Source organism: Sphingobacterium sp. IITKGP-BTPF85 (assembly GCF_001006065.1).
Taxonomy (GTDB): domain Bacteria; phylum Bacteroidota; class Bacteroidia; order Sphingobacteriales; family Sphingobacteriaceae; genus Sphingobacterium; species Sphingobacterium anhuiense.
Genome location: NZ_ASZT02000007.1, coordinates 1 through 57,671, shown reverse-complemented (window position 1 = coordinate 57,671; position 57,671 = coordinate 1). Strand labels below are relative to the sequence as shown.

The following is a 57,671-nucleotide window of genomic DNA, read 5'->3' as shown; positions in this document are numbered from 1 at the left end:
AAATATCATTCATCATTCCGGGCTACGTGATCGGAATTGTTCCAGCCTTTGCACCAAAAGGAAAATCCGCGATTGAAATGAAATTGAACGATACGACAATAAAATATAAAGACCTTTTCGAGTTTTATAGGCGATTGATAACTAATGCCCATCAGGATTCCTCTATTTTCATATAGGAAACAAAACCTCCTGAACCGCGCATTTCAGGAGGTTTTTATTACACGATTGCACCTATTTGAACACAAAATTTGAGAGGAAATTACTGAGCTTAATTTCGTTTTTTTATTTTGTTAAGTAATCTACTAGTTGCGTAACTGACCACTGTTCCCAATGCAGACATCAACACGGTCTGCAACACATCCCCGAAAGAAAAAGAAACCCATATCGAACATAGTGTACCACCTATCGTACCAATACGGATATCATTCAGTTTCATCTGGCACCCCCCTTTCTTTATTAGGCGACACCTGATCTGGTGGTGCCTCCTCCTCTCCTTTTTTCACTTTATCATCTAGAACTGTCTCTACCACACCAAGCCCCAGAGCAATGTATTTAATAATATTTAGTGCCTTTCCCGGCAGCTTGACTGGTGCAAGCAAAATCACCTGCAACACCTGACTGATTTTGCTTATTACTTTTTTCATCATGATAAAAATTAAATGCTATAAACAGAAAGCCTAGAAAAATTAATAAGAAGTACTATTTTTTCGAGGCCTTCCGTTCTTTAGTGAATATTCAGATACACTTCATCACCATATCCCAAAGGCTGTAAACAAGTGCCTTCAGTTTTGCCAAAGCCTTTCCGCTTGCAGTACCCGTTCCTTCTCCTGTTAAGGTCGTGACGGGTGCGATACAACCCAATAACTCACGCTGTGCATCGTTGGCGGCATGAATCAATATCGCTTCACGGCCAAGGACATGTGGAATACCGATCTGCTCGCCATGTTTCGGATACCGCTTTTTTTCCAGCTTGTATTGCCCTATCGGAATACAACTTATCCGAGGGATATTATTGCGGTCTGGCAGTTCGACCGTATGACAGATATGCTCACCATTGTAGGTAAGTGTTCCATTCGTTCCTTGAGCTCCATATTTCCGTTGAAGCTTGAGGATCTGTCTGTTTTTCATCACTTTTCATTAAGGAATATCCACCGCCACAATTGTCATTGCGTTGTATGGATTGTTTTTTAATGGATAGAACTCATTATTGACCTCTTGGTACATGGAAATTCCCACGATCAGGTACACCACTTTAGTGTCGTCCACAGTCAAAGGAGCTTCTAACAAATCACCAGGATATTGCCTATTAACGGGATGAAGGCCGATTTCACAACTTCTGGACGGGGCGGAATATCATCCGTGCTCAACTCGGCAACAGCCAGTGTAAACTGCATATGTGTCGCTCCCGGCAACAGCATCACATCAATCTGGGGATTGAAGGCAGGAACAGTGAGGTTAGCTTGCCCATCAAGCCTGTCAAAATAAGCGTCCAAATTTACTCCGATCAACATTTTAAGGCTACTGGCCTGATTAAATTCAAACCCCTTAAGCAACTGACTGTTCTCCTCCAAAAACGTGCGTTCACCCCTACCATTGATAACATCAGCTTTTTGAATGCGATGTACCAGAGACGTCATTCTGTTTCGTAAGCTACTGTCCCCAAATGTGCGTAGCAGATTATTTAACTGTACACGCAGGAGTTTTGCCATTTTTGCTGCATTACCAAATTCAGCCATATTTTCGCGCGTCCGCTGAAAATTGGGATCCGTCTGAATCCGTGCCTTGTCCACACCGCCTTTCATACGAACTTCGTAACCTCTACTGCGATGTTTGCTAAAAGAAAGGTCCCCGACCTTACCTCTAAACTTGATTAAACTTCTTGTTTTGCCATGATATTATTATTTTGATAGCAACACAAATATGGAGCAAGCAAAAACAATCACGGTCCAAAATGGCTTAATACGACCATCATAACAGCAAATGGCAGTATATGGCACAATCTGTCCATCATTAAATGCAAGAAAAGGTACGGGGAGTGTACTGATAATGCACGAGAAAGGTACTAACCCTCTACTAAAAAGGTACTGGAGAGCTACTAAAGAGCTACTAAACAGTTACTATAGACAGTAGGTAATCCATCAGAAACAGTATACCCAATTGTGGAAAATAACACACACTCCAGCGCTGGGATGATGCAGGTATAAAATACAACAAAATAGGAATGTAGAAACCTGACATGACACCTCAGAACAGCATTAACAACTTGTAAAACAAATAATTAAAACAAAACAACAAGAGTATTGGTTAAAAGTAAATTAGTAATTTTCTTATGAAAGGGCTGTCTTTCTCACTGCAACCAACAGTATGAGGGACAGAGAGGTATCTAGCTGACAGGAGAATCAGGTAATCACCCCAGATTGTCCGGCACATGCCACTGCTATGTCCACCGGCAATCCCCAGATCAGTTTATCATGTCAAAAAAACACCGTCTGTGCATCAGCGCAAAAGACGTAGCCAATATCCTAGACCTCAGTCCACGCCAGGCTCAACGAAAATATCAACAGGCCAAAGATGCATACAGCAAGGCAAAACACCAGCATCTTACGGTTGGTGAGTTTGCAGCTTATTACGGTTTGCCACTAACGGAAGTAGTGGAACGTTTATAAAATCTTTATAACTCACTATCGAGAATCCAAATCTGTCCAGGTAGTGAGTTATAAAGATTTTTTTGGCATTAATTTTACCCATTCTGTTCGTAACTTCAGTAGTTTTTCATATACGTCTAACTGCACCTTATATCGTTCTTGCTGAACTCCGTAAAATAATATGAAGCACATATCACCTTCCCTCATTAAATCTCTAACAGCCAATTGCACAATTAAACGACCTCTTCCTGCCCGAAAAAGTAAATTTGGATATAACTTTTCTATTTTAGCTAATGACTCCATATCGACCTTTCCTTCACGCCCATCCAGTAATTGTACATCAACAAGTTTAAATCGAGAAGAACCTTCTTTGAGGTGAAAATAGGCTATCTGTGCGATTCGAACCCACTCATTCTCTGCTCCTATTATAACCAAAATCTCATCGGTAAGCTCCTGCATACATATTTTTAACCGCATTTCATATTCAGTCAACAGCTCATGATTACTTCTCAGCCGTTGCTTACGAGCTCTTAAATCATCTAGCTTTGTCAAGTAGAATTCGATCTGTTTTACTTGTTCATCACGTAATTCAACCAATTGATTTTTATGAAGTAACGCCTGATTTTCTTGTTCCATATACAACTCTTCCCGTTCAGTCACGTAAAGTATAATCTGTTTATCCTGTTCAGCACGTAATTCAATCAATTGATTTTCATGAAGTAATGCCTGATTTTCTTTTTCCGTACGTAATTCTTCCTGTTCAGTCACGTAAAGTAAAATCTGTTTATCCTGTTCAGCACGTAATTCATCTAATTGAATTTTATGAAGCCGTTGTAAATTATCCTTTTGCATAAGTAAATCTTGCATTTCTTGTAACAGTAAAACTTTATTAGCACCCATTTCATTTATGACTTCATCACGGAGCGACACCGATTTATATAAAATTTACTTCTTTTGAGTGCGTAAGCGCTAAACTTTCGATTCTTTCGGATAGCAAAATAGACCTGCACCATGATGAGGCAGAACATAACAACCACATAATCACGTTCAAAATATTCGGCTTTTTGCAGGTCGACTCTAAAAAATGTCCAATATACAGCATAGACCACCCGCAAAGCCACAGCTCCCATTAATAATACCAACAATATAAATTGAATTATATATCGCAATAACTCATGTTGCCTCAGATAACTATTTGCATCTAGTCTGTAGATAACATAACTAATCAAAAAAATTGCAACAAACATCAGCACAAAACTAAAAAGGAAAATCATCAGATGCTTTTCCAGCGTGATGCTCCATGGCACAGATAACGCAGTGGTGTAAAAAGTGATCAAAAAAGAAGAAGTGGCGGCGAGCAACATTAAAATCAATACATTACCATACCACGATCTGAAGAAGAATCGAAGAGCAATCATAATTAGGTTTAAAATTAATATTTTCTCTAAATTAAGAAAATTCCTCAATGATTAACCTAAAAATTTGAGATATCAGATCTTCTTGATGAAATCTATTTTTCCATTGACCGAACAAGATCCCACTTTAAATAGCTTTAAACTATTTTTTAACCTATTTCGACGGAGTAATTTACTACTTCGAGGAAACCGCGATCACTTTCTTTCACTTAACGCTATTAAGCTAATATCTTCGTAATTCGATCGAAGCAATAAACAAATTAAATGAATCATTTTCAAATTAACCTAATACAATAGTTTAGAATAACGCATGCCAGTATAACCCATTGTTCAAGGAAAATCAGGAGGAAAAAATAAAATTAATTAATTTATAAGAGATGAAAAAACATCAATTTAATAATAAAGGAGTCATGGAATGGCTCGCCGCACTTTACAGTGCTACCGTAAATTACCAAATAATGGAACAGGACCTTATCCTGATGTGCCTTCGTAGTTGGCTGATCTCCAGGTTTGACCTGTCGGAAGATCAGATCGCCTATATCAATACCTTGTCGGAAGATTTCAAAAGCAATCTAGCACAAGAGCTGGTGTTTGCTATCAATAATCAATCGCAGATCACATTGGATAAGCAGACTGATGAGAAACGTTCAAGTACATTGTCCCGCGATTCAGTCAAGGTAACAGAATACGAATCGAAAAAGGTCCAATCAGATGCCTCGGATATTCCTATCCGATCTGATGGTGATACGCGCTTTAACTACCAGTTGGATGGACATTTAATTATTCGGATTTATTATAAGCTTATATAAAACGGCACCTACCCGAATGCATTGCCATGGGCCATACCTCTCCCATGGCATTTGCTATTTCTTAAACTGATTATTTCAAAATTTAAAAAATGGATCGTTTTATCAAGCATTTAAATATGCATTTTAGGAAAGATGACCCCTGCCGTCAGCATCTACTGGAGCACTCCAAGATTAGACAAAGCGGTCGCGGTCAGATCTACTGTAGGGAAGATGAGAGCCGTCCTTACTGGTGCTATGTGCTAGATGGAGTAGTCGGTGCGTATGAGATGAATCTCAAAAAACCATATATACATTGGGTCGCTACCGAAGGAAATTATTTTACAGGTACAAAGCACGAGTACAGTTTCAATAGCCAGGCACTGAATATTCAATTTTTGACAAAAGGAACAATTGCCTGCATACCGTTGTCCATCTTACAGCAATTGCAACATGAATATCCCAGTGTACATCACTTTGTCAGTATCATGCGCCAGAAGAAATCGGACTTTTTTAACAAAAAAGGACTTATTATGGTTCAGGATGCCGTCGATCGCTATAAAAAACTGATGGAACTAATGCCATCACTATGGTACAATTTGACAAATAAAGAGCTAAGCGAATTTCTGTATATCGACCCCAAGACATTGTACTTGAGTAAAAAAAGAAATCTTTATGACAAAAAGTAAATTACTACCGTCATACCCGATTTCTGAACAGAATCTATTCGCTCCTTTGTAATAGACAATCGGACTAATGCCATGAACAGCATCGGTACACAAGTTAAAAAAATAAAGATCGTCAAAAAGTTAACAGTCTGGCAAAAGGAGTACCTCGCCAGACTGCCAGTTGCCAAAAATGGCAACTACTGTGGGGGCCGGTATGACTGCAGCGTACTGAAATTAACTGATTTAATTATGAATACCTAAAACGAACGTAATTATGAACTGGTACAGCTTCACAGGGTCAAACCCTACGAATCCAGCACATTACAACAACGTTGGAAGTACGCCACCGGCTTGTCCAGGAAACGATAGCATTTGTGCTATCCAAGCAAATCCTACAGGATCGGGTCAACCGCAACTAACAGATGCATTGAAAAATGAGATGATTGTTGCTTTGAATAACCGTACTCCATCCACTAATGTGCTGTTAAAATCTTAATCAATATTGGTTTAAAGATTTAAAAGAGCAAGGGGACCAAGGGTCCCCTTCTCTTATTTTTAGATTTCCTTAAAAATTACTACATCAATCTCTCTTTCATCCGGTGTAAGTACCAGACCGTAAGCAGACAGCTGCCTATTCAATTCTTCTAAATTATTATAGTCACCCAAGTAATATTCTCCATACTCTTCACCTCGTCAATTACGGGCATGTACTGCTTGCTATAATCGACAACAAATGCCAGTACAGATGTGCCTTCCAGGCTTTGTAGATTCGCTTCTTTTATCTGAGTAGATTTATTTACAGCTGTCTTACTCAGCACCAAACATTTTCGTTTAGCTTTCCCATAGTATACATTTAATCCAAAAAAATTGTTTATATCCGTGTACACGACTTTAGCATGATCACGTTCATTACGAAACATTTTGTCGACCCGTTCATAACATACCGCATATTTTTCCATCCACCTGGTTGCTTCTTTCTCATCATCATTATATGTATAAATATTTTTATCCTTTACCCTCCAATCTATTCGGTGTTTTGTGACCAAGAAATCTTTTTGTTCCATCTTATTGAGAAGAGAAAGATAAATATTTAACAATGGCATATTATTGAAAGAAGTACGGTATTTCCTACTGACGCTATCCATTTGCAATGTATACCCACTTTTCTTAAGCCCGGGATTAAAAGCCGAGACCTTACTAAATGCAATACCGTCCGTAATCCGATCTTCTTTAATGCTTAGCGGCAGATAGTCATTTTTAGCAGGAAGACTAATTTTCCCCTTGCTTAACAGTTCCTGTATATTTTTACTATTCAAAACATCTACGGCCGTTATTGCTATTAGTTTCCCTTTATAGATCCAGACTACATGAGGTGCAGATTGATGGGGAAACAGATTGCGCAATACGGTATCTGAAAAAATGACAGGCGGATATGCCTGATTTTCTTTTAAAAATTTATTGGTTCTGAACAAATCCTGAATGGTCTTTTTATCCTGCCAAGCAACCTGCAAAAATTTTACTTTTCCTTCGAACTCTTTTTGAAGCCTCACTACTTTAGGCATATTTGCAATACATACTGTACAGAACGTATCAAAAAAATCTAAAACAAGGAGCTCCTCTTTATACGCAGAAAAATCAAATTGTGAGACTTTATCATTTAAGATTTCAACTACGTGATTGCTTTTAAAAGTGTCGCCCATCTGTAGTTCTTTACTCCGATCTATTTTTGGCTGTGCTAGACTCATAAATGAAGTAATCAATGCTAAGAAGCATATTGTAAATTGTAGTATTCTCATTATATATAAATTTTAAAATTTAAAATTTTATAAATATCCAAAGGCTCGCGCTGCTTTGGCATTCTTTAATTATCGCTTATTCTGAATTAGACCACCAATGTTTATTGCGTCCAATGGAAGTAAAATACCATAAGAAAAGCTGTTCGGTTCCAACTGATATAGCTTTCCATCGAGGTTCCTTTTCAATGTGGTCCTGAATTTAGGATCAAGATTTAGACGCTTTAAATCCGTCCAACGTAAGCCTCGAAAAACCAGTTCTTTTCTTCTCTCCTTAAGGATTAAACTGAGTAATCTATTCGGATCCCGCTCATCTACCTGCACATAAGCACCCTTTACCCATCGTCTTTCCAACAGTTTGTTCATATCCGAAATAGCGATCTCCAGATCATTTCTTCTAACAGCACATTCGGCACGAATAAAGTATAATTCAGGTGTTGTTAAACCGATAAAAGGGCTTCCAAAAGAATTATCATAAGAGCCTTTAAATGTCATGTATTTAGGATCGGATGGTGAAATCTTAAAAAACAACTCCCTCCTAAGATCATTTTTATGATAAGATTCGTACAACAGCGTATCAACATAACAGTAGTATTCACCGAAAGCCTCGCTATACGAAGCGGTTGCAGGAAAAATAACTTCCTTATTAAATCTTGAAAACGGTAAATCATCAATTGGTATCAGATCATTGTAATCCAACAATGAAACATTTTCCTGCAATGCAGCGTCTGCAAACAAGTAAGCATGTTCATAATCCTGCATATCAAAATAAACTCTGGCCAGAGCAGCATAGCTGGCCACTTTATTTGGTAGCCCCTGCCCAACGACATGATTTGGTAAACTAGCGGCCGCCAATTTTAAATCTGAAATAACCTGATCGTATCCTGCTCTTTGAGAAGAACGCGGTACACGTTCATCTATGTTTGGGTTGTCACGGATGGGAATCCCAAGTTCTGATACTGCTAAATCCTTGTTGTAGGCAACTGTATAGGTGGACAACAGTTGGTGAAAAGCAAACGCTCTAAAAAATGAGCAGATCCCTTCAGTTGTTTCCATTTTACTGCATCCATATTTGGATCTAGTTTCCCCAACAAATCAATCACCTGATTAGCAATATAAACCACTTTATATGACCCCTGCCAAGGCATTACATCTGTTAATGGCTCATTATTCCAGCAATATAAATTGCGATGATCTATTTCTGTCATCGCTAGCCAATTGTTGTAAGTCAAGAAATAATCATCGCTTGATATTTCTCGCTGATTGGGATATCCCATATTCATATCTGAATAATTATTAAGCAGGAGCTCTGCATCTTCCAATGTTTTTGGGATCGCCATTTTTATATTTGGCTTGTAGTCTAAATATTCTTTACATGAACCATGCAAAAACACTACGATTAAACACATTAACATTCTATTCATAACTATTGTATTGTTAAATTAACACCTAATGAAATCATCAGAGGGTCCGGCAGACCAAATCCAACTCTGGATCAACGTTATATTTATTAGCCCTCCAAATCGTGGTAATGTTTTGCGCATAGCCGTATACATTTAGATTTTGAATGCCAAACCTTTTTATATTACTGAATGAATAGCTGAATTGTAGATCACGCAATTTTATCTGGTCTGCAGGAGCAACAAGAGCAGATGAAAAAGCATAAAAATTTGTAGCAAACATATTGGCAGGGTAACTGAGAGCGGGCACATCTGTCAAAAGTTCATCGCCTGGTTTTTGCCAGCGTTTCGTAAAATCAGCATGCCCAACACCTGAATTAATAAATCTGTAGTTTTCAAAAGATTGACGTCTGAATTTATGTCCCAGCTGATAAGCAATGTTAAATGAAATTTCCAACCTTTTGTAGCGGAAAGTGTTGCGCAGAGAACCAAAATAAATGGGCACTTCAGAACCATTATTATCCATTTCCCATACTGTTGCATTGCCATAAAGTGCTATGTAATATTTAGATATCTCACCATTCACGTAACCACGCGGTGCTCCAGTCTCGGGGTCCAGACCTGCCCATTTAAAGCTAAGCAAGCTGTAGAGATCCATTCCTTCAAAAGGAGTGACAAATGGATTAGAGCTTACAAAGCTATTCCCCAATATATCCTGACTAAAAGATTTTTGATTATATTCCTGTTGTAACTAAAAACCAGATTTGTGATCCATGAAAATGCTTGGCGCTGTACATTAAAAGATTGCAAAGATACATCCACACCTTTACCCTGAATATGTGCAGAATTAATAAACATAGATGAGAATCCGGTACTTGGATCAAGTTGCCCCTGTGCAATTAGATCCTTTGCATTTTTAACATAATATTCTACTGAACCCGAAAGTTTATTTTTCAACAAACTATAATCGAGCCCAATATTATAGGTACCTACCCTTTCCCAGCGCAGGCTCGGGTTAGGTGGAGATTGTATATATGCATAGGTTGATTGCTGATGTAATGAGGCATACTTTCGCGATACATGATCGGATATGCCGAAGTGGAGTTATTCACATTGCCATTATAACCATATGTAACACGCAATTTGAGCAGGTCGATTTCATCGGGCAAAAAAAACTCTTTAGAAATTAGCCATGAACTACCCAAAGACCAAAATGGTTTTCCTTTGTCATTTGTTTTAACACCAAAAAGATTTGATTCATCCTTACGCACAGATCCTGAAAAGATGTAACGCTCCTTAAATGCGTAGTTGGCATTTGCAAAATATGCACGGTAACGATTGGTGAAGCCATCCATACTACTAAAATCACGTAATATAGTCTGTCCAGCTATTCCGTTTAGTGCTGGTACAGTTTTACCCCATTGTACAGGTGTAAAATTTCCATTTTCTCTATTGTAGCCCCAGAAGCTGTTACTTGTAGCATCGCTTCTAATTTGTCTTACCTCAGTACCAGCTAGCAGATTTAGCTGATGAAGTCCCGACCATATTTTTTCATAATTAACTTGTATTCTTCCCATCTGCGTAACGTTGTCCCGCTGTTGTTTATTAAGATAATCACCCTTTGGCATATTGTACGTAACAGCAGTAGGATCCCAAGAAGCATAGTAATTAAGTGTTGCACGCTGATCTACAGATCCAAGTCCGCGCCATATTTCTGTTGGCTGGCTGGCACGTTGGTACGCATAATTGGCAGAAATAGTTAATTTCGGCAGTAATTCATATTTAACGTTTGTATTGAATATCACCTCACGCACTTTGTTAATTCTACTGGTTTCATACAGTTCGTCCAACGGTCTGAATTTCCAGTCCAAAAGCCGTCCTCCAGCTATCGTATCCCTAAAAGCAGGATTATAACCAATGGCATCTACAATCAATGCCTTCCCATATTTATCAGCCAATTCCATATAAGGAAAGTTTCCCATCCCCCTGCCCATTACATTATAATCCCAATTGGCGTCAGCATCCTTAGATTTCGAATCGGTGTAAGTAATACCAAAGTCCAGCAACAATTTATCAAGTGGTCGTATCTGTGTGTTACTCTTTACTGTTAAACGCTCATATGAAGATGTGACCAGGTTTTTTAGATTCTTGTCATATCCAAGCGACATGATTGTATTTACCTTTTCACTCCCGCCTTTAAGTTGAATATTGTATTGTTGATTGAATGTAGGACGGTAGATATATTTCAGAAAATCATCCCGCATATCTATTCCCCGTAACCGATCCAATTCTGTATCAAGTTCATATTGGTTAATTTGACCTAATTTCTGTTTTTGAGTAGCTGAATCACCGGCGTTATATTATACGAGTACCGGTTCATATTACTGTTGTAGTAGCCTTTGTTAAAAAGAAATTTCTCAGCATCGATATAATCAGAAGAATTCATCTGAGGCATATAATACAGATCGGGTTTCTCACCTACAGTAAGGTTACTGTTAAGTTGAGCTGAAGTGGCTGATTGAATCTCCCTTTCTTGGTGGTAATCACAATAACGCCATTTCCGGATTGCGCTCCCCATATGGAAGCTGCAGCTGCATCCTTCAGAACAGAAATATTTTCAATATCATTCGGATTTATATTGTTAAAATAGCCCGTTAGATCATCAAAATTATTAACGTACGGTACACCATCGATGACGATTAAAGGCCAAATATTAGAATTGAGACTACTAACCCCTCTTACATTAATATTTGGAAGTTTACCTCTATTTGTTGACGAATACTTGGTGCTTGATATTCCAGGTACTACATCTTCCAGCCTGCTTAGAAAATCTGTCGATACTTTACGATTGAAAAGTGCAGAATCTACAAACTCAAAACTTCCGGTAGCCCGTTCTTTAGGTATTTTCTGGTAACCAGTCGATACAACCTTCACTTCATCAATTTCATTCTCCTCAGGTATCAATTTAACCATTAACAATACTTCTGAGGTATAATTAATTTCTTGCGTTTTGAAACCGATATGGCTGAACTTGATTTTTCCTTTTCGGTTATTTACCTCCAGTTCAAAAGTTCCATCTTGGGAGGTTCTGATTTGTAAATTTTCCGCATCGACCCGGATAGATACTCCTTGCATCGGACTATTATCTTTAGCGGATATCACACGTCCTCCGAGTTCATATTTTACCTGCCCATGCACCCCGCTGTCCTTGCGAGGTGTCTGAGCATATAAACATAAACTATGAAATATTGCTATAACTATGATCCATGGTACCGCAATCCCTTTAATTGCCTTTAATAAGCAATTCATAAAATTAAAGGCATACTGCACTAGATTAAACTGATAGTTGTTTACCAATTGGTCTAGCCATTTTATTTTTTTATCCGAAAACTGAAGGAAAGCATCATCCCTGAAGAATTGATGATGTCTACAGTTTTCATCATTTAGTATTGATCTTTTCAAAGTGGTTAATTTTTGGTCTGTTTTAAAAAGAAAACGAATTAATAACCCTCGCTTTGAGACAATTCTTTTCCTTTGGAATAGCGCATAGCTCTCCCTGTTGCAAAGTTTTTGCATTTTTTAAAAGATTAGATTGAGAATTAAAAGGGAGCTAATATTTAGACAATAGGTTCCCTTTTCAACCTCAATAGTTAAAAAATAAGATTAGAAAAAATGCAATTATTGGTCTACATCAAGGTTATAACTGGTCTTCGCGATTGCATAATTTAGATAAAGAACAAAAACCGGCTCCTAAAATATTAGTGTATCACGATAAAATCGTAATCACAATTATTTGGTTTACTTAGAGAAACGTCGTACTTTTAAAGTGTAATGTAAAAAGTAGGCTTCCGATCCTCTTTATATTGGAAAAAACAATTGTTTACCAATAGAATAAAAGTCGGCAACATATATCTTCTAGGGAATGATAGCTTATTAGCTTCAACCCTCTTCCATTTTCGTTTTTTCAGTATCAGGTCTGGGCATTACGCCATACTTTTTCCGCAAAAGCGTCTTTGGATTTAGTAAGAGCGAGCTCTCTCCTATTGGACTATATGTTTTATTTTAGCTCCTATTGCGGAGCGCAGATAATGTTCTTTAAAAGTTGTGAATTATCGACTTGATTACTTCGATCCTTGATGAAGTAACCTCGTCTTTTTTGGATGGTTTTAAATCGTTGTATCATAATAATTTTTGGTTTATGAAACACGATGTGCACTAAGGAAGTATTGTCAGGCCTAGTTGGAGATATTTTCAACGGAGCGAACTTCCTAGCTTTGCACGAGGCGCCGTCAAGAGCCCCTAAGACCTAAGTCTTAGTTCCACAAAGCTGACAGGAAGCCCGCTCCATTGATTTAGGTATACGAATATACAAAATTTCAATGGAAAGCGAACCTCGAGTCTACTCACGTGGAAAATTGACGGCTTTCGTGCGTAAGTGACATCGTTAAGGGTAGAATACACCACCCACAATAATCGCTAATATTTACACAACAAACATACTATTAAATAATTAGAAATACAAATATTTTAAACTTTCTATTTCAAAGCCATGAATTACGAACAGAGATTTACAGCTAAAAGCAAGAAGTTCAGATTACATTTTCGACTTACTGAGGAGGAAATTGATTTGTTATTAGAAAACAAGAATCTTAAATATAAGGGATTAGAAATAGGAAGCCGTACTCTAACATTAGATTTGGCAGAAGCTTACCCTTTAATTTTCGGTTTAGATTATTGTGAATTTAAAAATGATAATATAACATTTCCTTCATGGGACAATTTACCTCAATCCACAAAAGACTTTATTGAAGGTAGACCAGATACAGCTCGAAATAAAATCGGTCTGAGTGGTACTAAACATAAAGCAAGTTATATTGTCATTGCGATAAGAGACTTTGCTATTGGTCACACTTTCAGCAATTCAGATATAATCCTTAACCTACCTTCTCCATTAGATAAAGAATCATCAATTGATTGGAATAAAGGCCTACTGAAAGGTTTGGTTAAAAATACAACCACATCTAGAACATATAAAGATGAGAATGGTGATAATAAACGTGAAACTATCTATAAGGTAATCAAGGCTGTCGATGATGATTTATTGAAAAAGGCTAATAAAAATATTGGAGAAGATAAAGCAAAGAAAAATATTGGAGAAGATAAAGCAAAGAAAAATATATAACTAAGATAAGAATGAACTATTGAAAAATATTCTGCACTCAATGATAGTAAAAAGCTATTTTCTACAAAATATCTCCCCTACTTTCCGGCAGAAGATGAACTTATTAGAAGAGAAAGAAAAAAAAGTACTACGAGAACAGGACATAATTTATGAAAGGTTAAAAAATAGTTAGTTTATATAGAATCGATGTACCAGAGAAAGGTCAAGATTTTGCAAATGTGGCTAAACAATTTACTATAAACCTGTTTTTCTCTAAAATTGTAACAGTAGATGTTCAAGATCTGGATAGATTTGAAAAAACAGTAAGTGTTGTCTGAAAAACTGGCATCAAAAATCTAAATCTAGAATTGCTAAGATCCAGTTTAGTACGGCATTACAAGATGTTCAATAACTCCGATGAATTTGCTCAAGCTGAGAACTTAGCAAAGATCAATAAAGTAGGCTCTGGAAATCTCCTTAAGGAAATTATTCAACAAGAGATTTGAATTGAAAAACTGAATATCAAAATTATCGATATCCAGTTATGATAACCTTATAATAAATGCCAGTATGATTCCACAAATACAGATTTTTATAAAATTATTTATGTAATGAACTTATACTTGCAACTATAGACACAAAAAAACTAAAAGCCTACAGTTATTTATGAAGCTTTCACAATAACTATTTCTTTTTCTATCAGTTTAACTATTCATGTTTTAGAAAAATTGTTTCAACAAATCCACCTAATTTTGAATTTTGATCATATATCTTCAAAGCTAAATCAGCTTTTGGCATCCAGACACGACCAACCTCTACAGCTAAAGAGATAGGTATAGCTGGAAAGATATGCAGAGTAGTATCTTGGCTATGGTTCTTTTTTATAACGTTAAGAACTTCGCGCATTTTTTTTCCAAAATCTCGTATTTGCCTTCTAGATTCGATAAAATCATTAGTTGGGTTTTGTATGCGGATCGAATAAATTGACACCTCGTCTCCTAAGACTTTTTCAACCCTATCATCGGTAATATCTGCACTTAATTCAAGCTTCAGTGCCACCGTCTTAAGACTGCGTGTATTCTCTGAATAAACAAAGTCAGTTTCGATATCATCCCCGAATGCCCAAGTATCAGGAATTCTCCTTTTTTGTCGAACATCAACAGCAACCATGTCATTTATTAAAACTCCGAGCTGAATCAATAATGGAATTGGTGCAAATGCAAATAATGATATGTGATTAATTTCTCCAGATTTTATCATAGGCAAAAGAAATCGATCAAATTTCATTTTCAAATTCCTAAGCTCAGTAGACCAAAAGCTTAAGTCAGAATCCCTATCTAAACTATTTACTAAACCAAGCTCAATAGAACTATCTTTAGCAGGATAATAATCTGGTCGTAAAAAGCTACTAACCATTGGATACGAAACATTAGGTGTATTAGAACCGATATTAGCATTGTAAGATACAATATAACTTTTTCTATCGGGTTGTATATTAGTTACATTTTTGATTCGTTCTTCATGCTCCTTTTTCATATCTAACAAAACAGATTCTGGATGTCCCAACACATCAACTTTATCAATTAATCTGTGATGCGCATCACACATCAACATTAAATTGGAAATATCATCCGCTAACTGTGGCGAAAGAATATTATCTCCTCTCGGTCCTTTTGGCTGATCAGCTATTATATGTGCAATATATGCCTGATTAAAATTTCGTTTTGTTAATATATCAGTATGTAACTCTTTATTACAGCCAATGTATTGACATCTACCTGCGGAACGTATCCAAATAAGATATTTATTAATTGGAGATATCGATGTTGTACTCATTTTTTCTTTTTTTAATATTTAATGTTCTGTTCCTCCACCTTTCCAATCCCCATCGATTAACCATAATTCATAATGAAATAGCCACTCTATAATCCAAGGTATTATAGTATAAGCAATCATTCGTCCCGTGTTCCATTCTGATGAAACAAAAAGACATAACTGCTGTTCCTTTTGCTTATAAACATGCGGTAATCTATCTTTACCAAGAGCTAATTTTAGTACCTTGGGTCCAATAACATATATTTTAGGAACATTTCCTAGCGTATAATTAATTTTAATTAGATACTCATCTCCTAAGGGAGAAGACCTTAAAGTCCCCTCCCAGGTAAAATATGTTATCATATCGGATTCCATTAAGGATTCAGGAAAAGCTCTTTTCAACGCTATATACTGTTCTGCTAATGAGGGCCTCTTTATTCTAATCTTTGGATTTCCCATGAAATGTATGTGTTGGAATTTTACTTATAATAGTGCTTGAAGCTAAAGCTGAACCAATAATTCCGTCTTTTTTCGAATAAAAATTTGATCTTTCTGATGTTAACAATCTAGAGCGCTCTCCTATCTGAGAAAATGTTTTAGTTACCAAACCGTTCCCAAAAGGTTTTTTAAGAGACTCGGCAATATTATGCAAACCATATTGTGATTTTGCAATGCTTAAATCTTGACGAATTTGTTTTAACCATTTATAAAAATTATCTCTACGGAATGATCCTTCATCATTCCATCTATCTGCAAAATTTTCAGTTTTATTTACAGGATTAGATATCCATTCATATCTATTACCAAACCTATCCAAACGCCACTCAATTTCATCTTCCATACGTGATATGATACCACTAATAGCATCTGACAAATCCTCTTCTCCCCGATATGCACGAGCGGCTAAAGTTGTGATGACGCATGATATTGGTTTTTGCTTTCTAACATCTTCATCTTTTTCAGTTGAAAACATAATATCACGATGTCTTTTAAGAAGCTGAACAACTCTTTGCAAAGGTAATCTGGTTTCTTGATACCTGGGCGTTGGTTTAACAGCCTCATTAAGTGAAAAAGATTTTCTTATAGTACCGTTGTATAGTTCAACTTTTCTCATAAACCACTTTGCATAACCAAATGGATTACTTTGGTACCATCTACTAGGATCAGTTTCCGTTTGATAATTAAGACTTTCTCTATCTGTGATAGACAATCTTAATTTTTCATAATCTTTCTCCTGTAAATTAGAAAATGATTTTTCCAAAAGAATACTATATCCTTGTGCAATTACACTGGGCAATATATCCATATGATATTTATCATTCCGATCAGAAGAAGATCGATACCTTAATGTCCAACAACGTCTGCCTTCATCATCCAATAATGACTCGTAAGTCATGTGCGATCTCAACTGATCGCCAACAATTCTTTTAACATCTTCCTGTGTCCAATTCCATCTCTTCCCATGTAACTCGCAAACAATATCCAAATCTAAATCGTCTTGCGGGTCTACTGGTTGTATTGTTGTACCAATAATAAATGATCCCTGAGGCTTTATTTCGGCTCATAAGGTTTTAATAATGAATCATCTTTACTGAGCCAGTTGCCAACAGCTATATAACTTTTTACAGCTGCATTATGTTGAGTTTCCGTAATGCTCAAATTTTCAGATAAAGTTTCTAAAATTTCAGCAAATTGGATGTTTTTTAAATCTTCCATATTTTCATTTTAAAAAAATGCCCAGAATTTCTGGGCATTTCGAATCTTACTTTTCCTTTCTAACACCTTTAAATTTACCTCCGGATGTTTTGACATCCATAAATTGTCCTGTTTGCGTATCACGCTTGGTCCATAATCCTGTTACTGGATTTTGTGATTGGCTACGTTCTCCCACGTAACCATGACGCGATTGTCGCCTGTTTTGCCATTACCTGCCATTGAATTAACTTTAAAATTTTGAACATAATCTTCCATCAGCTATGATAATGTCAGTTTTCCAGAAATGGAAAGACCATAACATTGCCAAAGCATCCTGTTAAGATTTTTACTATTAAGCTGTGATCTAATTTTTCGTAAAGAACATGGGGAGGTCAAGACCCAGGTTACACTGGAAAGGAAAGAGTATAATTACGGGAAATCTGATTTTATTCTTTTTTATGAAACAAAATCCGTTATTTCGCGTTTAATAAAAAAAACAATAACTCTATTCTACCTTTCAGGTACGGATGATACTTTGAGCTAAGTGTTACCAGCACTTGGCTCATATTTTAAAATATCATCTTCCTATTTTCTTATATCTTATTTAATCAAATTTCCATCCTACTAATTATTTTACTATCAATACAACAATTAAAACAAAAATACTAAATTTTAAATCATATTTATCTAGAAAGAATTTGGAAATTTTCCACATCCATTTCTTCTACTTACCTCGTTATAAGTTAATAAAGAATTGGGCCTTAGCTTTCAATTCGTCAAATATTTTTTTGAGCCCCTTCCCACTTAACATCAATTTTATATTTATCTAAGATTTTTTTAAAATTTTCATCATTCATAAAGTAAAGATAAAACTCATCTTCATCTATCATTTGTTGAAAATCTTTATTAGTTAGTCCCAAAGAAAAAGCCAAATCTAAATTTTTATAAAACTCACGATAATTACCAATACTCCCATTCAACTCTGCTAATGTGGTATTTGCTAATATGTGTTGCGGATTCAGTTCTAAAGATTTATAAACAGCCTCAAAACCTTCATTATACCTCTTTAAAACACGTAAGCTGTTTGCATAACCATTCCAAAGGCTTGGATTTTCAGGGTCTTGATCAACTGCTTGTTGATAATACATTAACGACTTTTCATAATCCTTTTTCCTATAACTGATAATCCCAAGCATCGATAAAGATCCAATCACATTGGATTCAACCTCCATTTGATGCTCAAATAAATTTATAGCAACATCAAGCTTTCCTTGTTTCACAAAAGCATGTCCTTTGAAATATTCAGCATTATCAGCTAATTGCGGGTTTAGTGTCTCTGCTATCTCCAAATTCGCTATTGCTTCTGTACATAGATCAGCTTCAAGATATACAATGCCCAAATATAGATATGCAAAAGAAAATCGAGGATATAATTGAATTGCTTCTTTTAATAATGATATTTGATCTTCTCTGACTTTGCTTTTTTGAGCTTTTTCTACAAGCATATTTGCTCTCATAAAATTATCAAGCTCATCTACTTCTTGGCTATCAACCGCCACATCATGCGTGAGTTCCTGAAATAACTCCAAATAGTCTGCAGAGGTAACCGATTGACCTAATAAATCATCATTCCTGTGATGCATTCGAATCTCTTCTCGCATCTCTAATTCAGGTTCAGAATGAACAACAAATATTTTTTCAACTACGAAGTCCTTTATCTTCTTATGCTCTAATTTTTCATTCAAAATCCTTAATGCTGTACTTTTTGCATTCGCTTCCCTTGGTTTATCCTTAGCTTTAGTAAAATAAGGAATTCTAGAAAGCACAATGTTAATCTTAGGTACGGTATTTCTTAATGAATTTGAAGGTACAGCTAGTGAACAAAGCACCTGACCTATTCCATCAAGGTTTTCTGTATTATTCGCAGCAAACAACACAACTTCATCTGCCATAATAGACATGGTAACACCAGCGATATCTGTAATCCCTGTTCGAGAGTCAATCAATAAAACATCTGGCGACAGTTGGTTTTCGATCTGAAATTTCAGATTGAAAAGAAATCTACTCCTAAACTATCTTTTTCGTAAAAAAGCTTCGTCCAGTTAATATGGGATAGTTTTTTCCAATATTCTTCGCGCGTCGTATTACCAGCAGCAATTAAAGAAACCGTTCCTCCACCCTCATTGAAGGAATTAACTTCAGTGACATAATCTAAAATATTCTCTGGAACAATATTTTCCGTAGTAAACTTGTGGATATAATCTACCAAGCCACCTTTTATCCCGCTTTTCCCTATACTATCACTAAACTTGATATGTAAACCCGGAGCCTCGAGGTCAAAATCAAGCATACAAACCTTTTTGCCAAACTCTGCCAATCTATTGGCAATATTGGCCAATGCTAAGGAACGTCCTACCCCGCCTTTGTACGAATAAAAAGTTATTGTTTTCATATTAACAACCTATAGCAAATAGTGCTCCTTTTTCAGAGACTCTTTTTTTAAATAATGCAGTTTGAGCAGTATTGATATATTCAAAAAGCACACTTTCTGTAAATACAGTCAATGAGCTCTGTTTTTTTTCTTTTGAATTAGAAACTAATAGGTCATACTTCACGTTGAGTAAGTCTTGGTCCAAATGCAAAAACTCAGATAACTCGCGAATCATATTTTTTGAAAGCGCTCTCTTTTTATTCATAACCTCAGAAACGATTCCACTGCTCCCGATATAGGGTTGTAGATCTTTCTGTTTAAATCCCATATAGCTCATCTTAAGCTTAATGATCTCAACAGGATTACCTATGTTAATGTCTGTTACATCATTTTCGTAGGCTTCTATCCAATCTGAAAGCTGTTCAAATTGTTTGATGAGATCTTCGTTTTCTCCGAAATCTGAGCGATCACCGATTTCTTCCAACTTGGCAACTGCCAGGTTGTATTCCTCCTCATTTTTAAACATTTTCTTTTTCATCACTTTCATTTAAAACATTTCTACTGTGTACTGATTGTTCAGATTACAAAGTCTAGTATATTCGGCATGGGTACCAATCCATTTTATATAGATAACCCCATTTTTAAGCTTTTCGTGAAACTGATATTTTACTATAATCCGTAAATTATTACCTCGAATATCAATAACAGCCCGCTCGCTATTAGGGGTATCAGCTTTTGCATCAGCCTTTCCCAAAATATCCACCGCTTTTGCTCCAAAGGATTCTACAATATCTTGAGGTTTCCCCCAAGTTTGGGATTTTACAATCGACACCCAAGCTTCAAGAGCTTTCTTCTCTCTGGGATTAGTTTTGATATAACTATCAATAGAAGTAATTTTTATAATTCTCACCATACTGAAATACAGATCAATGGTCTTGCTCTTGACGACAAAGGTAATAATAAAAAACTCTCAAAAAGAGAGTTTTTTTATAAATTTACAATTTTATTTTAATAATGTTATAAGATATTACAATGTTGAGGGGTCTCATGCCAATTTTAAGAGCATGATAAAATTAATAAAGCTACTCACAAAGGAGGAAAATGCTCAAGGGGAATGAACTTTTAGATATATTTTAAGGATGAACATGAGCCTGCTTGGTAATTGAATATTCAGATAAATTATTCGAGGAACTAGTAATGGGTTTTAAAGGATTCAAGCCTACGGATATGGAAACTACAGAGTAATCACTCATTACAGGGCGGATATAAACATAAGATTTAGCTGGAGAATCCAAATTTTATGACATGTAGCTATATCTGCTATATTTTTTACTGGAAATAAAAATATTGTCTATGATCGTTTCAATTTCATAATTTTGCACTATGAGTAGAAAGGAAAGTGTATCCGAGTTTTATAGCCGACATGGACGTATCGATAGGGAAGCTCGCGGTTTTAATGTATATAATCGAGCGAATTTTTCTTGCGATAGCACCTCTCTCCCACCCAATCGCAGAGATTTTTATAAAATATCCATCATTACAAAGGGCACGGGAATTTTAAGTTATGCAGATAAATCCATTAGGATTGACAAACCATCTATTACATTTTTTAATCCGATGATCCCATACTCCTGGGAGCCAACCTCGGAAGATCAGGGCGGTTATTTCTGTCTTTTTACTGAAGATTTTATTACCCGCAACTTCAGAAACGAAAGTCTAGCCCAGTCCCCCCTCTTTAAAGTCGGCGGGGAGCATCTATTTTTTCCAAACACAGAGAATATTCATGTATTAAAAGGGCATTTTGAAAATATGATTCGCGAAATCCATTCCGATTATACACATAAATATGACCTTTTACGAAGCTATGTGCAGATCATTATGCATGAAGCTATGAAAATGCAACCGCCAGAAACGTTTTACCAACCTGCGAACGCGTCCGAACGCATTACAAAACTGTTTGTGGAATTATTAGAATTGCAGTTTCCAATCGATTCGCCAAGCCAGGCATTGAAATTAAATACCGCAAACGAATTTTCTGCTCAGCTAAATGTTCATACAAATACCTTGAACCGCGCTTTGAAGGAATATACAGGCAAAACAACTACGGAGTGGATCACGGAAAGGATACTTCAGGAGGCAAAAGCATTGTTACAATTTAGTAGTTGGGACATCTCTCAGATAGCATTCAGCTTAGGTTTTGAACATTCATCTAACTTTATCTTTTTCTTTAAAAAGCAAACCGCTGTTACTCCTTTACAATTTCGGAAAAACACGGGATCAGTATATATTAAAAAATAAAATAGCAATATAAAACTCATTGTAATTTTCTATTTAAAACAGCACTTTCGGATCATATATATATGTTTACAAATGAAAACAGTTAGGGTTGATATTGCTGTTTGTATTTCATTACGATCTGTTTGATTGTCATAACTTTTCATAGTTATTAAAAACGAGATTTGATCCATAATAAATTTGTTTTTATGGATAGTTTAAATTTAGGTAACAACAAATGTAAAGTTGTTACAAGGATAGATGCAGCTCCCTCAGGCTCCTATAATGGAGGACCGACCGCACCAGCATGGACTGCAGTGTTTTCCCTAACAATGGGCGTTTTTGGATTGTTGACGTCTGAGTATTTACCGGCGAGTCTCCTAACCCCTATGGCTTCGGAACTCGGGGTGTCTGAAGCTGTTGCAGGCCAAACGGTTACTGTTACAGCAGTTGCGGCATTATGTTCGGGGTTAATCTTACCAGGTCTGACACGGTCTTTGGACAGACGATGGGTATTACTTGCGTTTTCATTTTTAATGGTTATTTCTAATTTATTGGTCGCTTTTTCTTCCAGTTTAATAGTACTCCTCGTCATGCGAACATTATTAGGTGTTGCTCTGGGAGGTTTTTGGGCGATGGCGGCGGCAGTTTCAATGCGTTTAGTACCTGCGGCACTTGTCCCAAGAGCTCTTTCTATAATTTTTAGTGGCATAGCCGTTGGAACAGTGGTGTCTGTACCCTTGGGAAGCTACTTAGGCGGGATCTTGGGGTGGAGAAGTGCCTTCTATGCTGCTGCTGTAATAGGGGTAATCACACTGGTTTTCCAATGGTTCACCCTGCCTCGACTAAGACCCCATAAAACAGCAACCTCGGGTACAGTGTCCAGTGTACTTTTACGGCCAGGAATAGCTATAGGAATGGTAGGCTGTGTATTAGCACACATGGGGCATTATGCACTGTTTACCTACATACGTCCGTTTTTAGAAAGCACTATTTCGATAGGGCCTAATGGTTTAGCACTCATGCTTCTGGGATTTGGAGTAGCTAATTTTGCAGGGACGTTATTAGCCGGTAAACTACTGGAAAGAAGTTTGCGTAGAACACTGGTACTGATGCCAATGATCGTAGGTATCATAGCATTGCTTTTGGTAATGATTCCATCTTCTTTTGTAGGACATGCGCTATTAATTGCGATTTGGGGAATGGCTTTTGGCGGGGTTCCTGTAGCATGGTCAAATTGGGTTGCAAGAGCCGTTCCTGACCAAGCCGAAAGTGCCGGAGGCATGGTTGTGGCAGCCGTACAGGGGGCTATTGCAGCTGGCGCAGCCGCAGGGGGAATGTTATTTAACTTTACGGGAATTGTTGGTGTGTTTGTTACTGCCGGCGTCTCTATGCTTTTAGCTGGGCTACTAATCGAATTATGGGTTAAAGTCGGAAAATCTGGATATAATACATAGTAACATTGACTTCCACCACATTAACTTAAGTAGATATCTAAATGGATAGTAAGGCAATATTGTCAACGACACTGGCCATCATGATCTGGTAGGATATAAGAGTAGAAATCCAAAAAATCGCCAATATTATCAAGAAATCAATTAATTTGGCACAAAAAATGTATTATTAAATTAGGTTAATAATTGGTTAGATTAAAAACGCTTGAGTTTCCCAGACTCAAGCGTTTTTTTATATTACTATATAGATTCATTGAATGTAAATTATCCATCTTTATTACAATTGTTTACATAAAGATATAGCTAAAGTTCATTACTTATTTTTTGGATTTAAAACCTTTTATTTTTTTCTGGTTCTGCTTTTTAAATATAAAATAAGACCTGCCATAACAAAAAAAGAGGTTAAGCTATTCCAATAACAAAAATCTTCGTTTAAGAATAGTACTGAGCTACATAACTGCTATACTATTTATAAATACCATTAAAAATAGTTATAAGAAAAGGTAATTTTCACCTTTTCTTATTTATTTAATAGTCACAGCAAAGCTGTATTCGTCTGGAGGGAGACATTGGGAAGCATCGCATGCTTGCCACTCCACAGTGCCTTTTACTGTAGCTGTTCCTTTTTTAAGGCTTACTTTTTGTTGAAAAATAACTTCATTAGTAAAATAACCGACATCCATCTTGAAAACTTCTTCATGTTTTACTTTAGATTTTGGTTCTGCAGTTTTACCTGTCAACGCATAATCTGCAGCTTGAGCAAATTGGAAAGATGTGGGAATAGGGCCTCCATCTTTTACGTTTTGAGAATAAATATGCCAACCGTTCTGAATAGTGGCTTTAATAAATACAACAGCTTCTTTGCTATTCAGTTTTTTACTTGCTACAGTCCACTTTACTGGTTTGTGGATCTGAGCAGATGCTCCAGCTACCACAAATATGACAGCGGTAATCATTAATACTATTTTTTTCATTTTATACTAATTTAATTCAATCTATAGTGTCGATTTTTATGATTTCTTATCGCTTATGCAGCGTTACATTGCCTGCAATGTAACGCTGCATAAGCGAATCGTAAAATAACTTGGTCCCCTTACAAACTAAAATGTATCCGGCATAGATACGCTATTAGTACCCAAATATTTCACTTAGATCTAATTTTTTCACATCGCCAAGACTGGCAATATTGCTATCATTTAAGTCTTTTTCATCTCCTACGATACAATATGTGTACGGTTTTTGGCTGATATTTTCAGTATGAAAAGCTTTGAGATCTATATAAGAAAGTTGAGGTATTTTTTCATAAATGACTTTCCGAGAATCATCTGTAAGACCTAAACGCTGAGCACCCAAATAACTGGAAAGGATACTAGCACCGGTAACACGTTCGCTAGCTAATGACTTTAAAAGATTTGTTCTTACAGATTCCATAGCAACAGTAGACTCAGGCAACTCATTCAGGAGTTCATTCATACCACTTACCGCATCTTTAAATTTATCTGATTGTGTTCCGATATATGCTCCAACCATACCATGGTTTGCTTTCTTTTGGGGCTGACCATAGTAAGCATATGTTGTGTATGCTAATGCTTTTGATTCACGAAGAGTCTGAAAAACAATACTCCCCATGCCACCTCCAAAGTATCCGTTAAAAAAAGTGATGGTAGGCATCTGATTTTTATCAAATAATCCAGAATTTCTTTGCCAAAACACTTCTACCTGCTTCATTGAATATTGTGCAAATAAGACTTTATTTGCATTTGTTGGTTTTTCCACAAATTTTAGTCCTTTTTCTAATGAATAATATGAAGCATCTTTATCTTTCAATGGCTTTAAATCCACCACTAAATCAGCAACTGCTTTAGGGCCATAATATAAAATACGATGTTTTGCATTTGCTAAATTATGCAATACCTCAACTAGATCCTTAGGATTTAATGCGTCTAATTCTTGGTCAGTGAACGTATAATTAAAAGGATTTTTTTCGCCATAACGTGCATAAGCTTTTAAACCCTCCATGATAGTCGCTTTACTTTCCTTTGCATTTGCTCTGGCTTTTTTCAACCGCTCTATATAAGATTTGAATGCGGCATCATCTACGATACAGTTATGTAAAAGATCCTGTAATAAACTTACAGATTCTTTAAAATTACTGTTCAAGCCAGAGATGGAAACACTACTTTCTTCATTACCGGAGGAAACAGAAAAATCTGAAGCCAACTTATAGAACAATTTGCTAAATTCCTCGCTTGTTTTATCTTTTGTACCCAAAAATTCCAGGTAGCCTACTGCTATACCCAATAACTTATTATCCCATTTACCGAAATCAAAATGATAGGTCAGGCTAAAAAGTTCGTTATTTTTATTCTGAACGGTTAATACTTCTAAGTCTTGTAGATTTGATTTTGAAAGATCCTGCTCAAAATTTATCCATTGCGGTTTTATATCCTGCTCGGGCATCTCATTGATCTGTTTTAAAAATGCAGATTGCACATTTCTATTTACAGTGATCGGGGTAATAGCTGGTTTCTCTACTTTAGCTACATTCATGTCCTGCCCTTTTTCCTTCAGAATGGTCACATAGTTGACATCTGAAAGGTATTTATTTGCAAAATTTACAATGTCTTTTTTTGTAATCTTGGATAAACGGTCTGTATATGCCAGTTCGTTTGCCCAGTCTAGTTCTGATGTAAAACCTGACATCAACTGTTCCGCAGTTTGATTATAATTTTCGTACAGTTTAATCTGTGATTTCTTTTCATTATTGACAATTGAAGTAAGAAGGTCTTCTGAAAAATCACCTCTTTTTAATTTATCCAACTCCATTAATAAAAGTTTTTTAACATCTTCTAAACTCTGCCCTACTCCAGGATTTCCCTGAAGAATCAACATCGAATAATCCTTCAAAATATAAGGAAATGCTCCTGCACCTAGTAATTTTTGCGATTTCACAAGATCAAGATCAATCAGTCCTGCTGAACCATTTGTAAGCACATTGGCCATGAGATTTAAGATCTGTGCATCGGGACTAGCTGCACCCGGAAAGCGGAATCCCATCAAAATATATTCTGAAGATGGACCTACAATCGTTTTTGAAATCGGCTTCGTGATAGGCTGTTCTTTTTCAAAAGTATAAGCTGGAACAGGTTTACATTTCATAAATGAAAAAGCATGATCAATACGCTTGATTACATCTGTCGGATTAAAATCGCCTGACATAATGATTCCCATGTTGTTGGGAACATAATAGGTCTCATAATATTGACGGATTGCTTTCAGAGATGGATTTCTGAGATGTTCTACTGAACCCAGGACCGTTTGCTTTCCGTAATTGTTATTAGGAAACATTGCTGCAAAAATTGCCTCTATTGATTTTCTATTATCATTATCCAGACTGATATTCTTTTCTTCATAAACTGACTCAAGCTCGGTATGAAACAATCTCAGAATAGGATTTCTAAATCTTTCGGCTTGTACAGCTAAATACTTATCCATAACATTGTTGGGAATATCCTCTACATAAACCGTTTGCTCAAATGATGTAAATGCATTTGTACCCTTAGAGCCCATGCTGCTCATCAGTTTATCATACTCATTGGGAATCGCATATTTAGCGGCTTCGCCAGATACACGGTCAATTTCTTTATAGATCGTGGCACGCTCGGCATCATTAGTGGAATGATTATATTTTTCGTAAAGATTGTCTACCTGATCTAACAGCGGTTTTTCTTTTGACCAATCTAAACTCCCAAATTTATCAGTACCCTTAAATAACATATGCTCCAAATAATGAGCTAATCCGGTATGGTCTTTCGGGTCTGTCTTACTTCCGGCCTTAGTGGCGATATAAGTTTGTATACGGGGCTTTTTTGTATCTGGACTAAGAATTACCGTAAGACCATTCTTCAATTTGTAAAAACGAGTTTGAATGGGATCATTAGTAACATACTTGTATTGATAACCTCCTTCTGATGCTTCTTTCCATTGGTATTTATCTACCTGAGCGTAAGTACCCGTAGTAATAAACAATAGTGAGATAAAAGCTATTGTCTTTAGGTTTTTATTCATAATAAAGCTTTTGTTTTAAAATAGTGATATGAAAGTATAATGTAACACATTATTTTATAGCAATTATCGTAATTAACAATACAAAATACAATGCAAACACTAAAAAACAAGAAAAATCACTTATTTAAAACAGTAAAACAATAAAAAAACAGATCTCCACTTAATTAAGCAGGCTCTCAATTAATTTTTCTGTTTATGAGCAATAAATTAAAAGTTTGGTTGTGAAGAAGTTTGCTGAATAATTTTCTAAAGTTCAAAGAATGTGCTATTTAAAGCATTGATTTATTTTAACAGTAACAATATATTTTCTTAATATTCACAAACTCTTATTCTGAAAAATTATCATCAATACCAATGCAGCATAACGTCTCTCCTATGTTGACAGGGGGCGTACCGATTTTATAAAGAATCACTCCGGTTGCCGGTGCCAAAATTGTACTGATCTTATTACCGAAAAGATCCGTGATAAAACCGATCTCATCATCGCGTTGCACATGGTCGCCAGCCTTGATATTGCTATAAAATATACCTTGAACAGGAACCGAAATATATGCTTGTTTGGTATACCTGATCTTTTTAAAGGAAGTCGGACTAATATCTTTCTTATCATACATCTTCAAAGCAAATAGCATACGGTAAATAGCATCATTGGTCTTTGAGACTTCGTCTTTATTCCAGTAACCTAGTTTTCCAATTTCTATGCTTAATGCAGTAATCCCTTGACTGACGGCTTGCTTAAAAGCATAAATCGCAGGTTGATGAGCATTGAGAATATAGGGATAGGACACAATTATATCAAACCCACTAATCTCACTGAGATGAGCAGCCTTTTTAGTCTGTGCCTTGAACTCTTCATTATTATAATAACATATAAAAGGAATAAGATCTTCTCCTACATCTCCACCGTGCATATCCAAAAGCACATCTGTTGCGCTAAAAACTTCGCGTGTAAGAAAATCTGCCATCACCTCAGTAATGCTGCCATTGGGATGACCTGGAAAAACCCGATTCAGATTCTTTTCGTCCATTGGATTTACGAATGGAGTACGGCTATAAAAAGATGGTACATTGGCAATTGGAATTATAATTAGATTTCCCTTTAATTTTTTAGGATCTATTTCTTTACGCAATTGCAATAGCGACAATATGGTCGGATATTCCATTCCATGAATCCCGGCTATAATGGTAAAAGTAGGTCCCTTTTCTGAACCGCTAACCAATGTGATAGGAATAGGTACAGTTCGTTTATCTCTAGTAGTTAACTGAAAAGTAGTATCGGTTATAACTGATTTTTCTTGATCTAAAATACGCCGTATACTTAATTTCTGTGCCTTTAAAGATTGAAAAGTGATCAGGATAAATATCAAAAAAGAAAAATGCTTCATATAAGTGCCTGCTAATGCAATGATGTTGCAAATATATTGAAAAGATTAAAAAAATCAATTATATTTGCATCGGTTTAACATATTATCACATCGCTTTTGAAATCATTCACAACAATATTGCTATTGATCTGTATCGTTATGATGAGCTTAAGCAAACTTTTTATAGTTGTGAGTTTTTATGCAAACCGTTCCGAAATAGCTGCAAAGTATTGTGTAAATAAAAATACAGTGACAATGCACTGTAACGGTAACTGTTTTTTGATGAAGGCTTTGAAAAAAGAAGGCCAAAGAGAAAAAGATATTCAAGAAATTTTCTCCAAATCTACCTTATTAATTTGTCATAGTTATTTCCCGATATTAAAAAAAACCGTCCTTCTACAATTTTTGACCAAAGTTATTCACTACTTACTGATGTCCCTTTGTGGAAACTAAATCTCTACAACCGGTTACTAAGACCTCCTACTATCTATACCACATAATTATATTTTATAGCAAATTTGCTAAAAGTCTGCTACCAAAAGTTGTACAATTTAATTATAGGTACGCATTTTCTTATCTCAAATACTTAAAAATAAAAATCGTAAAGGAGTTGCCTTTATTCAATAGAATTTATTGATAAGGGATATAGCGCTTTGTCCTTAACGAGAAGGAAAAATTGCACATACGTGCTTCGCACAACACTATAACATTCAAAATTAGCACATTCATTAGTTAAAATTCAGGTAAATACACGACCAGCTATTTTGATACGTACTGCGAACAATTTAAAATATTAAACCAACATTGATCTAATAGACACAACTCTAAAAAAGTTGTATTCAAAATTTTTCAACTATTTATAATTCAACATCCGTAACTCATGTCTTTACGTCCAATATATTTTAAACTCTTCTTAACCCATGCAATCGTCTCTTTCCTTTTTACCTGTAGAGTAACCGCACAAACTACAGACTCCCTTAAATTAAACCGGTTAGATTCCGCATATGTGAAAGGCCGTATCAGTGATAAAGACAGGTCTAGCTTTCAGACTGCACGTTTAAATATTCATGATCATGAAATCCACAAGTAACGACGAGCGTGGGAATAAAACTTACGCAGAATAGAAATTATTATACACAAACAGCTATGCTGTCTAATGCAACCGGAGTGACGCCAAGCTGGGCGGGACTAGCTCCCAATTTTTCAATCCGCGGTTTTAGAACTAGAAGTAATTTTAGAAATGGCCTAAATGCTTATTTACAATATAGCGATGATAATAGCAACATACAACAGTTAGACGTGGTCAAAGGGCCTAGCGGCACCTTATTTGGAGGCGCTAATATGGTTTTTGGAGGACTCATCAATGTGGTTACATATGTTCCCGTAGACAGTACTTTTACCAATTTCTCACTTACAGCAGGAAATAATAATTTTCAGCGTGCAAGTTTGGATGTCAATACTGTTTTAGACTCCAGCCATAATCTGCTATTCAGAATGTTCGGCACCTATGTAAACAGAAAAAGCTTCCAAGATCAAGGTTTAAATAAAAACATATTTTTATCTCCAAGCTTTAACTATCAAATAAATACCAAGTTAAAAGTAAAACTTGAAGCTGAGTTTTTAAGGAAAGAAGCGACCAATAATCCATTATTTACTCCGGGAAATCCTAAATTAAATGGAAAATTAGTGAATATAGAAAATTCAAGAAATTTAATGCTTGACTACAATAGATCGTATACAGATAATAGCATATTATGGAAAACAACATCTATTAATCTTTATGGTAAAGTGACTTACTTAATATCTGATAAGTGGCAATCAGAAACGAACGTTGCCACAACTTATGGCACTTCAAGCGGTGATTACCAAACCAACTTATTGACCAATGATAATAATTCAGTAGCAAGAAGAGTATTACGTTATGATGCGGAAGATATCACTAACCACCAAGTACAACAAAATTTCATTGGCAATTTCAGTATTGGTAATTGGTACAATAAACTCCTAATAGGTCTTGACTATTATCATTACAATTATACAGCAAACTATAAAAATGCTGGATACATAGATACAGTTTCTATTAGAAACCCTTCTTTATCGGCAAACTTATTTAATGTAGATCTTATTAATAAATTGGTTATTTCTAAGCAACCAAGTCACACAATAGCACCTCAAAATACGTATGCTGCCTATGTTTCAAATGTCCTTAAACCATTTGATGCGCTATCAATCATGTTAAGTGTCAGATATGACCGATTAATAAATAGTGGTACGAAAGATTTAGTATCACAGACCACTACGGGTGCATTTAATCAAACATCTGTAACACCTAAGATCGGTTTTACTTATCAGTTCATACCTAAAGTATTTACTTTATTTGGCAACTACATGAGTGGTTTCCAAAACATTGCGCCCACAAGCATCAACGGTATATTGTACAGTTTCAAACCGCAGTACGGTAGCCAGTGGGAATCAGGTCTAAAAATTTCTTCCCTGCATCAGTTGTTGGAAGCGACAGTAAGTTATTACGATATTAATATCCGCAATACTGTTATGGCAGATCAAAACGATGCTACAAAATATATACAAGGTGGTAGGCAGTATAGCCGTGGAGTAGAAATCGACATCCAGACGGAACCTATAAAAAATTTATATTTACATGGCGGAGCTGCTTACAATGACAGTAAAATAACAGAAGCAGAAGATGCAACAAAAGGTCTAAGGCCAGTTAATGCAGGACCTAAATGGTCAGCTACATGGTATGCAAATTACCAATTTCCAGTAGATGGTGATAACAAATGGACGGCAGGTATTGGAGGAAATTATATCGGACAGGATTTAATAATCAACAGCAAAAAAGCTGGAAGTTTTTCCACAGATGATTATACACTTTTTAATGGTATGGTCAGTTATCAATACAAAAAGTTCAAATGCAATTTTACGGCAGACAATATTTTTAATAAACATTATTATTACGGAGGGAGAGGGTTTATTACTCAGGGCAATTTACGTCAGTATAACTTAGCTTTAAGTTTACATTTCTAAAAAAGGTACACCCTCCTCATAATAGAAAAAAATCGAATAGATAATATGAGTCCTGTAATTGTAGATTTACTATGCTTAAAGGGTTTTGAAATCACAGATCTCCTTTCGCTATTTAAATAAATATTTAGATTTCAACTACAGGGATTCAAAATATAACTATTCAAAATTTTATCAATCTCAATTAAAGTATAACGGCCAACAAAAATGTTGCGTTATACTTTAATTTTTATTGTTTGTCCCACCAAACGCGAGATGTCATCTGGTCTCCTTTATCCAATCGGCTAACGGCCTGCTGGTAATTAGTTGCATTGACTGTTCCTTCTTCTGTTGGATAGGTAAATCTTCTTGGAATGGTACCGTTTGTTGCATTACCAATATAATTAACCTGCTTTAATACCGGATATCCTGATCTTCTCCAGTTAGCAAAAGATTCATACTCATCCGAAAATGTATTAATATAGTATTGTGTATTGATCTGCTCCAATGCCTTAGATTCAACAAATGGATTTTGTGTTAAATAACGTGCTATTGCACCGTCATCTATACCGGCTATACTAAATTGGACAAATTGCTTCATCGCAGCTTGGACTCCTGCTTCATAATAGTTTTTAGCTGAACCAGATATCCATCCTCGATGTGCTGCTTCAGCTAACAAAAGCTGATTTTCTGCATAAGTCACTAAAAATGTAGGTGCATCTAGACGAGCATAAGTATATCTATTGACAACAGAGTATTTATTCATTGCTCCAGGATACAGTGGATAGTCTTCAATAAAAGTCGCTCCTCCTTTTATCTCATCATAACCATTAGGCATGCCGACTTGTTTACTCGCAGCGGTATCACCTCTTGACCAACGGGAATCATCTACTTTAATAGCAGGATCTGCTACAACAGTTGAAATGAATCGTAATCTTGGATCATTCGTATTTTTCAATAAATTGATGAACGATTCACTCATGCGGTAAGCATTAGGATCTTCGTGCGCGTAAATCTTGGCGAATGGTTCTGCACTATTGTTTGCTGTAACCGCACCTAAACGCCAAAATAAAAGGTCTAATTTTCATTAGACCTTTTATTTTATAATAACTATTGATACTACGATCAATCTATCTCTAGATTGAAAAATTTTGCTAAACGGATGCGCAGTAGATTGTAGCATGGCAAGATCAAACAATCTTGATTTACGTTTTTCCGTATGTGTTGTTTTGGAAAAATTAAAATAAGCAATTCCCATTTTTAATCGCTCGATTCTAAACTTTCCCGATAAGCTTTACTAATAAAATTATAGGTCAACATGGCGGCACCTTCTTGCGAAAGAACAGGATCTCGTAAAACGGCCAGTTGCATGGTATTTTCATTCAACGACATAATGCGAACATCGCCCCAATCGACCACGATACCATCTTGAGGTTTACCATGTAAGGGTGTTGCATCAACCATGCGGATCGTCTTCTTGTCCGTATCAATCATAAAGGATCCTTTTGCTCTCTACCAAGCATATTGTGGTTGACAATGATATTGGCACCTCCTTTTAAATTAAAAGTCATTTCTCCATAATCACCCGCTGGCATAAGCCAGGTATTTTCTTTCCAGGTGGGATCCCAAAGCCAAGAATCGCTATTAAGAGGCTTTCCTTGCTGGTTGACATTGCCCCACCAATCTCCTGTTCCATAAAAATATAACGGCCCTTTAAAAACTCTAGACAGTCCATTTTGATCTAGATCCAGATACCAGGTTTTCTCTTCTCCTGCTCCACCTGCCAACAGTGTCCAGGTTTCGTCACTGATAAACTCGGCATACATATCCTCTACCTTAAAAGTGGCAGGTTCTCCATATACAATACCACCGCGGGTTTCAACACCGAACTTCACTTTGTATTCTCCAGGGAATGGAATATTCAGGGTAACCTTTTTATCTTGGCTACGTCCCTGAGGATGCTCCCACAGGGGTGTATATTTTGCATCCACCAAACTGGTCAAATAAATAATATTGGGATTCGAAGCATCATGTTCAATTTTATACGATACGCCCTCTACGATCTGGCCCGGTGCAATATCGATATCCCCTAATTCATATTTTTCAGGAGTACAGGCTCCAAACAGAACTATTCCAATAAAGAAATAGATGCTATACTTTACTATATTTTTCATCTTTGTACAATTTTTATCAAAGCAAAATTTAACGATCGGTTTTACTAATTCCATCCGTCATTTTGTTTTAGCACGCCATTCGATAGGGTAATCTGTTTATTAGGAATCTGCATAAAACCTCTTGTCTTTAAGAAGTTCTCTTTTTTAACGGTGACTTTTTCAGGAACAGAACCACTGAGCACATCTTCAGAAGTTTCCAGTATGCCCGCAGCATTATTTAATCCTTGTCTTAAAACGTCCCAATAACGAATTCCTTCGAAGGCAAACTCAAATTCTCTTTCTCTTAAAATAGCAGCCTTGGATACAGCGGCAGCTGTGAAGTTGTTTTTGTACGCTCTTTTTCGCACATCATCAAAATATTTTTGAGCATTGCCCGAACCCAGCTCTGCAGCCATCAGTAATACATCGGCATAACGGATCACAAAATAATCTTGATCTTGAGAAAGCTGCATATCTTTCTCTCCCCCCGTATTGGTCGTTCCGTCCGGTAAAGCGGTTGGCGCATATTTCTTTACGGTATATCCGGTATATTCACGTTGATCTCTCAGATCAAAATCAGTAATGCCCTCGCCATCGATGTCTATGATAGAAGCTTGTTTTCGCGTATCATTATTACTAAATTTATTAAAGAAGTTTTACTAACGGTACAGGCGCCCCAGCCTTGACCATAAGGAGACCAGCTTTTACCCCTTAGTCCTAAGAAAACGACCCAGCGATTGCCATCGACATAACCATTATAGTTGGAGGTATTATTGAACTTCTGTGCAAATACCACTTCTGAATTCCCTTTTCCGATATACTTGGATATATCTAACGAGTTGTTGGTTTTGTTGGGAACATAACTCGCTGCCGGCCATAGCGCGCTGAAGTTTTGTACTAAAGCAAACTGCCCACTGCTGATCACATCTTCTAATCCGGCGAGTGCTTCGGCTTTAGTGACACCTATATCTTCAGTACCATAGTATCCGGTATAAAATAAATAGACACGTGCTAATAATGCTTTTGCCGCTAAAGGCGTTGCCCGACCATCATTGGTTCCTGCTGCCGATTTTGGATAGGCATCTGCAGGATTATGACTTGCTGCAAACTTAAGATCTTCGACGATCAGTTTGTATACATCCTTAGGATCTGCTTGGGGTATATTTTCATTAGTAGCACTCGTTAGCAAAGGGACTTTTTCAAATAAACGTACCAGATCAAAGTACATCAAGGCGCGTAAAAATTTTGTTTCCCCCTCAATCCTTGCTCTAGCAGCGGTTTGATTAACAAAGTCTGTCCCATCCAATTTACCCAAAAGCGTATTCGTTCTAAAAATACCGGCATAATAATCTGACCAGGTACCATCAAAAATATTGTTATCCGAAGAGGATTCTGAAATATCAAATCGATCGATCGCTTGAAACGCACGCCCATCTGTGGTACCTGTACCGCCAAAACACTGGTCTGCGGCAACCTCAGCTGTTAAATAAAAGGACTGACTACCATTGGATACAGTACGCTGATAACCATCGTAACAACCCACTAAGGCCATATCTGCATCGGCTACTGTTTTATAGAAATTACTTTCTAAAACACTTGTCATTGGCTCGACATCGAGAAAACTGGAAGAACAAGAGTTGAACAGTAAGGCCGACATTAAAAAAGAACTGTATATGAAATGAGATTTATTCATGATTTTTAGTGTTTAAAATTTAACGTTTAGACCGAACAAGACACTTTTAGGTCGTGGATAATAACCTAAGTCTATACCTGAAACCCAACCATCTGTGCCGTAACCGATTTCGGGATCCATACCGTCGTATTTGGTGAACGTGAATAGATTTTGACCCTGTACGTAGAAGCGGATCTGATTGGTGAATTTCCAGCGGAGAACTTTGGATAGATCATAACCCAATGTAATGTTACTGATGCGCAGAAAATCGCCATCTTGCAGGTAGAGATCGGAGAATTGCCAGTTGACATTAGTTTCGGTAACCCTTGGTATGGTATTGGAAGTGCCTTCACCAGTCCATCTGTCCAAGATCCGTGTGGTGTAGTTTCCTTGTTTGTTCGCGTGGTTGCGATAGGACTGTACGATCTTGTTTCCTACTGATCCATAGGCCTGTATTGAAAAATCAATTCCTTTATAATCTAAGCCTAGATTAAATCCATAAGTAAAACTTGGCATACCTACACCGAGATTTACTTTATCGGTTGCATTTATAACACCATCGCCATTTTGGTCTACATACCTGACATCACCTGGTCGTACGTCTGCCTGTAGAACACCCTTTCCGGCATCTCTCCATGCATCAATTTCGGCTTGGTTTTGAAATAAGCCATCGGTTTTATATCCCCAAAAATATCCAATCGGCTGACCGTTTTCGGCACGATAAAACTCTTCGGAGTTGTCATAAAGCATAGCTGTTCGACCATGAATAATACCGTCTTCAGTCGGAATCTGACCAACTTTATTTTTGTTATAAGCACCATTGACACCAAAGTTATATTTCAGTTCATTGACGCGGTCAGACCAATTGACCGCAAGTTCAACCCTGTATTCTTGACGTCTCCACCATTGATAAAAGGTGGCCTTGTACCTGTTGTGGCCAGTACGGGCGCCGTAACCAACCAGTCTTTAGTTGTTTTTATATAGAAATCGGTAACAATGTCCAAACGATTATTGCTAAATTTTGCGTCTATACCAATATTGGTCTGCTCGGAAGTTTCCCATGTCAGGTATGGATTAGATAACCGGCTTGGATAAGCTCCAGCGATATTGTTATTGCTTGTTCCAAATACATAGTGCGCTCCGGGGTTGCCAGAAGTGATACCCGTTGAAGTACTTATCGGCGAAGCGTACTGAAAATCATCGATATCTTGGTTACCTACCTGACCCCATGATGCTCGAAGTTTAAAAAAGTTTATCGCACTTAAGTTGTCTTGAAAAAAATCTTCAGAAGAGATCACCCATCCGGCAGATACCGAAGGAAAATAACCCCAACGGTTGTCTTTGGAGAATTTGGATGAGGCATCGGCTCTTAGGGTTGCATTTAAAAGATACTTCTCTTTGTAATTATAACCCATACGTCCAAAATAAGATACCCTGCGGGTAATATTCTCCGGTTTACCAGCCACTGTGCGGGTTTCTACAACATTACCTTTCTCATCTAAGTGCGCCTGACCTGTGGTATTATCCAAGTAAGCATGCGAAAAATCATTGAACTGCGATAATAGATTCCAATTGGAAGCAGATAGATATGTTCCTTGATAACGCAATGATTCCATACCCACCATAGCTGAAAACCGGTGATCGCTATTGATACTAAAATCATAGGATGCTGTATTGGTCCAGGTCAGCGTATGACCTTTGCTCATGTTCTGAGAAGTTGTCGTATGATCTTCGTTGTAGGTGTAAATTGAAAAGCGGTACATGGGCGTAAAGCTTCTGTATTCGGATGCATAATAATTGAATCCCAACAGCGACCTGACTTTCAAACCCTTGATTGGTTCAATTTCAGCAAAAACATCGGCCAGCAGTTTCTGACCATCATTGCTATTATTGGAATTGGTCATCATACTACCATAGGGATTACCGTCTCCATTGTACCAAGGCGAATTGGAAGAATCATTAAATGGACTTCCAAAAAGACCATTGTCCGAATAGACGGGAGACAATGGCGATGTGCTAAATGCGCCACGTAGCGTATTGCTGTACTGATCGCCAACACTTACACCTCTATTTTTTATGTAGTTGAAATTGAGATGCTGTCCTATTTTTAGAAAGTTATTCAATAATTTATGTTCCGAATTACTGCGGAAGCCATAGCGTTCGTAGTTGGAAACATCCTTGCCCCCAACAATCCCTTCTTGCGCAACATAATTTAAGGACATCGCATAGGTTGACTTTTCCGATCCACCGGTTAATCCAATATTATAGTTATCCATCCGGGCATTGTCTTTAAACATGTGGTCCAACCAACTGGTATTGGCTAAACCTTCCATACCATCAAAATTGATAACGGATGCCCCAGAATTAAGCGACTGTTCATTCATGATGACTTTATACTGGTCGGCATTCAATAGTTTTGCTTTTCGGGCTACATTCTGAATTCCGGTAAAGCCATCAAATGACAAGATACTTTTACCGGCGGAACCCATTTTTGTGGTCACTAAAACAACCCCGTTTGCGGCCTGAGATCCGTAAATGGCAGCAGATGCAGCATCTTTTAAGACATCTATCGACTGAATATCTGCCGCATTTAACACCGAAATATCTCCGCCCGGCACACCATCTATCACATATAATGGTCCGGAGTTGCCTATTGTACCTAAACCGCGAACGACAACTTTCATGTCTGCTCCCGGTTGCCCTGAGGTCGATGTGATGGATACACCCGGTGCCTGTCCTTGAAGTGCCTGTAGCGGATTGAGCTGATTACGTTTTTGCAGATCTTCGCCTTCTACTTTAAGATTTGCTCCTGTATTTAATTTCTTTTTTTGTACACCATAGCCAATGACGACCACCTCATCCAGATCGGATACCAATGGTTGTAGACGAATGACCAGATCTGTACCTGAGGCAGCAATTTCTTCTGTTTTATAGCCGACATAGGAAATGACCAAGATCGTTCCTTTTGCTGCAGGTATGGAAAATTTCCCAGATTCATTACTACTTGTTGAGGTTGCCTGATTTTTCACTTTAATACTTGCGCCCCCGATTGGCAAGTTGGAATCAGCAGAAACTACTGATCCCGAAAAGGATTGTGCACAGACAACTGAGGTCATGCCCGTCATGACGACGACGGCAATTCCCTTTTTAAACAATTGCTTACTTATCATATAATTTAAAATTTAAAATCGGTTGTATTTATTTTAATTTAACCTGTAGTGTTTTTCCGGAATAAGAAATCATCTTTGATTTTTTGGCCTGTATATCAATACCGGCGCCGTGAGCAGGATCAACAAAAATGATATTGAATTTTCGATCCTTTAGCATACCAGCAAACGAACCAGCACGGTCTGCTAACACGAGCGTTTTTGTGCTGTTGTCATAGGTCATATCGATACGGCTATATTGTCCTTTCTCGTAATTATAATTGATTCCTTCATCTTCATATAGCGTAAATTCACCATCGGCACCATCGTAAACATACAGGTTGATCAGATCTTGTTTTTGCTCAGTTGTAAACTGAATGGTTCTGCCTACTGGCAATATTGATCCTGCTTTTACAAATACGGGCATACGCTCATAAGCAGCTTCTGCTGTGATATCTTGTCCTCCCTGACTCATTTTGCCCGTATAGAAATTGTACCAATCTCTTCCTTCGGGTAAATGAATGACTCTCGAAGTGGCTCCCATTTCTGTCACTGGGCTGATCAATAAGGATGGTCCCCACAGGTACTGGTCATTAATATTAAACCCCTTCTGATCTTTGGGAAAGTCCATTGCCAATCCACGAATCATCGAGTAGTCTTCAAAAAATGTCTTTGCAGCTATGCTGTAATTGTAAGCCAGAAGTTTATAGCGCAGATTGATGTAATAAACCATGCTTTTATATGCAGGATGATCTTCTGGCGCTATATTAAAAGGTTCGCGAAATGGAAATTGACCATGCGCGCGGAATATAGGCAGGAAAGTGCCATACTGATACCATCTGGCATTCATTTCGCGCCATTCTTCCTGATCTACAGGATTGGGCTTATGAAATCTATTCTCTACTAAAAAGCCACCGGCATCCATCGTCCAGTAAGGCGTACCAGACATTGAGAAGTTGATTCCAGCAGCAATCTGATCCTTCATATCATGCCATCTTGAAGCTATATCGCCACTCCATGCTGCTGCCGCATAGCGCTGCTGGCCCGCAAAATAGGAACGTGTCAAAATAAATACGCGTTTATTGGGATCTGTTTCGCGCTGTCCCTCATAGATTCCTTTCGCATTTTGAAGTGGAAATGCATTGTAATAGCGGACTGATGATCCGATATTTGGCTGAAAGACAGATTTGCGTTCATTCAGATCGATATTTGAATGTATATCAGGTTCACTGGCATCCATCCACCAGGCATCGACGCCAATTTGAAAAAGATTTTTGTCTAATAATTGCCAAAATCCATCGCGTGCTCCTTTATTGAAGGGATCATAAAAAGTCGATGTATATCCTTTTCCGATCCAGTCTTTCCGTCCGTCATAAATATTTCTGGTGTAAATCCATTTATTGTCGCTGAACTGTTTGTAGACGCTAGATTCTTCATTGATCTTAGGCCATGCCGAAATCATCAACTTATAATTTTGATCATGTAATCTTTTGATCATCCCTGCTGGATCAGGGAATCGCGTCTTATCAAACTGCTGGCTTCCCCAGTCGTGCTCTGACCAATATGACCAATCTTGTACGATATTGTCGATGGGAATTTTTCGGTTTCGAAATTCTGTTGCGACACTTTCAATCTCCGCTTGCGTTTTATACCGTTCGCGACTTTGCCAATAACCAAAACTCCATAGTGGCATAATCGGTGCTTTTCCTGACACGTGGCGATATCCAGAAACGACTTCATCCATCGATTGACCATGTACAAAGTAATAATCAATCGCATCACCGGCTTCAGAGTTAAAAGAAAACACATTTTTACGCTGCTCTGGAATAGGGCTTTGCCAATTTAAAGTAAAATAAGATTCTCCCCCATCTGGCAACCATTCGATACGAATATCATGATCCTCTTCTCGTTTAAATTGCTGTTCAATTTCAAAGGTTCCTGCATTCCAGGATTGTCTCCACCGATCAGCGACCAATTGTCCATCAATCCACACTTTCATGTAACCCGAGTATTTAAAATGGAGCACATGTTTTCCTGAATAGGGAGAAGATATACGGCCTTCGTAGATAACTTTACTGTCTACGAGTTTGACATCTTTGGGAAACTTATGCTGATCAGTTAGGTAACTATATTCGATAATTGATTCGGGACGTGACAGGAAAACTTCGTCATCTTTATGCTTATTCACATAGGTTGCTGTCAACCACCCTTGCTCGCCCTCTTTCGAAGTTAATTTAAACGCATTTAGGGGCAGAAAAGCACGTGTATCTCCAGCTTTGGTGATGGAATAGTTGTGCCATAAAAGCCCATAATTGTTTGTCGAAACTAAAAAAGGAATTCCAATTTCGGTATTATATTGCAACAGAGTCACCTGTTTACCGCGATTGTAGTTCATAATCGCATTTTGATGCTGACCTAGTCCAAATATACCCTCAGCGGTGTCTACAATAAAATCTTGATTTAATCGATAAAAAGGATCTCCATTATAGCTGTCGGGAATGAATGCATCGGCATTTCTTTTTGATTCACTAAAAATTCTCTTACCTGATAAATCAAAAAATTCGACTTTCCCGCTCACCAAAGAAACTTTAGCGATAAGATCCGATGTTGTTAAGTTGATCGTCGAATCTGTTGGTTGTACATGAAAGGATTTGAGCTGACGTTGCAAAGAATCGACGACCACCAAACTTGCTTGTGATGGAAATGGATCTCCATAAGGAAGTGCAGTGACGCGGATGATTTTATCCGTGATCACATCCAGATAAACATCTTGATCAATGGCACTTTCAGATCCCTTGAAACTGACCTTGACACCTGATTGGGTTTTTATAAAATTGGATTTATTCACTTGCGCATTTCCATTATGGACAAGTGCAAAAAGCATAATACCGCTCAGAGCAAACTTTAGGTTTTGCATATATAAATAATTACTGGTTTAATTTTGGTTATTCCCTTTTACCTTATGATTGGTAGGATCAAATATAGCGCAGTAGTTATTTCCAGGAGGGGGTGTTATGTTAACAATTAGGGTATCTAATGTTAACTGGTGAGATCTGCAGAGATCATCAATAAATCACAATAATTTAATTTACAGACTTTTACAATAATAGGATGGTAAAAATCCAAAAGTAGCTTTAAAGTATTTCGTAAATTGTTTGGGATTACTAAAACCAACTTCATACGCAATCTCGGAAAGCGATAAACTGGAATGTTGTATCAGGTGCATCGCTCTTTTTAAACGGATATGCCTGATGTATTCTGTTGGTGAGTATCCGGTAATGGCTAATATCTTTTTATAAAGTCCTACCCTGGTCATGTGCATGTTTCCGGCTAATATTTCAACCGACAAGGTCGAGTCTGACAAATCTCGTTCGACTTCAAGAATGAATTCGCGGATAAACTTCTCGTCGGCAGACTCAACTTCTGGTTGGCTGAGTTCGATTGCGATTTGCTTTTTGTATTTTTTGACCAGGGATGATTTTTGATCCAGAACACTGGCGATTTTAGATTTCAGCAATTCAAAATTAAATGGTTTTAGAATATAATCTGAAGCCCCTGCACGAAGTGCCTGCAGCTGTATTTTTTGATCCAGCACAGCGGTTACCATAATGACAGGAATATGTCGGTAACGTTCTGATGATTTTAGATACATACAAAAATCGATACCGCTTTCACCAGCAAGCTGAATATCGGCAATCACTAAATCATACTCCTTTATTGTCAGATGGTCTTTTGCTTCCTTTACGGTACAGACACCATCAACTAAGTATTCATCGTTTAAATTTCTTTTCAAATATTCTAAAAACTCGACATGATCTTCAATCAGCAAAATCTGATTTCTCTTGTTGATTTGTTTCTCTGGGAGTGCTGATGTTTCCGAAATCGCTTCAATCGGTATTTCAACCACAAAACATGATCCTTCTCCGACTTTGCTCTGAACGGAAATATTTCCGTTTAGAAACTCGACATATTCTTTCACAATGGCTAATCCAATACCTGTACCTTGATTTAAACGGCCACTGTTTATATCATATTGAAAATAACGATCAAATATCCGATTTTGATATTCTTCCGGTATCCCGGGACTTTGGTCTTTAATCTCTAATCGCCATATATCGAGGTCATCGTTTTGTTCCTTAATTGTGCTCGTGATATGTATTGTACCTCCCGATCTACTGAACTTAATGGCATTGGACAATAGGTTGAACAGGATACTTTCCAATTTTCCTTTGTCAAAATTACCGAGATAATGATCGCGGTTATATATTACCTCGATGCAGAGCGAATTGACTTCGGCCAATTGGAAAAAGGCTCAATCTGTTCTTTAGTAAAAAGGATTAAATCGCCATATTCGTCCATACGGCTAAGCTGGTTTTTTTCCAATTTTCGAAAATCCAGCAATTGATTGACCAAAATCAATAGACGAGATGCATTTTTATTGATCAGCCTTAAATTTTCTTTTTTATGCAGATCTGTTTCTTCTTTTAGAAGCTGCTCTGATGGGGTTAAAATTAAACTGATCGGCGTTCTGAACTCGTGGCTTACATTAGTAAAGAAACGTGTCTTCAACTCTTCGAGTTCTTTTGCTTGCAACGCCTGTTCTTTGACCATTATCAATTGATTTCGTGTCTTTGTCCGCAGTTTTACCCAAGCTTGCCACAGTAGATACAGGAAATAGAAATCAGCACGTAAAGCATTAATGCCCAATTGCTCCTCCAAAAAGGAGGCTCAATCACGAGGGTTAATAATAATGTTTTTTCGGACCAGCTTTCATTATCGACTGAATGTCGGATGTAAAATCGATATGTTTTGGAATCAAGATTCGTAAAATTGGCCTTCATTGTTCCCGTTTCAAAATCAAACCACTCCTCACTGAGTCCATCCAACTGATACTGGTAGATCCGATTATCCTGCTGCAAATAATTAAATGAGGATAGTTCCAAGGAGATCGCATTTTGATCATATGGCAGTTCTAATTTCTTCACATTGGTCAGTGCCTCATTATAAATAACCTTGCCGTTTACACGTTCACCAACGTTGATTTTACGATTAAAAAGATAGATATTGGAAAGAACAGGTGTTATATTTTCTTTTGATCCCAAAATTTGATTTGGATCAATAATATTATAACCGTTTGGTCCTCCAAATATGAGCTGGCCGTTATCCATCTTTAAAGCTGAATTTTCATTAAAGACATTGCTTTGCAGTCCCTGTTCTTTGGTGAAGTTACGAATGACAAATTGCTTAGCATTTTGATTGGGAACAATTTCAGATAATCCTTTTGCTGTTGAGGCCCACATATTGCCCTTATTATCTTTGATTAATGCCAGTACGGCATTGTCAATCAGACCGTCGCTCGTATTGAGGAATTGGATCGTTTCATCCTGAATGATATTAATTCCTTCTTGAGTGGCCACCCAAATGCGACCCAGCTCATCTTCCTTAATATCATATATCAAATCATTGGAAAGACGCAACTTGCCTTCTTTTTCATTAAATTGATGTATTTCTCCATTTGACCGAATCAGTTCGATGCCTGTAGCAGTTCCAACCCAGATATTATTTTTTGAATCTTCAAATAAGACAGATACATAGGTACTGGAAATTGTCTTTCCCTCACGCGAGCGATAGGTGGAAAACGTTTCCGTATCCTTATTAAACAAATATAAACCAGCAGATAGTGTTCCAACCCAGAAACGACCTCTTGAGTCTTCAAATATTTCCCAGACGCTATCGTCTGGTAATCGATCAGTACCCTTGTTGTATGTTTTGAAACTTTTACCATCGAACCGACTCAATCCCCCGTGGTACGTACCTACCCAAAGTATATTTTTTTGATCCAGATACAGACTTACGACAACGTTACTGGGTAAAGAAGTTGCATCATTTGGATTGTGTAGATATTGTTTATATACTTTATCTTGAAAGTTATAATGCAAGAGACCGCCACCATTTGTACCGATCCATAAGTTATGATTTTGATCTTGAATAAACCTGTTGACATCATCAAATGGCAATGTTTTGGCGTATCCTGCATAATTTTGGTATACCGGAAAAAGCAGTAAGTTTGGATGATAATAACTGATACCGCCCTTATATGTCCCAACCCAGATAATACCTTTCGGATCTTTATACAGGGATGTAATACTATTATAGGGTAAACTTCTTAAATTATACGCCTCGTGATTGATCACAATAATTGATTGCATCTTTTTATTAAAGACGTTGATTCCACCATGATCAGTAGCTAACCAAATGAGACCTTGTTCATCTTGAACGATACTGCCTACAAATACATTCGAAAGTTGTTCTTTGATGTGACTGATCTCATCCGATCCAGCTCTGACCCAAAATACGCCGATTGGAACATCTTTTGAATAAATCCACAGATCTCCTTCGCGATCTATAAATAGACCATACGTAACGCGCTGTTTGCTGGCAGGTAAAGAAAATTGTTTAAGAATCTTCCAGGTCTTTTTTTGTACGAGCTGTGTCAAACCGTTTTCATAGATTATCCAAAAAGATTCCTTCGAATAATTTACAACATCGACAATTTTTTGATTCTTAAGTGGTGAAAATTTTCTCGTTTTTTTGAAATCGTATGTGTTAGCATGAATGAATTATCGCTGTACAAAACAGCATATTCATCATCTTCAAAATGGCGGATAATTTGAGGATCTCCGATCGGTAAATTCCATGTCTGAAGAATGGAATCTATATTTTGAATGATTACTCCTTTTTTTGATCGTACACATTCATTTTCGAATGGGTACGGATCCAAATTTGCTCCCCTGTCCTTCAAATAATGCCGATATACGATTACTGCTCAGTCCAAAACCTTTGTTTGATGAATACCGGAAATTTGTAAATTGAAGTCCATCAAATCGACTAAGTCCAGATTCTGTTCCAAACCACATGTAATTATATTGATCTCGTAGGCTGCAATTGATATGGTTATGTACCAATCCTTGATCGGAAGTGATGTTCTTAAAAGAATAGACTGTTCCTTGCTCTTGACCGAAACAAAAACTAGTAATCCATGAAAAAAGAAGTATTCTGATCGAAAGTAAGGTACTACGGATCATCAAAATTTATAATTAGTACTGTAATACCAATATTAACAAAAATATTATTCAAATAAGAATAACCGATTGAAGTTTCGACATTTGTGTAGACAAATTATATGGATCTTTAACAAGCGATGAGGGGAACTGATACTGAGCCAGCAGAACGGGAAAGAACAAAAAAACTATTTAATCAGGCTTTAAAAATAAGAAGTAATTGGATCAGGTCTTGAACATCCGGTACTTTCTCAAAGAAAATTACGTTCCTGCATTTTAACTGTTGTGGAAATGCAGGAACAATATACCTATTTTACCTTCTCGGAATAGAAAACAACCTGATCAACAATATGGATGACACCATTGTCCGGAACAAGATTTGACGTACGGATTTGCCATTGCTTATTGGTTCCTTCATTGATGAGCCCAACATAGGTACCGGTATGGGATAAATACATGATCTCACCTTTTTCAGTCTGATATGCAATGGGCTTGTTCTTTGGAGCCAAAGCCGGATCATTAAAATTCACTACTGCCTTTACAATATGATATCGCAACATATCTTTCAGTATGGTTACCGGTACTGTACCTATAGCGTCGTAATTATTTTCTTTTAAATATGCCTTAAACGCACGATTCGTGGGCAGAATAAAGGTCGATTTCTCTGTACGTTCGTATAATCCTTCATCCTTACCTAGCATAATTGCTTCTTTTAGGGAAGACAAAGAATCATTTTGTTGGATATAGGCCCATGCAGACATATTTAATCTGCTATTGTCTGCTGCGTAATCGTATTCAAAGCTGTCCTGTACTTCGCAACTAAAAAAAGTAACCAGCACAACAAAACTGCACAGCAAAAGCGTAACGATATATTTGATCTTCTTCATATGATTATCTATAGAATTCATTTTGTTTCAAATTTGGATTTTTAAGTAGTTCGCCTTCGTGTATCGGCCATAGCAGATTTCGATTGTCCGAGAGGCCATTCATCGGTTTCATTGTTGAAATGGCAGTTCCAGTCCGTACAAGATCAAACCATCGATGTCCCTCAAAACAAAGCTCTACGGATCTTTCATGCAAAATTCCGGTGAGTAAGCTTCCAAATTGGGTATTGGCTTTATTTTGATCCAAAGCAGGGAGTCCGGCACGGACGCGGATACGATTAAGTAATGCTAATGCCTCAACGGTCTGGTTTAAATTTGCATGTGCTTCGGCCTTCAATAAAACAACATCAGCTACTCTGGTTAATACCATATTGCCTGCCGAAGGTTCTGGACTCTCGTCATTAAATCCCTGCCCAAAAAATTTCCAGATCTTACGTGGTTGTACTTGGGACACATCGTAAATACGTGGTTTGCGAAGATCCCCCGGTTCGATAGACGCAATAAAAGATGTACTGGGTACATAGTCACTATCTGATCCCATGGCGTACCATATACGGAGGTTATTGGTCTGTACTTCATTGTAACCGACTTCAAAAATACTTTCAGCACTGCTCCCTTTTACAAAAATATTATTCCAATCCTCCATCGACACCAAGGTATATTGCGGATCCGCGAGCACTTTATCGGACATTTCTATGGCCTGCGCATATTTCTTTTGCCACATATACAGTTGGGTCAGAAATGCATAAGCAGCTCCTTTGGTGATCAGCACGCGATTCCCAGCTCCTGAATAATTTGTAGCACAATTCTCCGTCGCGAGCATCAAATCTTCCTCTACCTTAGCCAATACTTCAGCCTCCGTGTTCTTTTGGACAAACAGCTCCTGACCCAAACCCTCGTACGGTTCGATGACTAAGGGTACCTCCCCCCAGATCCGAACTAAGTAAAAATAAGCGAGTGCCTTAATGCATGTGCCTGCCCGAGTAATTGTTTTTTAAGTTCGCTATCCTCAGTTCCAAATGCCTGAGGAATATATTTGATTGCGTAATTCGAGCGTGATATAACGGTGTAAAAATTATCCCACCGTGCTGAATTGATAATTGGCGTTAACGTATTTTGTTGCAGCGCTCCAGGATCACCGGCATGACGGGTCACCACATTATCAGCCCGACCCTCCCCCCAATGGCATAATTTTGACGGAAAAGAGTTTGTAGACCATTATAGATTCCATTTACTCCAGCTTGGGCATCACTGGGCTTTTTATAATACCCTTCTCCAGAAAAATTGCTAATAGGTTCTTTATCCAGCAATGAATTAGAACAGCTGGTAGCAGATAGAAAAAGAATAGACCAAAATATGTATTTATACATTTTTTTCATCGTTATTTATTAAAGTCCAAAGATTAAACCAAACGTAAATGTGCGACTCTGTGGATAAGAGCCTTCATCCAATCCTACACGAAGACCGGAATAGGAATTGACATCGGGGTCAAAGCCCGTATATTTTGTCCAGGTGATCAGATTCGTAGCAGTAACAAATGCATCCAGCTTGCGCAGGCCGATCCGTTTGCTCAAAGCTGAATCAAAAGAATATCTTAAATTGACGTTCTTTAATTTGAGATACGAACCATCTTCAACCCATCTACTTTGGACTCTGCTGTCGGACTGTTTTGGATCGTCCCGAATCAATCGGGGAAAATCTGTTTGATCCCCCTGCTCCCGCCACCGATTCAGGGCATCGGTAGATAAATTGTTGTAACGGACAATTGAATTTCGTTGATGATTCAATTCGTTGTAAATCTGATTACCGACAGCATATTGAAAAAACACATTCAGATGAAAGTTCTTATAGCTAAAATCGTTGGAGATCCCGCCGAAATACTTAGGTTCTGCATATCCGATTATCTCCCTATCATTCTGATCGATAATTTTGTCATTGTTGACATCCTTCCAAATGGGGTCTCCACCTACAAATACAGCTCCGTTGGCTCCGTTTGTTAGCTTGTTTGTATTGTCTTCATCACGCGCATACACGCCAAGAAAACTCCAACCATAAAATACACCAATAGGTAAACCCTCTTTTAGTATATGGAAATTACCGTTCTGGATATGCCCGTTAGTCAGTAAATTTTTAGGTAAGGAAGTCACTTTATTCCTATTTAAGCTAATGTTTACATTGGTGCTCCAACGAAAGGCTCCTTCTAGATTACGGGTCTGTAGGCTAAATTCCAAGCCACGATTCTCAATCGACCCTATATTTTGCGTAATATATTCAAAACCAGAAGTTCCAGGGGTAGGAACATTATACAGCAGATCTTTTGTTTTCTTCAAGTACGCATCTGTTGAAAACAGGATTCTATTTTTAAAAAATCCAAGCTCTAAGCCCAGATTATATTGGTGGGTAGTCTCCCAAGTGAGGCTCGGATTGGGCATCACAGTTGGCGCAGCACCCGAAAAATCCAAATAGTTTGTTCCTAAGGTAAACTCTCCTCTTGATGTGTAATCACCGATGGCTTCATTTCCAGTACTTCCGAGACTAAAGCGGAGCTTACCGTCGCTCAGCCAGCCCAGATTTTTGATACCTTCTTCTTCCACAAAACGCCATCCTGCGGATGCAGAGGGAAAGAACCCAAACCGTAGATCACGGCCAAAGCGGGAAGAACCGTCAGTACGAAGATTGAATTCTAACAGATATTTGCTCTGATAATCGTAAGTAACACGGCCGAAATAAGAAAGCATAGCATGTTCGGAGGCGACATTTACACCTTGGTTCGAAATCACAGATGCACCATTTAGGGTACGGATATCATCGCTTGGAAAATATTCTCCATTGAGACCTGTTCGGTCATAACGCCATTTCTGAAAGCTCACTCCAAACACAGCCCCAATATTGTGCTTATCCGCTATATTTTTTGTGTATGTAAAGTAACTCTCATTTCCCCAAGTAAGATTTCCAGAAGATCGCACAGCACCGCTATTATACCCTTCGCGATAGTCCAGTATCGATGGCATAAATTCATCTTCCTTCATTGCAATATAATCCAGATTGACATTGCTCCGGAATTTAAGATCTTTATAGATATCAATTTCTAGATATTGGCTTCCAATAATGCGATTGCTCTTATTGAGATTGGTCGAAAACAAAGCCATACCGACAGGATTACGCTGACCAATCATATAGCCGTTCAGTGATCCATCAGGCAAGTACATCGACATATTTGGCGGCCTCACCAATAAACTCCTGATAATACTCAAATTACCTGATCCAGCAGCATTTGTTCGGTTGTTCACCGCATTTGTATAGGAAATGCTTTGCCCTATCCGCACGCGATCTGAAATTGTAAAATCAACATTCAGTCGGGAAGTAAACCGTTTATAATTCGAATTCAATATAACTCCATCTTGATCCAAATAGGAAGAACTCCAGGCGTATTTTGTTCCCTCATTCCCTCCTCTTACAGAGAGATCCAACTTATACTGTTTTGCTGTACGCATCAACTCATCCTGCCAGTCTACATCACCATTGTTCATGGGGTTGAGGGAATCGATAATCGTATAGAAAGGGTCTTCTGGGACTGTCATGCCACGATAAGAGTCCAACACTGCTTCTCGATACTGCCTGGCATTAAGAACACTTAGTTTTCGCGTTAATGAACTTACCCCTGCATTTGCATTCAATAGCACTTCCGGCTTTCCTGCTACGCCCCGTTTGGTCGTAATCATCACAACCCCATTGGCTGCCCGGGAACCATAAATTGCTGTTGAGGCTGCATCTTTTAGGATTTCAATGGATGCGATATCGCTTGGATTGATATCTGCCATTGGATTTAGACCTGAATTTTCTGTACCATTTAAAGAAGAAATTGAATTGGATTCTAGCGGGATACCATCCACAACAAAAAGCGGATTATTACCAGAGTTCAGCGAAGAACTTCCCCGGACACGGATACTCACTTCTCCTCCTGGCGCTCCCGAATTGGATGATACCTGCACGCCAGCTGCTCGTCCCTGTAAAATGGAAATCGGATCCTGCAACGTTGTTTTCTCAATTTCAGCAGCACCTACAGAAACAATAGCGCCGGTTAGATTTCGCTTTTTCTGACGGCCGTATCCCACCACAACCGTTTCTTCGATCACATTGGAAGCTGGTGCTAAAGATATTGTATAACTTGTACGCGTATCTATTTTTATCGTCTGACTGGAATAACCCAAAAATGAAAAAGTAAGCGATTGTCCTATTGCCCCATTGTCTAATACAAAACCACCTTGTTTATCTGTCGTTACGGTCGTACCATTTTTATCGTCAAGCTTTATCGTAACCCCGAGTAAAGGTGTCTTTGTCACTGCATCGATCACTTTACCGAGGATCGTTTTTTGCTGCGCTGCCGCAACGCCAGGAATAATCAATAGGAAATGCAAAAAGAACAAGGATGGTACATAATATGACAACCATAGTTTACATTGGGTAGCACTAAATTTCATACAAAGGTTTTAAGTTTAGATCATCTATAAATTGTCGATAACGATTAATAAAAAGTATTTTAATGAAAACATTTACATTAAAACTTAAGCCTTATCAAATATTTAACGACGAAAAAAACCTATAGTATCTGGAGTAATACATTTTGTAACATTATTGTTATAAATATGGATTTCCTGCTCCTGAAGCACACACTTATTCTGACCGATTTATGAGGGGAATTGGCAGATATAAATTTATTACCTTTTGTAAAGACAACCAACTGAATAGAGATAAGATAGTTCGAAACCATCTTAATGAACAATTCTGTTGAGCGCGATTCTAGTTTTTATAAAAGAATCTTTCCCTTGTTTTTTTGTATACTAAGCAACAGAAACTTTGTAGCGCTTCTTTATCAATTTTCACTATATTTATTTGTCAAACCATTTTTCATGAGCACACAGAGTATAAATAGGGATTCAGGTCGTTACAATATTTCAACAGGATTTAAAAAAATGAATTATCAGCTATAGCAAACAATACCAAAACGAAGCTTGTACAATTTTCAGCCCCACTTACTTATGAAGAATATGATCTTTTGGAAAAAATGGTTTTTGCAACAAGACCTGATATAGAGCTACGAATCTTTGGACATTATTCTGTTGAATGCGATCTAACATTTCTGGAGCGAATTCCTTCTCTCAGAAAAGTTACTGCAGACTGTATGAGAGATACGACCGGTATTGAGGTCGTTACGCAATTGAAAAACTTAGAGTCATTGTGTGTAGGTATTTTTGATTTGGATAATTTTAATTTTTTAGAACAAGTAGCTCCTAATCTAAAAGTGCTTGGATTATATCAGACCAGATCTAAAAAACCTAAAATTGAAAGCATAGCGAGATTTGAAAATCTGGAATACCTATTTTGGAAGAACAGCAAAAAGGGATCCATGCGATCAAAAATCTAAAAAAACTTCAGAAAATTGTCCTAAGGTCAATCACAACAACTGATATTGACTTCTTACAGGGACTAAAACAGTTATGGTCAGTAGATATCAAACTTGGGGGAATTAAAAGTTTTGATGCCTTAAAGACACTTCCATCACTGAAGTTTCTGGAGCTTTGGCAAATAAGAGGATTGGCGGATTTGTCTTTTATTTCGGATCTAACAACGCTACAAAATCTATTTATTCAATCACTCAAACAAGTAAAAACTTTACCAGACTTTTCTAAAAATAAGTTTTTAAGAAGAATTTACCTAGAAAATATGAAAGGTCTTGACGATTTCTCCACATTAAAACATATTCCAAATTTGAAGGAATTCATCATATGTGATGAAAATAAAGAGCCTAATAATTTCTTACCTCTGTTTGAAAATCCAACAGTTGAGCGAGTAGCTGGATTTCTAGGGAGCAATAAAAGGAATAACCAATTTATGGATTTGGTGAACTACTACCAAAAGAACATTTACGAGTATAGTGATTTTGAATATCAATAGAATGACGGGAATAATCTTTTTGAAGGATTAACAATTATTATTTCACAGCGTATTAATTAAATAATTAAGATATGAAATTTATCTTAGGTCTGTTTTTTCGATGATCATTTTAGTGTCCAACGCACAAAATTTTAAAGTAAAAATAATAAAAGAAAAGCTTGTTAGAAATTTCGACGGATATGGATTAAAATTTATCATTTTAAATAAGAATGTTTTAGATACAATTTCACCAGGAGATTACGAAAAATTATATGTTTTTAGTAATTCTCTTTCAAAGGATGAAAAAGTTCTTTTTGCTCAAGAATTGAGTGCATATTTTAATGATTATTCATTATGTGCTTACAAGATTAGACTATTTATTCCATATGCGGGTGTTTTTGGATCTTTCGCGAAAGGAATAGAGAAGTCTTCTTTAGCAATTGAATCGATGTATATTACAAATATGATTTTATTTGGTGATTGGACAAGGTTTCTATCTAATTCTCCAGTATTAGTAGAAAAATATTCCGGAAAAAAAGTGAGCTATAATGATTCTTTAAGCATTTCAAAATTATCTAATTTGTATTGTAATCTATTGGAAAATCTAAATAGTAATGAATTATCATTAATAGATTTGATGGATTTGTATAGGGGTCCTGTTGGTTGGTTTGACGCAGAATACATTCCTAATTCAAGAAGGATAGTTGCAGATTTATACAGAGAAATGGAAGCTGATAAAAAGAGAAATAAGAATAAAGAAAAACCTGAGAACAAGAAGAATGTATTTGAAAAGAACCAATAAATTAGAAAAGTTAAAGGTGGAGTAAGAAAATTAAATTAAGAAGAATCTCAAGAATTTCTTCAATAATCTGGATTTTCAACATTACATGAGCTAAAAGACATAATTTATTATGAAAGATAAAGTGATTTTATTACTAAGTTTTATTACCATATTATATAGCGATTGTTTTTCGCAACCTTATGTAAAAAAAATCAATACGGAAGATAATAAAGCTTATCTAAAAATATCTTTTAAAAAAGAAAATAGAAATTTAGTGTATGATTTTATCAATATAAATTCGAATTATTTAACTGATATTGAAAAATTACAACTTATTTCCTGCCTATTGGATTTTGAAGGTGATACAACAAAACATCCAGGAAATGTGCTACCAATATATTTAGGTAATAATGAAAAAAATAATGTTAGGTTCTCTCCTAAATCTAAATATTTTACAATTGAGATCAATGCTCTCTATTTTATTGATAGAATTGCATATGGAGAGTTTTCAGATTTTTATTCACCTGCACCTGTCTTATACGATAATATCGACAATATGGAAATAAATGATTCTCCTGACAAAATAAAAATTGTATTTGACTCTTATAAAAAATGGTTTCAAGAATGTATGCTTATTGGGAAAATATCTAAATATTTCCCTTTCAATGACGGTCGATTTGTTTGGCTACATGGGAAAAAATCCCTTTTTACAAAGGGTCAAATACTGATTGAAAAATAAAGTAGTATCTAAATTATATTTGGTCTAGATTTAGTAACATAAAATGCATTTATCTTTATGAAAAATATTATTATTCTTTTAATTGCTTTTTTACTAACTAAAACTTCTTCTGCTCAAAAAACCGTAGTTACAGTGGATAAAATTACTTGTCAGGAAGATCTATCAGGTTACTACTTAGAGATAACTTTAAAAAAAGGAAATAGAATTTGGATAAGAAAAACTAAGGATTATCATATGGAGAGTTTACTGGATGAAGGGCTAACTAATCAAGATAGATTAGAAGTTATCCGTGCTCTAAAACCGTATTTTACGGACTATTCTCGAAGCTGTAAAAAGTGAGCCGATATTATATAAATTCTTTTCAAATAGAATATGATAATATGCCAGTTCCTAGTAGCAGAAATTATAATATTGCTATAGATGCCATGTTTGCTTTTAATAGGTTATTCTGCCCTTCTTATTTACACCATATTTCTACTTATCCAGTTTTATTTAATAGTAAAACTCTTAAAGAAGCTAATAATGATCCGAAATTAATTAAACAGATGGCAGATAGATACTTAAAATTATTTCAGGCAAAAGAAAACTCAGCCTCTAATAAAAATCCATTTATGACGCGAGATGATTTGAATTATCTAAATCAAGGAGCTGTTAAATGGTGGGATATGATGATTGTCGAGAAAGGTATCAGAGAAGATATCTAATTACCAATTAATGATGAATAATAATATCAATAAATCAATGTAAAATATTTTAGGTAATAACCATAGGCTTTAGTATCCTTCTTTGAAAATTTTTCCAGATTGAGTTTTTGAAAAACTTTCAAAACCTTCCAGATTTTCTATTTTTTCAAGTTCTGAATTGAGGGCTGGATCGGTCTTTATTATTGATAAAACGGCAGGGTCATCTTGCCAAAGATCTGATAAAACAAGGATACCTTTTTCCAGTCCTATAGCAATCAATTCTGCAAGCTTGGTATTGGCAAATATATGTTCCGGTTTTCTGAAATATGCATTATTGAGCTGAAGGTATTTACTGCTAATCCATGAAGCTACTTCTTCACTCTGAACACCTATCTTACTATCCTGAACACCAAGTTCGCTTATAAAATTATGTGCCTCCACAATATCGATCAGGCCAAAATGATATAGATTCCTAATGGTATAATCTATTCGATCTGCACAAAGCTCAGGTAGCGGCATCTCAAGCAAGGTATGCTTTGGATCATCCAATAAGAAAGTACTGAATCCATATTTAGCGAGAATGTTAGGTATCGTAGACTTTCCAATTACTGTTTCAAAAATTTGCTCATGATAATCTTCGCCTTTATGCTGCAAGACATAATCGATCACATGTGAAAAAGCAGTGTGCGAAACATCATGCAAAAGCGCAGCTATCTGTTCTTCCAGACTACCTCCAAGTTTCCACACAAGAAGCATAACGCCGATAGAATGTTCATATCGGTTGTGACAAACATGTGGAGAGACCAGAAAGATAGCACCACCCTGATGAACATTTTTTAATCGTAGAACGGGTTTTGAGCTTATAAGCTCACTAAGAATATCTTCAAGTTCGAAATTGCCGTAAAAAATATCACTTACCATCATAATTCAAATATAAAGCATTTAAGGTAATGATAGAGTTAAAAATAAAAACGCCCTTCTTTATAGAAGAATCCATTTAAAAAATCATTTACACGACAATTGGGCAGTCGGATGTACCGCAAAAACTTGTTTAAAACGTTGAACTCCATTTTCTAATACATAATTCTAATGATCGAATAGATCTTATTAAAAGAAAATCGAACACATGAAGCATTAAAATATAAACTAAAACAATTATCTTTAAAGTCTAAGAAGCTGCAAGTTACATCAGCTCATTATCCATCAAATTAAAAACCATAAGACAAATTATTATGCTTAAAAAAATTTCAGGTTACTTCGTACTTCTTTTGATTTCGACTGGTAGCTATGCGCAAAATTTCGACTCCCAGAAACTCGATTCGTATTTTGCATCACTGGAGCAAAATAACAAATTTATGGGAAGTGTGGCTATATCAAAAATGGTACACTTATTTATTCCAAATCGGTTGGCTTTTCTGATCTTGAGAACAATAAGAAAGCAACCCCAAATTCTAAGTATAGAATTGGTTCCATTTCAAAAACATTTACTTCTGTTTTGGTTTTGAAAGCTGTAGAAATGAATAAACTAAAGCTAGATCAAACGATCGAAAGCTTTTTTCCAACGATTAAAAATGCCGAAAAAATAACCATAAAACACTTATTAAGCCACAGAAGTGGAATACATAATTTTACAGATGACAAGGATTACCTGACCTGGAATACACAACCTAAGACCGAAAAAGAAATGGTAGCAATCATTGCTAAAGCGGGCAGCGATTTTGTACCCGACAGTAAAGCGCAATACAGCAATTCGAATTTTGTACTTCTAACTTACATACTTGAAAAAAGTTTCAAAAAAAGTTATACAGATCTATTAAAAGAATTGATCACAAAGCCTCTTGATTTGAAGAATACGTATATGGGAGGAAAAATTAATCCGGCGAAAGAAGAATGTAAGTCATATACCTTTAATGAGAAATGGATTCTTCAACCTGAAACAGATATTTCTATACCTTTGGGAGCTGGAGGAGTTGTTTCTACACCAAGCGATTTGGTCGATTTCAGCAATGCACTGTTTAATGGCAAATTGTTGAATCCTGAAATCTTGAAATCATGAAAAGCATCAAAGATCAATATGGTGTAGGCTTATTTCAAATTCCTTTTTATGACAAAATTGGATATGGACACACCGGAGGAATTGATGGTTTTAGTTCTGTCTTTTCTCATTTTGCTGACGAGAATATTGATTTTGCTTTAACTTCAAACGGAACTCATTTTAATAATAACAATATTGCTATTGCGCTATTAAGTGCAGTCTATAATAAACCATATGATATTCCAAATTTTTCCAGCCACGAAGTATCTTCAGAAGATCTGGAAAAATATTTAGGCATTTATGCGTCCAAACAAATCCCTTTGAAAATTACGATTACAAAAGACAAAAAAACGTTGATGGCTCAGGCAACAGGACAGTCGGCATTTCCACTTGAATCAACAGAAAAAGATAAATTCAAATTTGAACAGGCAGGGATTGTTTTAGAATTTAGCCCGGAAGATAAGACAATGAAATTGAAACAAGGTGGTGGAGAATTTCTGTTCAATCTGGAATAATAAATCAGTAGATCCAGTAAGACGTTCTAAGCCGATTACAATATAAAATGCTTGTAAATATACGATTTGCAAGCTTTTT

At 36.7% G+C, this 57,671-nt stretch carries 60 protein-coding genes and 3 pseudogenes (1 of these 63 running past the window's edge); 19 read left to right on the top strand and 44 right to left on the bottom strand.

Going from position 1 to position 57,671, the window contains the following annotated elements; translation table 11 throughout:
• Positions 1-176 carry the end of a hypothetical protein gene (locus L950_RS02550; protein ID WP_021191277.1) on the top strand. It extends 310 nt beyond the left edge of the window, so 176 of the gene's 486 nt are visible here — the last part of the coding sequence; its start codon lies beyond the left edge, outside the window; the stop codon is at positions 174-176.
• Positions 177-268: 92 nt separating this feature from the next.
• Here the strand turns inward: L950_RS02550 and L950_RS28335 are convergent, their stop codons facing one another.
• From L950_RS28335 to L950_RS02535, 5 genes are all read right to left on the bottom strand, one after another.
• A complete protein-coding gene (locus L950_RS28335; RefSeq protein WP_156169492.1) occupies positions 269-436 on the bottom strand; it encodes a hypothetical protein in 168 nt (55 codons plus the stop codon).
• On the bottom strand, positions 423-647 hold the full coding sequence (locus L950_RS02545; protein WP_021191276.1) for a hypothetical protein: 225 nt from the start codon (positions 645-647) through the stop codon (positions 423-425). Before L950_RS02545 ends, L950_RS28335 begins: the two co-directional genes overlap by 14 nt.
• A gap of 88 nt (positions 648-735) precedes the next feature.
• Positions 736-1,128 (bottom strand): DUF5675 family protein, encoded by a 393-nt coding sequence (locus tag L950_RS02540; RefSeq protein WP_021191275.1) that lies wholly within the window; start codon positions 1,126-1,128, stop codon positions 736-738.
• Positions 1,129-1,137: 9 nt separating this feature from the next.
• Positions 1,138-1,266, bottom strand: a complete 129-nt coding sequence (locus tag L950_RS34860) for a hypothetical protein (RefSeq protein WP_262506951.1) — start codon at positions 1,264-1,266, stop codon at positions 1,138-1,140.
• Between the two features lie 14 nt (positions 1,267-1,280).
• Positions 1,281-1,802: a hypothetical protein gene (locus L950_RS02535; RefSeq protein WP_021191274.1), complete on the bottom strand. Its 522-nt coding sequence runs from the start codon at positions 1,800-1,802 to the stop codon at positions 1,281-1,283.
• A gap of 669 nt (positions 1,803-2,471) precedes the next feature.
• On the opposite strand from L950_RS02535, the gene L950_RS02530 reads away from it, so the two are divergent.
• Positions 2,472-2,666: a hypothetical protein gene (locus L950_RS02530; protein ID WP_021191273.1), complete on the top strand. Its 195-nt coding sequence runs from the start codon at positions 2,472-2,474 to the stop codon at positions 2,664-2,666.
• Between the two features lie 48 nt (positions 2,667-2,714).
• Here L950_RS02530 and L950_RS02525 read toward each other — a convergent pair whose 3' ends face one another.
• Both L950_RS02525 and L950_RS02520 read right to left on the bottom strand, forming a co-directional pair.
• Complete coding sequence (locus L950_RS02525; RefSeq protein ID WP_156169491.1) at positions 2,715-3,545, bottom strand: hypothetical protein; 831 nt, start codon at positions 3,543-3,545, stop codon at positions 2,715-2,717.
• Positions 3,546-3,550: 5 nt separating this feature from the next.
• The gene (locus L950_RS02520; protein ID WP_031289094.1) at positions 3,551-4,063 is read right to left on the bottom strand and encodes a hypothetical protein; all 513 of its coding nucleotides are present in this window, start codon (positions 4,061-4,063) and stop codon (positions 3,551-3,553) included.
• 374 nt (positions 4,064-4,437) lie between these two features.
• On the opposite strand from L950_RS02520, the gene L950_RS02515 reads away from it, so the two are divergent.
• The 3 genes from L950_RS02515 to L950_RS02505 all read left to right on the top strand — a co-directional run bounded on the left by L950_RS02515 (position 4,438) and on the right by L950_RS02505 (position 6,009).
• The gene (locus tag L950_RS02515) at positions 4,438-4,869 is read left to right on the top strand and encodes a hypothetical protein (RefSeq protein ID WP_021191270.1); all 432 of its coding nucleotides are present in this window, start codon (positions 4,438-4,440) and stop codon (positions 4,867-4,869) included.
• A gap of 89 nt (positions 4,870-4,958) precedes the next feature.
• Positions 4,959-5,534 (top strand): Crp/Fnr family transcriptional regulator, encoded by a 576-nt coding sequence (locus tag L950_RS02510; protein ID WP_021191269.1) that lies wholly within the window; start codon positions 4,959-4,961, stop codon positions 5,532-5,534.
• A 253-nt stretch (positions 5,535-5,787) separates the two neighbouring features.
• Complete coding sequence (locus tag L950_RS02505) at positions 5,788-6,009, top strand: hypothetical protein (protein WP_021191268.1); 222 nt, start codon at positions 5,788-5,790, stop codon at positions 6,007-6,009.
• A 148-nt stretch (positions 6,010-6,157) separates the two neighbouring features.
• On the opposite strand, the gene L950_RS02500 is transcribed toward L950_RS02505, so the two are convergent.
• The 7 genes and pseudogenes from L950_RS02500 to L950_RS02470 form a co-directional block, all read right to left on the bottom strand.
• Positions 6,158-7,309: a TlpA family protein disulfide reductase gene (locus L950_RS02500; RefSeq protein WP_084825345.1), complete on the bottom strand. Its 1,152-nt coding sequence runs from the start codon at positions 7,307-7,309 to the stop codon at positions 6,158-6,160.
• A 69-nt stretch (positions 7,310-7,378) separates the two neighbouring features.
• A complete protein-coding gene (locus L950_RS31660) occupies positions 7,379-7,801 on the bottom strand; it encodes a RagB/SusD family nutrient uptake outer membrane protein (protein ID WP_231576799.1) in 423 nt (140 codons plus the stop codon).
• Between the two features lie 333 nt (positions 7,802-8,134).
• Positions 8,135-8,646: pseudogene (locus L950_RS02490) on the bottom strand (RagB/SusD family nutrient uptake outer membrane protein); the annotation flags it as partial.
• Between the two features lie 121 nt (positions 8,647-8,767).
• The gene (locus L950_RS02485) at positions 8,768-9,415 is read right to left on the bottom strand and encodes a hypothetical protein (protein ID WP_156169490.1); all 648 of its coding nucleotides are present in this window, start codon (positions 9,413-9,415) and stop codon (positions 8,768-8,770) included.
• Positions 9,397-9,684, bottom strand: a complete 288-nt coding sequence (locus L950_RS02480) for a hypothetical protein (RefSeq protein WP_410528082.1) — start codon at positions 9,682-9,684, stop codon at positions 9,397-9,399. Before L950_RS02480 ends, L950_RS02485 begins: the two co-directional genes overlap by 19 nt.
• Before the next feature lie 11 nt (positions 9,685-9,695).
• Complete coding sequence (locus tag L950_RS02475) at positions 9,696-10,994, bottom strand: hypothetical protein (protein ID WP_156169489.1); 1,299 nt, start codon at positions 10,992-10,994, stop codon at positions 9,696-9,698.
• A gap of 190 nt (positions 10,995-11,184) precedes the next feature.
• Complete coding sequence (locus tag L950_RS02470) at positions 11,185-12,168, bottom strand: TonB-dependent receptor plug domain-containing protein (RefSeq protein ID WP_197086183.1); 984 nt, start codon at positions 12,166-12,168, stop codon at positions 11,185-11,187.
• Between the two features lie 1,087 nt (positions 12,169-13,255).
• On the opposite strand from L950_RS02470, the gene L950_RS02465 reads away from it, so the two are divergent.
• Complete coding sequence (locus tag L950_RS02465) at positions 13,256-13,888, top strand: hypothetical protein (RefSeq protein WP_021191263.1); 633 nt, start codon at positions 13,256-13,258, stop codon at positions 13,886-13,888.
• A 164-nt stretch (positions 13,889-14,052) separates the two neighbouring features.
• Complete coding sequence (locus L950_RS37025; protein ID WP_156169495.1) at positions 14,053-14,205, top strand: thermonuclease family protein; 153 nt, start codon at positions 14,053-14,055, stop codon at positions 14,203-14,205.
• 370 nt (positions 14,206-14,575) lie between these two features.
• Here the strand turns inward: L950_RS37025 and L950_RS02460 are convergent, their stop codons facing one another.
• The 9 genes from L950_RS02460 to L950_RS02425 form a co-directional block, all read right to left on the bottom strand.
• Positions 14,576-15,703 (bottom strand): SAVED domain-containing protein, encoded by a 1,128-nt coding sequence (locus tag L950_RS02460; protein WP_021191261.1) that lies wholly within the window; start codon positions 15,701-15,703, stop codon positions 14,576-14,578.
• A gap of 18 nt (positions 15,704-15,721) precedes the next feature.
• Entirely contained in the window at positions 15,722-16,141 is a 420-nt protein-coding gene (locus tag L950_RS02455; RefSeq protein WP_021191260.1) for a hypothetical protein, read from the bottom strand.
• Positions 16,122-17,201, bottom strand: a complete 1,080-nt coding sequence (locus tag L950_RS02450; RefSeq protein ID WP_410528081.1) for a hypothetical protein — start codon at positions 17,199-17,201, stop codon at positions 16,122-16,124. The genes L950_RS02455 and L950_RS02450 overlap by 20 nt, the downstream gene beginning before the upstream one ends.
• Positions 17,202-17,233: 32 nt before the next feature.
• Entirely contained in the window at positions 17,234-17,398 is a 165-nt protein-coding gene (locus L950_RS29235) for a hypothetical protein (protein ID WP_197086181.1), read from the bottom strand.
• A 46-nt stretch (positions 17,399-17,444) separates the two neighbouring features.
• On the bottom strand, positions 17,445-17,573 hold the full coding sequence (locus L950_RS34855; RefSeq protein WP_021191259.1) for a hypothetical protein: 129 nt from the start codon (positions 17,571-17,573) through the stop codon (positions 17,445-17,447).
• Positions 17,574-18,153: 580 nt separating this feature from the next.
• The gene (locus tag L950_RS02440) at positions 18,154-19,329 is read right to left on the bottom strand and encodes a tetratricopeptide repeat protein (RefSeq protein WP_197086180.1); all 1,176 of its coding nucleotides are present in this window, start codon (positions 19,327-19,329) and stop codon (positions 18,154-18,156) included.
• 92 nt (positions 19,330-19,421) lie between these two features.
• Complete coding sequence (locus L950_RS02435) at positions 19,422-19,829, bottom strand: KGGVGR-motif variant AAA ATPase (RefSeq protein WP_021191257.1); 408 nt, start codon at positions 19,827-19,829, stop codon at positions 19,422-19,424.
• A gap of 1 nt (position 19,830) precedes the next feature.
• Positions 19,831-20,346, bottom strand: coding sequence for a type II toxin-antitoxin system HigA family antitoxin (locus tag L950_RS02430; protein WP_156169488.1), 516 nt, complete (start codon positions 20,344-20,346; stop codon positions 19,831-19,833).
• Between the two features lie 9 nt (positions 20,347-20,355).
• Positions 20,356-20,721 carry a type II toxin-antitoxin system HigB family toxin gene (locus L950_RS02425; protein ID WP_021191255.1) on the bottom strand — a complete coding sequence of 122 codons (366 nt, stop codon included), beginning with the start codon at positions 20,719-20,721 and terminating at the stop codon, positions 20,356-20,358.
• A 470-nt stretch (positions 20,722-21,191) separates the two neighbouring features.
• On the opposite strand from L950_RS02425, the gene L950_RS02415 reads away from it, so the two are divergent.
• Entirely contained in the window at positions 21,192-22,106 is a 915-nt protein-coding gene (locus L950_RS02415) for a helix-turn-helix domain-containing protein (RefSeq protein ID WP_021191253.1), read from the top strand.
• 185 nt (positions 22,107-22,291) lie between these two features.
• Complete coding sequence (locus tag L950_RS02410; RefSeq protein WP_021191252.1) at positions 22,292-23,539, top strand: MFS transporter; 1,248 nt, start codon at positions 22,292-22,294, stop codon at positions 23,537-23,539.
• Between the two features lie 521 nt (positions 23,540-24,060).
• Here L950_RS02410 and L950_RS02405 read toward each other — a convergent pair.
• The 3 genes from L950_RS02405 to L950_RS02395 all read right to left on the bottom strand — a co-directional run bounded on the left by L950_RS02405 (position 24,061) and on the right by L950_RS02395 (position 28,989).
• Complete coding sequence (locus L950_RS02405; RefSeq protein WP_021191251.1) at positions 24,061-24,510, bottom strand: protein-disulfide reductase DsbD N-terminal domain-containing protein; 450 nt, start codon at positions 24,508-24,510, stop codon at positions 24,061-24,063.
• A gap of 154 nt (positions 24,511-24,664) precedes the next feature.
• Complete coding sequence (locus L950_RS02400) at positions 24,665-27,604, bottom strand: M16 family metallopeptidase (RefSeq protein ID WP_021191250.1); 2,940 nt, start codon at positions 27,602-27,604, stop codon at positions 24,665-24,667.
• Between the two features lie 326 nt (positions 27,605-27,930).
• Entirely contained in the window at positions 27,931-28,989 is a 1,059-nt protein-coding gene (locus L950_RS02395; protein ID WP_021191249.1) for a succinylglutamate desuccinylase/aspartoacylase family protein, read from the bottom strand.
• A gap of 1,071 nt (positions 28,990-30,060) precedes the next feature.
• Between L950_RS02395 and L950_RS37020 the strand changes: the two are divergent.
• A pseudogene (locus tag L950_RS37020) lies at positions 30,061-30,297 on the top strand (TonB-dependent receptor plug domain-containing protein); the annotation flags it as partial.
• A gap of 12 nt (positions 30,298-30,309) precedes the next feature.
• Positions 30,310-32,013, top strand: a complete 1,704-nt coding sequence (locus L950_RS02390; RefSeq protein ID WP_410528080.1) for a TonB-dependent siderophore receptor — start codon at positions 30,310-30,312, stop codon at positions 32,011-32,013.
• Between the two features lie 226 nt (positions 32,014-32,239).
• On the opposite strand, the pseudogene L950_RS02385 reads toward L950_RS02390, so the two are convergent.
• The 17 genes and pseudogenes from L950_RS02385 to L950_RS02325 all read right to left on the bottom strand — a co-directional run.
• Positions 32,240-33,022 (bottom strand): annotated as a pseudogene (locus L950_RS02385) (SusD/RagB family nutrient-binding outer membrane lipoprotein); the annotation flags it as partial.
• Between the two features lie 227 nt (positions 33,023-33,249).
• Positions 33,250-33,483, bottom strand: a complete 234-nt coding sequence (locus L950_RS25675; protein WP_052764283.1) for a hypothetical protein — start codon at positions 33,481-33,483, stop codon at positions 33,250-33,252.
• On the bottom strand, positions 33,480-34,163 hold the full coding sequence (locus tag L950_RS02380) for a hypothetical protein (RefSeq protein WP_156169487.1): 684 nt from the start codon (positions 34,161-34,163) through the stop codon (positions 33,480-33,482). The genes L950_RS25675 and L950_RS02380 overlap by 4 nt, the downstream gene beginning before the upstream one ends.
• Positions 34,164-34,207: 44 nt before the next feature.
• Positions 34,208-34,711, bottom strand: a complete 504-nt coding sequence (locus L950_RS29230; protein ID WP_231576797.1) for a RagB/SusD family nutrient uptake outer membrane protein — start codon at positions 34,709-34,711, stop codon at positions 34,208-34,210.
• A 32-nt stretch (positions 34,712-34,743) separates the two neighbouring features.
• The gene (locus L950_RS02375; protein ID WP_197086179.1) at positions 34,744-35,835 is read right to left on the bottom strand and encodes a RagB/SusD family nutrient uptake outer membrane protein; all 1,092 of its coding nucleotides are present in this window, start codon (positions 35,833-35,835) and stop codon (positions 34,744-34,746) included.
• Positions 35,836-35,847: 12 nt separating this feature from the next.
• Entirely contained in the window at positions 35,848-36,564 is a 717-nt protein-coding gene (locus L950_RS29225; RefSeq protein WP_197086178.1) for a hypothetical protein, read from the bottom strand.
• Between the two features lie 89 nt (positions 36,565-36,653).
• Complete coding sequence (locus L950_RS02370; RefSeq protein ID WP_197086177.1) at positions 36,654-38,984, bottom strand: SusC/RagA family TonB-linked outer membrane protein; 2,331 nt, start codon at positions 38,982-38,984, stop codon at positions 36,654-36,656.
• A gap of 28 nt (positions 38,985-39,012) precedes the next feature.
• The gene (locus L950_RS02365; protein WP_021191246.1) at positions 39,013-41,877 is read right to left on the bottom strand and encodes a TIM-barrel domain-containing protein; all 2,865 of its coding nucleotides are present in this window, start codon (positions 41,875-41,877) and stop codon (positions 39,013-39,015) included.
• A gap of 171 nt (positions 41,878-42,048) precedes the next feature.
• A complete protein-coding gene (locus tag L950_RS02360) occupies positions 42,049-43,260 on the bottom strand; it encodes an ATP-binding protein (protein WP_084825341.1) in 1,212 nt (403 codons plus the stop codon).
• Positions 43,227-43,571 carry a sensor histidine kinase gene (locus L950_RS02355; protein ID WP_031289076.1) on the bottom strand — a complete coding sequence of 115 codons (345 nt, stop codon included), beginning with the start codon at positions 43,569-43,571 and terminating at the stop codon, positions 43,227-43,229. The genes L950_RS02360 and L950_RS02355 overlap by 34 nt, the downstream gene beginning before the upstream one ends.
• A 32-nt stretch (positions 43,572-43,603) precedes the next feature.
• Entirely contained in the window at positions 43,604-45,457 is a 1,854-nt protein-coding gene (locus tag L950_RS02350; protein WP_031289075.1) for a two-component regulator propeller domain-containing protein, read from the bottom strand.
• Positions 45,458-45,715: 258 nt separating this feature from the next.
• Complete coding sequence (locus L950_RS02340; protein ID WP_031289071.1) at positions 45,716-46,045, bottom strand: two-component regulator propeller domain-containing protein; 330 nt, start codon at positions 46,043-46,045, stop codon at positions 45,716-45,718.
• A gap of 284 nt (positions 46,046-46,329) precedes the next feature.
• A complete protein-coding gene (locus L950_RS02335; RefSeq protein ID WP_231576794.1) occupies positions 46,330-46,908 on the bottom strand; it encodes a fasciclin domain-containing protein in 579 nt (192 codons plus the stop codon).
• Positions 46,909-46,912: 4 nt separating this feature from the next.
• Entirely contained in the window at positions 46,913-47,815 is a 903-nt protein-coding gene (locus tag L950_RS02330; RefSeq protein WP_231576796.1) for a RagB/SusD family nutrient uptake outer membrane protein, read from the bottom strand.
• A 29-nt stretch (positions 47,816-47,844) separates the two neighbouring features.
• On the bottom strand, positions 47,845-48,060 hold the full coding sequence (locus L950_RS31655; protein WP_231576793.1) for a hypothetical protein: 216 nt from the start codon (positions 48,058-48,060) through the stop codon (positions 47,845-47,847).
• A complete protein-coding gene (locus tag L950_RS31650) occupies positions 48,057-48,275 on the bottom strand; it encodes a hypothetical protein (RefSeq protein WP_231576792.1) in 219 nt (72 codons plus the stop codon). Before L950_RS31650 ends, L950_RS31655 begins: the two co-directional genes overlap by 4 nt.
• Before the next feature lie 18 nt (positions 48,276-48,293).
• Complete coding sequence (locus L950_RS02325; RefSeq protein ID WP_046791959.1) at positions 48,294-51,386, bottom strand: SusC/RagA family TonB-linked outer membrane protein; 3,093 nt, start codon at positions 51,384-51,386, stop codon at positions 48,294-48,296.
• A 584-nt stretch (positions 51,387-51,970) separates the two neighbouring features.
• Here L950_RS02325 and L950_RS02320 point away from each other — a divergent pair.
• The 6 genes from L950_RS02320 (at position 51,971) to L950_RS02295 (ending at position 55,063) form a co-directional block, all read left to right on the top strand.
• Positions 51,971-52,330 carry a hypothetical protein gene (locus L950_RS02320; RefSeq protein ID WP_021191242.1) on the top strand — a complete coding sequence of 120 codons (360 nt, stop codon included), beginning with the start codon at positions 51,971-51,973 and terminating at the stop codon, positions 52,328-52,330.
• The gene (locus L950_RS02315; protein WP_021191241.1) at positions 52,288-52,860 is read left to right on the top strand and encodes a hypothetical protein; all 573 of its coding nucleotides are present in this window, start codon (positions 52,288-52,290) and stop codon (positions 52,858-52,860) included. Before L950_RS02320 ends, L950_RS02315 begins: the two co-directional genes overlap by 43 nt.
• A gap of 112 nt (positions 52,861-52,972) precedes the next feature.
• The gene (locus L950_RS02310) at positions 52,973-53,641 is read left to right on the top strand and encodes a hypothetical protein (RefSeq protein ID WP_156169485.1); all 669 of its coding nucleotides are present in this window, start codon (positions 52,973-52,975) and stop codon (positions 53,639-53,641) included.
• Between the two features lie 109 nt (positions 53,642-53,750).
• The gene (locus L950_RS02305; protein ID WP_021191239.1) at positions 53,751-54,359 is read left to right on the top strand and encodes a hypothetical protein; all 609 of its coding nucleotides are present in this window, start codon (positions 53,751-53,753) and stop codon (positions 54,357-54,359) included.
• A 57-nt stretch (positions 54,360-54,416) separates the two neighbouring features.
• Positions 54,417-54,698, top strand: a complete 282-nt coding sequence (locus L950_RS02300) for a hypothetical protein (RefSeq protein ID WP_021191238.1) — start codon at positions 54,417-54,419, stop codon at positions 54,696-54,698.
• Between the two features lie 41 nt (positions 54,699-54,739).
• Entirely contained in the window at positions 54,740-55,063 is a 324-nt protein-coding gene (locus L950_RS02295) for a hypothetical protein (protein WP_156169484.1), read from the top strand.
• A 69-nt stretch (positions 55,064-55,132) separates the two neighbouring features.
• Here L950_RS02295 and L950_RS02290 read toward each other — a convergent pair whose 3' ends face one another.
• Complete coding sequence (locus tag L950_RS02290) at positions 55,133-55,966, bottom strand: HD domain-containing protein (protein ID WP_021191236.1); 834 nt, start codon at positions 55,964-55,966, stop codon at positions 55,133-55,135.
• 427 nt (positions 55,967-56,393) lie between these two features.
• Here L950_RS02290 and L950_RS31645 point away from each other — a divergent pair, with 427 nt between their 5' ends.
• Positions 56,394-57,098, top strand: a complete 705-nt coding sequence (locus tag L950_RS31645; RefSeq protein ID WP_316930512.1) for a serine hydrolase domain-containing protein — start codon at positions 56,394-56,396, stop codon at positions 57,096-57,098.
• Positions 57,095-57,592 carry a hypothetical protein gene (locus L950_RS31640; protein ID WP_021191233.1) on the top strand — a complete coding sequence of 166 codons (498 nt, stop codon included), beginning with the start codon at positions 57,095-57,097 and terminating at the stop codon, positions 57,590-57,592. Before L950_RS31645 ends, L950_RS31640 begins: the two co-directional genes overlap by 4 nt.
• Positions 57,593-57,671: the final 79 nt, after the last annotated feature.

Bases quoted from the DNA above. Each gene is read 5' to 3' on its own strand.
- L950_RS28335 (WP_156169492.1), bottom strand. From the start codon at position 436: ATGAAACTGAATGATATCCGTATTGGTACGATAGGTGGTACACTATGT.
- L950_RS02545 (WP_021191276.1), bottom strand. From the start codon at position 647: ATGATGAAAAAAGTAATAAGCAAAATCAGTCAGGTGTTGCAGGTGATT.
- L950_RS02540 (WP_021191275.1), bottom strand. From the start codon at position 1,128: ATGAAAAACAGACAGATCCTCAAGCTTCAACGGAAATATGGAGCTCAA.
- L950_RS02535 (WP_021191274.1), bottom strand. From the start codon at position 1,802: ATGAAAGGCGGTGTGGACAAGGCACGGATTCAGACGGATCCCAATTTT.
- L950_RS02530 (WP_021191273.1), top strand. From the start codon at position 2,472: ATGTCAAAAAAACACCGTCTGTGCATCAGCGCAAAAGACGTAGCCAAT.
- L950_RS02525 (WP_156169491.1), bottom strand. From the start codon at position 3,545: ATGGGTGCTAATAAAGTTTTACTGTTACAAGAAATGCAAGATTTACTT.
- L950_RS02520 (WP_031289094.1), bottom strand. From the start codon at position 4,063: ATGATTGCTCTTCGATTCTTCTTCAGATCGTGGTATGGTAATGTATTG.
- L950_RS02515 (WP_021191270.1), top strand. From the start codon at position 4,438: ATGAAAAAACATCAATTTAATAATAAAGGAGTCATGGAATGGCTCGCC.
- L950_RS02510 (WP_021191269.1), top strand. From the start codon at position 4,959: ATGGATCGTTTTATCAAGCATTTAAATATGCATTTTAGGAAAGATGAC.
- L950_RS02505 (WP_021191268.1), top strand. From the start codon at position 5,788: ATGAACTGGTACAGCTTCACAGGGTCAAACCCTACGAATCCAGCACAT.
- L950_RS02500 (WP_084825345.1), bottom strand. From the start codon at position 7,309: ATGAGAATACTACAATTTACAATATGCTTCTTAGCATTGATTACTTCA.
- L950_RS31660 (WP_231576799.1), bottom strand. From the start codon at position 7,801: ATGACATTTAAAGGCTCTTATGATAATTCTTTTGGAAGCCCTTTTATC.
- L950_RS02465 (WP_021191263.1), top strand. From the start codon at position 13,256: ATGAATTACGAACAGAGATTTACAGCTAAAAGCAAGAAGTTCAGATTA.
- L950_RS02460 (WP_021191261.1), bottom strand. From the start codon at position 15,703: ATGAGTACAACATCGATATCTCCAATTAATAAATATCTTATTTGGATA.
- L950_RS02455 (WP_021191260.1), bottom strand. From the start codon at position 16,141: ATGGGAAATCCAAAGATTAGAATAAAGAGGCCCTCATTAGCAGAACAG.
- L950_RS29235 (WP_197086181.1), bottom strand. From the start codon at position 17,398: ATGGAAGATTTAAAAAACATCCAATTTGCTGAAATTTTAGAAACTTTA.
- L950_RS02440 (WP_197086180.1), bottom strand. From the start codon at position 19,329: ATGGCAGATGAAGTTGTGTTGTTTGCTGCGAATAATACAGAAAACCTT.
- L950_RS02435 (WP_021191257.1), bottom strand. From the start codon at position 19,829: ATGAAAACAATAACTTTTTATTCGTACAAAGGCGGGGTAGGACGTTCC.
- L950_RS02430 (WP_156169488.1), bottom strand. From the start codon at position 20,346: ATGAAAAAGAAAATGTTTAAAAATGAGGAGGAATACAACCTGGCAGTT.
- L950_RS02425 (WP_021191255.1), bottom strand. From the start codon at position 20,721: ATGGTGAGAATTATAAAAATTACTTCTATTGATAGTTATATCAAAACT.
- L950_RS02415 (WP_021191253.1), top strand. From the start codon at position 21,192: ATGAGTAGAAAGGAAAGTGTATCCGAGTTTTATAGCCGACATGGACGT.
- L950_RS02410 (WP_021191252.1), top strand. From the start codon at position 22,292: ATGGATAGTTTAAATTTAGGTAACAACAAATGTAAAGTTGTTACAAGG.
- L950_RS02405 (WP_021191251.1), bottom strand. From the start codon at position 24,510: ATGAAAAAAATAGTATTAATGATTACCGCTGTCATATTTGTGGTAGCT.
- L950_RS02400 (WP_021191250.1), bottom strand. From the start codon at position 27,604: ATGAATAAAAACCTAAAGACAATAGCTTTTATCTCACTATTGTTTATT.
- L950_RS02395 (WP_021191249.1), bottom strand. From the start codon at position 28,989: ATGAAGCATTTTTCTTTTTTGATATTTATCCTGATCACTTTTCAATCT.
- L950_RS02390 (WP_410528080.1), top strand. From the start codon at position 30,310: ATGGTTTTTGGAGGACTCATCAATGTGGTTACATATGTTCCCGTAGAC.
- L950_RS25675 (WP_052764283.1), bottom strand. From the start codon at position 33,483: ATGATTGATACGGACAAGAAGACGATCCGCATGGTTGATGCAACACCC.
- L950_RS02380 (WP_156169487.1), bottom strand. From the start codon at position 34,163: ATGAAAAATATAGTAAAGTATAGCATCTATTTCTTTATTGGAATAGTT.
- L950_RS02375 (WP_197086179.1), bottom strand. From the start codon at position 35,835: ATGAATAAATCTCATTTCATATACAGTTCTTTTTTAATGTCGGCCTTA.
- L950_RS29225 (WP_197086178.1), bottom strand. From the start codon at position 36,564: ATGCTTTATGACAACTCCGAAGAGTTTTATCGTGCCGAAAACGGTCAG.
- L950_RS02370 (WP_197086177.1), bottom strand. From the start codon at position 38,984: ATGATAAGTAAGCAATTGTTTAAAAAGGGAATTGCCGTCGTCGTCATG.
- L950_RS02365 (WP_021191246.1), bottom strand. From the start codon at position 41,877: ATGCAAAACCTAAAGTTTGCTCTGAGCGGTATTATGCTTTTTGCACTT.
- L950_RS02355 (WP_031289076.1), bottom strand. From the start codon at position 43,571: ATGGTCAAAGAACAGGCGTTGCAAGCAAAAGAACTCGAAGAGTTGAAG.
- L950_RS02340 (WP_031289071.1), bottom strand. From the start codon at position 46,045: ATGATCCGTAGTACCTTACTTTCGATCAGAATACTTCTTTTTTCATGG.
- L950_RS02335 (WP_231576794.1), bottom strand. From the start codon at position 46,908: ATGAAGAAGATCAAATATATCGTTACGCTTTTGCTGTGCAGTTTTGTT.
- L950_RS31650 (WP_231576792.1), bottom strand. From the start codon at position 48,275: ATGTATAAATACATATTTTGGTCTATTCTTTTTCTATCTGCTACCAGC.
- L950_RS02325 (WP_046791959.1), bottom strand. From the start codon at position 51,386: ATGAAATTTAGTGCTACCCAATGTAAACTATGGTTGTCATATTATGTA.
- L950_RS02320 (WP_021191242.1), top strand. From the start codon at position 51,971: ATGGTTTTTGCAACAAGACCTGATATAGAGCTACGAATCTTTGGACAT.
- L950_RS02305 (WP_021191239.1), top strand. From the start codon at position 53,751: ATGAAAGATAAAGTGATTTTATTACTAAGTTTTATTACCATATTATAT.
- L950_RS02300 (WP_021191238.1), top strand. From the start codon at position 54,417: ATGAAAAATATTATTATTCTTTTAATTGCTTTTTTACTAACTAAAACT.
- L950_RS02295 (WP_156169484.1), top strand. From the start codon at position 54,740: ATGCCAGTTCCTAGTAGCAGAAATTATAATATTGCTATAGATGCCATG.
- L950_RS02290 (WP_021191236.1), bottom strand. From the start codon at position 55,966: ATGATGGTAAGTGATATTTTTTACGGCAATTTCGAACTTGAAGATATT.
- L950_RS31640 (WP_021191233.1), top strand. From the start codon at position 57,095: ATGAAAAGCATCAAAGATCAATATGGTGTAGGCTTATTTCAAATTCCT.